The organism is Brevundimonas sp. KH_025 (assembly GCF_057839885.1).
In genome coordinates this window covers 939921-996060 of sequence record NZ_CM174501.1, presented here as the reverse complement: position 1 = coordinate 996060, position 56140 = coordinate 939921, and the positions used below count along the sequence as shown (strand labels likewise).

Sequence of the window (56140 nt, the reverse complement as noted above, 5' to 3'; positions counted from 1 at the left end):
CAGGCTCGGCGACGATCAATGATGTCGTGGTCTTCATGGCCAACCCGAACCTACCGTTCGGCGGCGTCGGGGCCAGCGGCATGGGCGCCTATCACGGGCGCTACAGTTTCGAGGCCTTCAGCCACCGCCGCGCCGTGCTGCGGCGCAGCTTCGCCCTGGACGCCAGCGTCCGCTATCCGCCCTTCACCAAGTCCAAGCTGGCGCTTCTGCGGCGCGTGACCTGAGGCCGCGTCGCGGCTGGGACTAGTCTTCCAGATAGAGCGAGAGATAGCGCTCCAGCGCCAGCGTGGCCTCAGCAAACAGGCTGTCGGTCCATTCCGACTGCGCCTCGCCGCTGGTCAGCGTTTCAAACGAGGTGAAGATCTCGGTGGCCATGCGGGCGACCGCCAGCGGCGCGCCGCCGTGGAAGCCGTCCAGCCCCCGCTCCCAGCGCGCCGCCAGATAGGCCGCGATCTGCGCATTGGCGTGTTCCTTGACGATCCGCAGCTCGCGGGTCGTCAGCATCAGGTGAAACAGCGGCCGATAGGCCGGGTCCTGGTTCAAGGTCTTTCGCAGGACCAGCATCACCTCAAGATGACGCTCGCGCCAGGAGGTGAACTGCGGGTTCTCCAGAATGTCGGCGATTCGGCCGTGGATCTGCGACACCAGGGTCTCGAACAACTCCTTGTAGATGGCGAAGACGTTCGGGAAATAGCGGTAGATCGAACTGACCGGCACATTGGCTTCGGCGGCGATGGCGCTGGTGGTGATGGTGTCGACGGAGGTGGTCGCCAGCAGACGTTCGGTCGCCGCCAGAACACTGTCGATCCGGTCGCGCGCACGTTGCTGCATCGGCGCCGTGCGCCGTTCCAGGGTACTGGCCAGGGTGCTTGTATCTTGCGGCGCGCGCGGGCCCACTGACGTCATCCTCTCCATCCGGCTCACAGGGCGTCTATCACGACTTGACGCCCCTGCAAGTCACATAGGCGCACAGCCCCCTTGTCAAACGGAATAATATTCTGTTTCGTAAAGTTCAGGGAACGGGGATTTGGGAGGGCTGCTATGATCAAGATGGAATTCTGCCTGAAGGCGACGCTGGCCGCCGGCGTGGCTTTGGCCGCGCTGACGGCGCCGGAACTGGCCAGGGCGCAGGACGCGGCGTCGCAGGACGCGACCTCTCTGGACGACGTCATCGTCACGGCGCAGAGGCGCGAACAAAGCCTGCAAGAGGTGCCGATCACGGTCAACGTGGTCACCGCCGAGACGCTGGAGTCGCTGGCGGCCGATGACATGGGCGACATCTCCGCCTTCGTGCCCGGCCTGTCGGTCTCGAACACCAGCCCGACCCAGGCCCGCTACAGCATTCGCGGGGTCGCGACCTCGGACTTCGGTGTCGGCACCGACCCGGCGGTCGGCGTCTATGTCGACGGCGTCTATGCGGCCCGATCGGGCGCGGCCCTGCTGGCGTTCAGCGATGTCGCGCGGATCGAGGTGCTGAAGGGGCCGCAGGGCACCCTGTTTGGCCGCAACAGCGCCGCGGGCGCCGTGTCGATCACGACCAACAAGCCCAGCGACGACTTCGAGGCCCGACTGGGCGTCCGGCTCGGCGAATATGACAAGCGCCGCCTTGAGGGCCTGATCAACCTGCCGATCAACGACACCATGGCCCTGCGGGTCAATGCGCTGGTGAACCGCCGCGACGGCTGGCTGATCGACGACGCCACCGGCGAGGATTACGACCGCGAAGACAACTGGGCGGCTCGCGCGGCCCTGCGCTGGGACGTCGCGCCCCAGACCCAGGTGATCCTGAGCTGGAGCCATGACGAGATCGACCAGGATGCGCGCCCGGCGATCGGCGTCGCGCCCATCCCGGCGGCGCCGGGCCTGCCCGCCTTCCCGTCCGACCCCGCGAACTACACCAACCCGTTCGAGCAACGCGTCCTCAACGACGTCATCGACAACCACGAGACGCGCCGCCTCGACGAGGCCGTGCTGACCATCACCCACGCCTTCGGCGACATTGATTTCACCTCCCTGACCTCGGGCCGATATTTCGTCACCGAGAACCGCGAGGACGAGGACGGCACCAACCGTCCGGACCTGTATTTCGACACCAACAACCGGGAAAAGAACCGGTCCTGGTATCAGGAATTCCGCTTCGCCGGCGAAAGCGGCGCGTTCAACTGGATCGCCGGCGCCAGCTACTACAGCGAACACGCCGAACAGCGCAGCGACACCTACGCCACCACCGACACCATCAACACCATCCTGACCAATGCGGCCGGCGCCCCGCTGTTCTCACTCGCCGACATGATCCTGGGCATGGCCGGCATTCCCGCCAGCACCTTGGGCCACAGCTGGCAGGAGGACATGATCAACGAGGGCGATTTCGACGCAACCGCCGCCTTCGCCGACGTGATCTGGACCGCCACTGATCGCCTGAACCTGACGTTCGGCCTGCGCTACACCCACGACAAGAAGACGTTCCAGTGGCTGAACGGCCGGCGCGTCGCGCCCGAACTGGACGCGGTGCTGAACGATCCGACCATCAACTTCGTGCTCAGCTCCAACATGGGGCCGGCCCTCGGCTATCTGCATGCCGACTATGTCTTCGACCTGTCCGGCCTGGCCGGCGTGCCGTGCGACAACGGCGTCACGGTTCAGGAAGGCGTGACGTGCGAGCTGTCGGATTCATGGTCGGACCTCAGCCCGCGCTTCGTCGCCGACTACCATCTGAGCGACGACGCCATGATCTTCTTCTCCTACGCCAAGGGCTACAAGGCCGGCGGCTTCAACAGCGTCGAGGTCGCCTCGCGCTTCGACAACGAAGACGTCCAGAACTTCGAGATCGGGCTCAAGAGCGACCTTGGCTCCAACGCCCGCCTCAACGTCTCGGCCTTCCAGTATGACTATGACGGCAAGCAGTCGATCCGCCTGGTCACGCCGGCGGGATCCGCCGTGCCGCAGTATCTGATCGAGACCAGCGACGACACGGCCTGGGGCGTCGACATGCAGCTGAACCTGGAGCCCATCGACGGCCTCGACCTGTTCGCCAACGCCCAGTACATCGACGCCACCTACAACCGGAAGATGACCGACGACGGGGACCTTGCGGGGCAACCCACAGGCGAGCCGCTGTGGTCGGCGTCGGCGGGCGTCTCCTATCGCCACGACCTGGGCAGCGCGGGCTCGCTCGATATGCAGCTGGTCCACGCCTATCGCGGCGAGGGTCGGTGCAACAAGACCTCGACGGGTCAGGGCTCCTGCCTGCAGACCCCCTGGTTCGACCCGTCCGAGGCGCAGAACCGAACGGACGTGCGCCTCTACTGGCGGACCGCGAATGAGCGCTATCAGCTCGGCGTCTACGTCAACAACCTGTTCGACAACCAGTACGTGACCGGCGTCAACAACATCACCGCCACCACCCTGGGCACGCCGTTCGTGGGCCTGACCGAACCCCGGATGTGGGGCGTGGACCTGACCTACACCTACTGAGCGCCCCCCCCTGAGACTGCGTCGGATCGGCGCAGTCTCAGGCGGAGATCAACGGCGGAGGCCCGAATTCGCCCGGCGGCCGCCTGGGACAGGCGGCTTACTCACCGGTACGGCTCCTAGCCAAAATTGATATGCGATTGACTCGCAGAAGCATTCTCACTACGGCGGCACAGCTTCGTTGTGGGGGATATCCATGTTTCGTAATCAACTGCTGGCGTCTTCGGCCGCCGGTGTTCTGACGCTGACGGTCGCGGGTGTCTCGCATGCGCAATCGATCGAGCAGGCCTTCATGGTCGACGAGATCGTCGTCACTGGCGAGAAGACCGATCGGTCCCTTCAGGACACGCCCGCCAGCGTCGCCGTAACCACCGCCCGCCGGGTCGAGCAGGAAGCGATTCAGACCCTGGCCGAGGTGTTCCAGCGCACCGCCAACGTGTCCGAGACCTATGGCCACCACGGCTTCACCATTCGCGGCGTCAATAACCAGGGCGTCTCCGGCGGCGGCGACGCGGCCCTGACCACCATCTATGTCGACGGCGCGCCCCTCCCCTCGGGCATCGCCTTCAGCGGCCCCACCGACGCCTGGGACATGCGCCAGGTCGAGATCTTCCGCGGCCCCCAATCGACACTTCAGGGCTTGAATGCGCTGGGCGGCGCCGTCGTCATACGCTCCAACGATCCGACTTTCGGCTGGGATGCCCGCGGGCGCGCGGTCATCGCCGATCCCCAGGAAACCGCCTTCGCCTTCGCCGGCGGCGGGCCTCTGATCAATGATCAACTGGCCTTCCGTATCGCAGGCGAGAAGCGCGACGGCGACGGCTTCATTCACAACACCACGCGCGACGAACCCGAAGCCCCCGTCGACACCCTGACGCTGCGCGGGAAGCTGCTGTGGACCCCGACCGCCTTGCCGGGCCTGGAGGCGCGACTGGGTTACACGCGGTTCGAAAGCAACGGCGGCTATATCTTCAACTACACGGACATCGATACGCCCGGCTTCTACGACCGGCGCGACACGGCGCAGAACACGCCCAACATCTCCAACGTCGAGGCCGATCTGGCGACGCTGGAGGTGTCCTATCCCCTGTCCGAAGCCCTGAGGTTCTCCAGCGTCACCTCGTGGAGCAGCGTCTTCAGCTTTGCTCAGTATGACGGCGACGGCGGTCCCCTGAACACCTCCTACGGTTCCAGCGACACCGACTACGACACCCTGACCCAGGAACTGCGCCTGAACTATCAGGGCGAACGCTGGCACGGCCTGCTCGGCGCCTTCTACTACAACCGGGATCAGCAGGCGGATTCCGCCAGCCGCACCGACGTCAACACGCCGGTCCACACCATCTCGGCCCTGTTGCAGGCCAACGGCCTCGACGCAGGGACGGCGGGCCATGTGGCCTCGCTCTACACTGCAGCTCTGCCGGTCATCCCGGTGTACTATACGTCCGACTATCCCAGTCAGGTCACGACCTACGCCCTCTTCGCCGACGGGGCCTGGAACCTGACGAACAAGCTCGCCCTCGTCGGCGGCTTCCGCTGGGACCACGAGGAAAACAGCGTCACGGTCCAGCAGACCACGACCTTCGTCGGAACCTATCCTGATCCGGTCGCCTTCGGCGCGCCCGGCACGCCGCTCTATTTCGCCGTCATGGGCATCAACGCCGGGGTCGCCGACATGGTGGCCCAGGCCAACGCCTCGACGCCCGAGGCCAGCCGCACCTTCGACGCCTTCCTGCCCAAGCTGGGGGTTCGCTATGAATGGAGCCCCGACCTGGCGACGGCCTTCGTGGTCCAGCGCGGTTATCGTTCGGGCGGATCCAGCGCCAACACGGCCCGCTCCCAGGTCTTCGCCTACGATCCCGAATACACCTGGAACTATGAGGCTTCGCTCCGCTCCGTTTGGCTGGACGGCGCCCTGACCGTCAACGCCAACGCCTATTACGTCGACTGGACCGATCAGCAGGTGTCGGTCAATTTCGGCCTGAACAACTTCGACAACCACACGGTCAACGCCGGCAAGTCCCACCTCTACGGCTTCGAGGTCGAGGCCGCCCAACGCCTCAACACCGCCTTCGACTGGTACGGCTCGGTCGGATACAGCCGCACCAAGTTCGACGAGTTCACGACCAATGTGTCCGGCAGGACCGATGATCTCAGCGGCACGGAGTTCTCGTTCGCGCCGCGCTGGACCCTGGCGCTGGGCGGCAACTACCGCTGGGACGGCGGCTTCATCGCCAACCTCAACGCCAACTACCGCTCCGAGGTCTTCAGCGGCAACGGCGCCTATCAGGCCGGCAGCGAAGTGCCGAGCCGCGTCCTGGTCAACGCCAAGGTCGGCTATGAGACCGACCGCTGGGGCGCCTACCTCTACGGCAAGAACATTCTCGACGAAGAATACCTGACCTACATCCGCGAACAGACCCAGCAAGCCATCCTGGGCGATCCGCGCGTGGTCGGCGTCATCCTTCAGGCGCGCTGGTGAGCCAGGCCGTCGCAACGGCCGGCTGGTCGCTCCTGCTGTTGGCGGGCGCCGTCGGCGCGGCCTCGCTGCTGCGTCGCGCCTGGAACGACCGCACCGCCTCACGGCCGTGGTGGATCGTTTCGGGCTGGCTGGCGATCGCTGTCCTGACCATGGCTGCGGGCCTGATGCTGGGCGCGGGCCGCGGCCCCTTCATCGCCTTCACCCTGGTCTCCGTGGCGGCGCTGGGCATGGTGGTCGCCAAGGTTCAGGTTCGAGCGGCCCGGGTTCGCGGCGACAAGAGCCTGGCCCCCGAGCCGTCAGACCGCGTTTCCAAGGCGTGGCGCGGCTGGCTGCGCGGTCTGCTGGCCGGACCGCTCGGCATGATCGCCGCCATGGGCGTGGCCATCTGCTTCGCCGCCTTCTGCCCCGGCGCAGCCCAGACCCGCCTCGTCATCGGCGGCCTGATGGTGCCCGTCCTGTGGGGCGGCGCCATGGCCTGGACCCTGGCCGACGACAAGATCCTGCGTGCGACGGCGGTGCTGGTCGGCGTCAGCCTAGTCACCTTTACCGCCGCCATCCTGAAGGGCTTCTCATGACCGCGCCCCAGTCCGCGCCCCAGCCCACGCCCAAGCCCGCGCCCAAGAAGGCCGGCAAGCCGATCTGGCCCAAGATCCCGGCGGGTTTCGTCCGCTCGGTCCTCGCGGGCCACTCGGCCCTGGGCCTAGCCTTCGCCGCGCTCATCTATCTGGTCTGCTTCTCGGGTTCGGTCGCCGTCTTCGCCCGCGAGTTCCAGCGCTGGGAGCAGGCCGACGTTCCGGTTCTGACCACGGTGACGCCCGCCGCCATCCAGACCGTCATGGAACAGACCATCCGTCGCGTGGGCGACGGGATCGAGCACATCTATATCAGCCCGCCGACGCCCGACCTGCCCCGTTTCAGCGTCATGACCGACGCCCACGGCAAGCACCAGACCTTCACCGCCGACGCCTCCGGGCAGCTGACCGACGCCGACGAACCCGTCTGGACCGAGTTCATGACGCGGCTGCACATCAACCTGCACCTGCCGCAGACCTGGGGCATGTTCGTCGTCGGCCTGACCGGCGTCGCCCTGTTGTCGTCGCTGATCTCCGGCGTCCTGGCCCACCCGCGCGTGTTCAAGGACGCCTTCCACCTGCGCTGGGGCGGCTCGAAACGGCTGCAGGAGGCCGACCTGCACAACCGCCTCGGCGTCTGGGCCCTGCCCTTCCACGTCATCGTCTCCCTGACCGGGGCCCTGCTGGGCCTGACTACGATCATCGTCGGCGTCCTGGCCATGGCCATGTTCCAGGGCGACACCAGCAAGGCCTACGCCCTCTTCCTGCCGCCCATCGTCGACGATCCCCGTCCCGCTGCGTCCCTGCCCGACCTCGTCGCCGCGCTGGACGCCGCCCAGCGCCTGTCGCCCGGTTCGACGCCGACCTTCATCGGGCTCGAACACCCGACCGAGCGCGGTCAGGCCGTCATGGTCAACGCCTCGCAGCCGAACCGGCTGATCGCCGCCGATTCCTTCTATTTCGACGGCAAGGGTCGACTTCTGGACGCCTCCAAGACCGGCGAGACCAATCTCGGCGAGAAAATCCTCGGCTCCCTGGGACCGCTGCATTTCGGCTGGTACGGCGGCATGGTCATCAAGCTGGCCTATGGACTGCTCGGCCTGGCCCTGACCTCGGTCACGGCCAGCGGCGTCGCGATCTGGCTGGCCCGCCGCCGCGACAAGGGCCGACCCGCGCCCCGGTGGGAGCGCATCTGGATCGCCACCGTCTGGAGCCAGCCCCTGGCCTTCGCGGTCTCGGCTCTGATCACCATCGCGTTCGGCGGCGGTTCCACCGCCACGCCCCTGATCGCCTGGTCCGTAGTCACGCTCGCGACCCTCGCCGCCGCGCTGTTCGCCGAACCACGCCGCCTGTCGCGCCTACTGAGACTGGCGTCGGCCGCCGCCCTGCTCGGCGTCGTCGGCGCCCACCTTGTCCACCATGGCGGCGCCTACGCGGATCCTGCGGCCTGGTGGATGAATGGCGCCCTGGCGGCGTTGGCCGTGTCGCTCGCTTTCAGCGTGAGGGGCCGCCGCTGACGCCGCGGCGTTCAAGCAGTGGCTGATAAACGCCCTTTCAGCCTGAAAACGAAGAACCCGGCCTTACCTTCAAGGTCTCGCATAAGGGCGAACCTGGACAGCGTGACTGACAATGCAGGCGCGAAACTAACGAGCGCGAGGCGGCGCCAAAAACAGCGAAAGCCCGGCGTTGCCCCTCTCGGGGTGCGCGTCGGGCTTTCATTGGGGGCTCGGCTTCACCCATTTCTGGATGACGATCCTAACCTCAATCGTCCGATTTTCATCCGGCGATCAGACTATCAACCCTGCTGCTCTCTCAAAGTTCCTCGCGCCCCGAGATCTTCAGCAAGCGCTCCCCGATTCAGTTCGGCGGCTCAAGCCTTGCCGCGGAGCCAGGACATGAAGAGGCTGAAGATGACGCCGCCGGAAGATGAGGGGTGCAATCGGCGGGCATGCCGGCCCTTGCCGCGATAGACCTCGAAGCCACCCCTGCCACGCCCGCGGCGCGACCATTCTGTTTCAATCTTAAGCCCTGATTCCATGGGCCCAGTGTGGCCCGCCCAGAACCCGAACGCCATCGACCGAGCGCTCAGGAGAAGGCTTTCTGGAGCCATACGCGAAGGCGACGGCCCGACCCGCTCGGCGAGAGACGCGCCGGGCCGTCTACGAAAGCGAGGTCGGTCGCTTCCACTACGCCTGTTTAAAGCAAAGCTTGTTCGACGCCTATGACGGGGTCGCAGCGGACTAACGCCTCAAGGCCGACGCCGCACCTCCCAGTCCAGCGTCCACCGCCCTGCCCCGGCCGGCTTGAGTTCTGAAGTCACCGCGGGAACCTGACGGTCCAGCCCGTCCAGAAGCAGCGACGTCCCGCTGACGGCAGCCACCGTGGCATTGGTTTGCCAGAAGGGCCCCGACATACCGCGCATGGAAAAACGGATATGGACCGTGTCGTTGACCCTGGGCATGGGAGCCTTCCTTTCAGCCGAGCAGCGGCCTTCTTGCGGCGCCTTGTACACGGCCAGACGAACGGCGCATCCCGCCGAGCCTGGGCCGGCGTCGGGATGAGCATGTTATAGACGCACGGGTGGCGAACACCCTTCCTGCCCAAAGGACCTCATGGCGCGACAATCTCGGATTTCGACCCGGCTATCCGCAGCCAGCCTGGTCCACCTCGGCGCGCCGCGCCTTGCGGACCTGCTGATCGAGGCGGGCGCCGGGAACGCCAATCTCAAGCGCCGCCTTCGCCTCGAGCTCGCTGCCGAGATCAGTCCTGAGATCCTCACCCTGGAGATCGACAAGCGCCTCACCGCGCTCGCCGCAGCGCGCACCCGCATCTCCTGGCGCAGGCGCGGCGAACTTCTCGACGACCTGAACACCCACCGCGTGATGATCGTCGAGCGCCTGGCGCCCGAGGCTCCCGGCGAGGCGCTCGCCGTTCTCATTCGCTGGTTCGACCTCTATCCCGGCCTGGCCGCCCGCGTGAAGGACACCAAGGGCGAACTGCCGGCCGCCTTCGAGGCCGCGGCGCCCGACCTCTTCTCCCTCGCCGAAACCGTTGGCGACGAGGCCTTGCGCGACCTGGTCGACGCCCTGCGTCGAGATCCGCAGGATTACGCTCGCTGGATCTCCGCCGCCGGCGAGACCCTGGGTCCACGCACGGCGCGCCGGCTGCTCGACAGCCTGGACGCATCAGCCAGAAAGACCCCTGCAGGCCGCAACCTGCTGCGCCGCCTGGCGGACAAGGCCGAGGACCTCGACCTCTGGCTGTCGCTTGTCACCCCCGAACAGGCCGGATCGCCCGACATAGCCGCCGACATCGCCCGCCGCCTCCTGGGCGCCGGCCGCGTCACCGAAGCCCGCTCCGCGCTCGAAGCCGCCTTGAGCCCCTCCTCCCTCAACCGCCGCTGGACCTTTGGCCACAACCCGAAGGACGGCGCACCTCGCCTGACCCCGGCCTGGGAAGCCGCCTCCATCGACGTACTCGACGCCGAAGGAAGCCGTCAGGAGGCCCAGGACATGCGCTGGACCCTGTTCGAACGAGACCTGTCGGCGCCGGTCCTGCGCGACTACCTCTCCCGCCTGCCCGACTTCGATGACGTCGAGGCCCTGGACCGGGCCTTCGCCCATGCCTCCAGCCACCCGGACTTCGAGGCCGCCATGCGCCTCCTGATGGACTGGCCTGCTCACAGGGAAGCGGCCGCCCTCGTCCTGGCGCGACCCCGCGAGGCGCGTCATGCCGGCGGCAGAACTTCAGACTGGGCCTCTCGCCTGGCCCAGCGCTTTCCCGAGGCCGCTGAAATTCTGACAGGTTAGTTCCGCCTGTCAGGCCAAGGTTCTGAAAGTAATGGAATAACGCAGGGACGCCATCGGAGAGATCGAATGCTCCCAATCTCTCCGCGCCTCGCCAGACAACCGATAGGCCGATCCAGGCTCCAGCGGTGCCGCTGACCGACGCCATCCCGCCCCGTCCTTCCGGCGCAGGCGCATGACGCAGGCCGCGAGGGTCGTCCGGTCCGTCAGCCCGCCAGCGGACGCGTTGGCCCGGTGCAGACGATGAGAGTTTTCGCCATGTCGGCGGATCTGGAGATCCAGCGCGGCGTGGAAGTCCCGGGGGTCGTCATGTACCTCCCAGAGGCTGACTGGATGGGTGACGACGGGCAGCGGCGGGCGGCCCCTTTTTCTCGGAACAGCCCCGAAAACTGGCGGGGAAACGCTTCGAACTGCGCACAAAGACTCCACTGGAAACATCGCCTTGCAGGCAAGGGGTGGAGAGACGAATGCGCAGACCTCAGCCCCTAAATGTTTACGCGAAATACTGGCGAAATTGTCGCCACCCTTCAGCACCAAGGGCTTCAATGCGCCAGGAGCGGCCATTGATGGGTCGCCAAAAACGCGACATTCAAACTAGGCTACGCGGGTTCTATAACTCTCATATTCGAGATGGATTCGGGGGTCGCCATCATGGCCAAAACGTCGACGCCACCGCCCTTGGGAGAGGATGTCGGGCCCCGGGTGATGACGGTGACCGTCAAAGGCGCGCTCGGGATGATTCCTGGCGTTGGCGGCCTTCTTGCTGAAGTCGCCGGTCAGTTCATCCCGCAACAGCGAGTGGAGCGCCTTGAAGCGTACGCTCGGCACCTGAGCGCGCGATTTGATGAAATGGACGAAAACCAACTCAGAGAGCAACTTGAGGACCCGGAGCGTATCGACCTCTTCGAGGAGGGGGCGTTGCAGTCCGTCCGGGCGCTCTCACCGGAACGACAGGACTATATTTCCAAGATCGTTGCACGCGGCATTACCGGCGACGAGAAGACGCGGATTGAGGCTAAGAGAATGCTGAAGCTTCTCCGCGAAATCGACGACGACCAAATCATCATCCTAGCTGGTAAGCTGCATCGAAACGAACGGGACAACTCATTCCATGAACGCCATGCGGCTATATTCGACCCGCCCCGGGTGCACTTGGGGTCCGAGCGAAGCGAGTTAGATAAGGAAGCCCTTTTCGAACTAGCGCGACTGGAGTTGGTCAGGCTTGGTCTTCTAGCCCCCACGTTCAAGACGCTGAAGAAAGGCGATTTGCCGGAGTTCGATCAGAAGACCGGCATGATGAAGCAGCAGTCGCGGCGGCTGACTCCTCTTGGGCGGTTGCTGCTTCGCCATGTTGGCCTGGCCGCTGAAGACGAAGTATGAACAGGGAGCTGTCTGGGATCGGCTAGGGTTCGGGCTTCTGAATTTTCCAGAGGTCTCGCACGCGCCAGAAGCGCCCCCCCCCTATGGCCTGAAAGCAGGCATTCCGATCGGGCGGCGCTGGAGCGAGCTCAGTAGAAGTTGGAGCGGCCAGCCACGGCGTAGACCTCGTCAAGCGCCTTGATCGCCTGGTCCGTTGATGCGAACCACCCGGTCCGCATCAACGGGGCCTGTTGGCCCAAGGTGTCGATCTGCGCCTTCATCTGCTCGTTGAGCTTCTGATGCGTCTCGTGACGCCATCCCCAACAGCCGTAGGGGGCCCAACTTCCCCCGCTGGCGTCAAACGCGCGGTATGCGACTGCGATCAGTATTTCTAGCCGGTCGAACCGCATCGGGAAGCCGTCGTAGTAGTCGTTCTCGATCTCATGGGGAGCTATGAGGGGGCGGAACAGCTGCGAGAGCCAGTCGCTGAGCGGCGTATAGCGTCCCGACCCGAAAAGAGAGCGCAGGTTTCCTCCATCTCGGACCAGCAGGCCCGGGGCCAGCCGGGCGACCGCCGTCGCCGTGTCGCCGCGCTCCGTCGCCAGTCGGGTCGCGGCGAGCGCTCCGAACAGTTCGAAGTTCTCGGCGCCCAATGCGCCGAACCCCACTGCGTAGAAGAAACTGGTCGCAGGATAGGGCCACAGTTCCGACCAGAGGGTGTAGGTGGAGCCGCGAACCGGCTCGCGGCGGCAAAGTCGGTCGAGCACCTCGGCAATGAGCCTCCCATGCTCCGCCCGTCCCCAGCGCCCGAGCGCTAGGCCGAGCGCGCGCAAGGTCTCCATGCTGGCGTCGTAGGCCTTTATCCGGCCCGGGATGGTTTCGTCGCTAGGCGTCGGGCCGACCAAGGAGACGCCGGCGGCGGCCCAGCGTCCGCGCGCATCTTCCACCGCGTCGAGAAGAAGATCGTGCAGACGGATCCGATACCGGTCCTCCACAATGTAGCGTTTTAGGGACGCCACCGCCGCCTCGACAGACAAGGGATGGGGCCGATCCAACGCCCGAAGCGACGCCACTCGATCGTTCAGGTCAGAGAAGAAGCGATCGGCGCCCGGCGTCGGCACCGGCGTGATCAGACGCTCGCGCGCGAGCGCCTCCGCCGCACCCGAAAGTGGCGCGAGCGTCGCCCAGTAGCTTGCGAACCGCCGGTTGGGGGCGCGGGTGATGGCGGATTGCAGGGCCGGATCCCAGGCACCCGACCAGCCGCAGAGTATGAGACCGAAATCGTCGAAGACTCGGTCAAGCAACTGATCCATTTCTGGGGTGTAGGTCTCGAGCTCCTTCACGGTGTTCTTGATGCGAGTGTCGAGATAGTCGCCGTGCACCTTGATCAGGCAGCAGGTCTGATGAACCAGTGGCAGCATGCCCCGCACCTGGTCGGCATTAGCGATCACGACCGGCACAATTCCTCGCGCTTCGAGCGCTTGCTCGAGAAGCCGGTCGAAATTGGTGGTGACGATCACGCGGACATAACCCAGGGCCACGAGTTCGGCGATGGCGTGGTGCGCCGGCGTGGGTGCCTTCAGGCCCTGCTCCCGCTCGTCTGCGTCGGGCTCGAAATAGCGTTTCAGACACTGCTGACGCTCGGCCTGAACCTTAAAAAGCTGGTCGAGGAGATCCGAATAGTCCGGGTCTTGACTGTAGGTCTCCCTGAACCAAGCTTCCGGGTCGGGAAGATTGGAATGACCGGTCGTAGCCGCCAGTTGCCGCACGAGATCGAGCGTGACCTCCCACCCAGTCGGGATGCCTGCCGCTCGCGAGACCCCTGACCCTAATAGAAGCGCATAGGCGCCTTTGTTGGCATGAATGCTGAACGCCAGGGAGACGGCGGGATCAATGGAGGCTGCAGTCATGTCCGGTCGTAAAAGGTTTGGGACGACACCGGAAGACACATTTGGCTGCGTCTCTTAGAGGTTGCGATATCTGGAGAGCCCCAGGAGCGGACAATGAGCCGTGGCCGCAAAGCCGACGTTGGCGGTGTCTATCATCAACAGCTGCGACCGATGTTCCGTTCTCGTCTAGGAAGGTGGCCGTGCGCGTGACGTCGAAATCGATCTGGAAGCTCTCGAGATGCACCCCGCCGCGAAGTGTGAACTCAACCATGATGGGGCGCCCGCTGCTCCAACCACTGGAACCGACGATCGCGGATGAGCGCAGCATCAGCATCCCCGATCTTCGTTAGGACCTTGTCTAGTTCCCAGACCTCGACGTCGCATTCCGGACCGCAGAGCGTCCAGAGGAGCTCCAGCGCCGCCTTAGGATGATCAGAGAGGACCGAAGAACTCGTCAGAAAATGAAGCCCGCCCCACCCGCCTTCCAGCGGCAACAGAAAATGGCGCACCGTGTCCAAGGCCTCGGGGAACGCCGGTCCGGCCGCGACGCACAGCTCCGCCAGCCGTCGAGTGTATGTCGGGTTCTTGTAGGTTCGTTCCTTCGGCCAGACGCCTTCGAAAATCGGACCGATCGCCTGACGCCACGCGTTTTCAGGTTTGCGTCCGCTCTTGAGAACCCACTCTTCCATCACATGAAGCACCGCCTCCAGCACAGAGGGTGCGGCCTGTTTCAGCAGCGCCCGAACCTTGCCCTGGGTGATTGGAGAAGACCCGCGATCGACCGCATGGAGGAAGAGTGGTCGAATGAGCCGGTTGGCGACGTGCGTGGCGATCAGACCGTCCGACCGGCTTTCGCGGACACCGCATAGGATTTCGTCCGCGAGCGCCGTCTCGGCCTTTTCCCCCAGGCGTGCCCATTCGACGAGCACAGCCCTCAACTTCTCGCCCTGACGGTCGTCCCTGGCGATCCAAGGTTTCAAGGTGCGACGGACGCCTTGCGGATCGATGAAGAATAGAAATCCGATCTGGCTGACGCAGGCACCTCGCGCGAGCCATCCCGCCGACGTGTTGGAGCCCATGATCAGGCGCAACCGGCCCCTGTTCGCGGGCGAGATGCGTTTTGACTTCGTTTTGCGGGCGTCGATTTCCGTGACGAGCTGCTCCGCCAGCCGACCGGCCGCTGTGTTGATGACATGATCATAGAATCGATCTGTGGCATCGTCGGACAGGTCCTCGTCGATGCGTTCGCAGGCCCCCCAAAGCCTGTCCCACCATGCATCGGCGGTGGCAAGGCGTGCGCGGCGGGCCTGCTCGAGCAGATAGGCCAGCCCACGCGTCAGGCTCTCGATCAGCCCGTCTTCGGCATCCGTGAGGTGGTCGAATATCTGGCGAATGACAGCCTGGCGCGCCCGTCTGGCCTGAGGCTTTTCCCCTTGGGGTGCCCAGGTCAATGAACCGATCAGGTCGCTCCAGAGCCCCGCATTGTCCACGGTCAGGGGAGCGAGCTTCAAGGCTTCCAGTGCACCTTCGGGATCCGCCGAACAGTAGGCACTCCAATTCTGCTGGGTGTCCGGATCCCATTCGGTTAACGTGGTGCGCGCGAGATCGAGGCGCTTTTCGGGATCACGCATCCTCTTCATCGGCTCTGGATCGCCGCTCACGTAGCGCACGCCGGTCGAATAGGAGGAAAACAGGTCGCTTTCGTCGAAGTCGCCGGAAATGAACGGGCGACGAGCGGCGATGGCCGCCAGTTCGGCGGCACCGTCTTCCGGCAGAACCCCCGCGCGCTTGAGCGCTGAAAGCCGAAGCCAGGCACTCCGGTCGCGAGCCAGCGGCCGCCAGTCCTCCTGCCCCTCCGGCGCGGCGTAGCCTTCCTCGTAGAGCTTTGGAGCTTCGGACAGAATTCGCTGGTTGATCCCGGCGATGAGAACGGAATCGGCGGGGCCGAGTCGTTCGGCTATCGCCAGAATCAGCTCCCGCCGGATCTTCCAAAACTCATCGTTCGACAGGGTAAGGATGGCTTGAGCGACAGCGTCGGCGCTATACAGATCTGTGCGGCGCAAGGCTTGGAGGAACAGCCTGACTCCGACGCGACTCGGCAGCGTGCGCCAGCTTTCGGAAATCACGCGGGCCGCCGCGTGATTTTCTCCTGCCACACACCCCAGCGCCTCGCTGAGCAGTTGGACGAGATAGACGACCCCGTCGTGATGCTTGTTCTGGGCGTGCCGCTCGACGGTGGGGAGGTTGTCATCCAGTCGATCGGTCAGCGCGAAGAAGTCCGCCTCGCTGGCCGAGGCGACCGCGATCCGAAGCTGTTCGGTCGCGATTTCACACAGGCGGATAGGGTCCGCAGCCGCCAGAAGGGCGTCCATCAGATCCATCACGCCGCCCCGGTCATCGACGGTCAGTCTCAGGTGAAAGAAATCGGAGATCCGACTCGCTGGCTTGGCCGACCGACTCGTCCCGGACTCTCGCGGTGATATGGCGATGCGGGGCCGCATCCGCTCGACTCCTAACCGAATGTCACCGTCCGATATCCGGCCCGCCTTGAGCCGCCCCACGATACGATAGCTCTGGAGCTCAGGATCGCGAGGCGGGCGCGCGCTGACGGCGATCAGGCGCCAGGCCCGGAACAGCAGGTCATCTCCGGGCGGCTTCGACGCGATCCGCTGGTCTAGCCGCTCCGCGAACGCTTCGCCGAACCGTTCCAGCCAGCCAGCCGCGCAACCAAGGCGCTCGCGGCTCTCCCAGTCCGAAGCACACCAAGAGGCCAGAACCCATGCCGCATCGGCATCCTCCCACAGCTTCTGCGCGGTGAAATGGTCGAACCATCGGTAGTCGGCCACCGACGGGATGACGACATCCCACAGGTCTCGTTTGCCCCGCACCAGCCAGGCGACGATGTCGAGCTCCAGCCGGGTCGCGTCGGCCAACGGTCGGGCTAGTATCTCTTGAGCCCTTGCACGCCGCCATCGGCGTGGGGTTTCGACAAGCTCGGCGAGAGCCGCCAAGTCGTCCCACAAGACACGAAAGGAATCCTCGCCTTCGGCTTTCTGAAAGCGGAGTGGATGGACCGCGATCGTAGACCAAGGCTCGTCGTCCGCCTCCTCCTTGCTCTTTCCATGAAAGGCGTAGACGTCCTGCAGGTCTGAAAAGCGTTCCCGATCAGACTCGAGAACATTCAAGAAATACCGGACGGGCGCATCGCCGGCCTGATAACCGACCAAGACCAGTGTGCGGCAACGGACGAGATCGAACAGAAAACGGGACGCCCATGCAGATCGCATATAGGCGTCGCCGTACTCCGAGCTCGTCATCACCAGAGCTGACGCCTCTAGGGCGCGATCACCATCGGCGAGACGTCCATGAAGGTGGATAATACCGCAGAAGTCGGCGCCGCCCGGCGGCGGCAGAGCCTGCCCCGCGAGACTGAGGGCTTTGGATGCCCCCGTGCCCTCCTCTTCTTCGTAGGCGCGTTCGAACAGGGTGTCGAAGTTCGTCGTCACCAACGTCGGTCGGCTGAGCAGGTCGCGGGAGAGCCTCACCAGGGTCCGGTGTCTTGCGAGGTCGGGGTCAGTGATCTGAAGCAGATCGTTGACCGCCCGGCCGACGGACTGCGGTCGCGACAATCGCCGCGCCAACGCGCCGAGAACCTCCTCATAGCGCCCTTCATTGAAAGAACGGGTCTCTCCGGGCGTCTTCTCCACGTTCAGCCGGTCGTAGACGTCGTCGACCAGCTGCCGGAAACCCGGCAATTGCGGGCTGCTGACCCCTGCTCCGCACAAGAAGACAACCTTCCCCTCGAGCATGTCGTCGACGAGAGCGTCAGGAAAGCTCGGTCCGTGTTCTGAGAACTGAATGGGCAAGGCGGCCTCAACGGATAGGTCGTAAGGGGCGGGCGTTGGAATCTTGGCGAAAGGTCTGGAGCCTTCGGGCGTCGCCGCACCGATTTCCAGCGAGCCAGCCCCTCGGTGAACCAGACGTCGCCCTATCGAACCAGTGTCCGCGGGGTGAGACTAGCGGTTGCATCGCTATCGGCCTAGCTTCACGCGATCGGTCTCGTCGCATTTTTCGACTCTTGCGCCATAGCCTCGCAGCCGGTCCAACGGCGTTCGGCGGCCGACCTTGGCGAGAACTCTCCGACCGCCTTCGTCGCAAGACATCGGCATCGACGGCAACGCGTCGTCATCATTGAGTCGTGCGGCGCTGGACTGCGTGAACGGTTCAAAAGCGTTCCGACGCTGCGTGGAGACTGGCGTCTTTGCGGTGACCCGGACTACGGTGAAGCTGGAATGACAGCCCACCTCGCGCCTGAATGACAACGCTCGACCTCAAGCCGCTGAAAAAACGCGGCCTCACGATCCTGAGACTGACCGCCGTCGAGTGGCAGGAGTTCCTGGAAGGACGAAAGGGCGGCGCGCGCTTCACCTTGGTGTTTCCGCATGACGTGGCCCGGATCGCCAAGCCGAAGTCGCCGGTGTTGATCGTCATCACTGGCGGGCAGGTGGCGACGGGCGACTGGGATGAGCCGACCACGGTGGAGGCGCATCTGAAACTGGGCTGGATCAGGTCGATTCAGGCCGTGGCGACGCGCGACAGCCGGGTCTCCTTCGACTATGTGCGCCCGATCCAGCCGGGATCCTTGCGCGATCTGGCCGGTCGCAGCCTGCCTGCCCAGCTCAGGCCTCACATCGCGCGGGTGATGAAGACGCGTTCCTCGTTCTCGGGGCTCACGCCGAGGGTCTGCGACTGGCTCATAGATCGGATCGCCGCAAGGGCGGATAACCGCCCCGCCCTGAGCCAGCAGCTGTCGTTGCTGGGCGCACAGCGCGTCTATCGAAACGCGGTCGCACTTCAGGAAGACGCGTTGACCCTGGCCCTCAAGGCGTTCGGAGCCCGTGACGCCACCGCCAGCGAACTGGTTCTGTCACAGCGCCAGACCGCTCTGGCCGGGGCGAGGGTGCAGGAGGACATCGCCATTGAGCATGACGCGCGCTGGATACCGGGTTGGACCCTCAGCGACAGCGATCTCACGGGGCGCGCGGTCTTCACCCAGGGCGAAGACAGGCTCGAGGTGTTCACGGCCAACAAGCAGCCGCTCGAGCGCCTGTTCGGAGTAGATCTGATCTACCTCAACGAACGGCAGCAATCGATCGTGATGGTCCAGTACAAGATGATGGACCTGCAGCCTCGGACATTTCGGACGGTGGACACGCCGTTCGGTCCACGGCGCGAGCAGGACGACAACGAATGGAGCGTGCCGATCAACGCCCAGTTCAGGGCGGAGATCGATCGCATGAACCGGTTCGCCGCGTCGGCCACTGGCTGCGGCCCCTATAGGATGTGCCCGAGCCCCTTCTTCATCAAGCTCGTGCGGCGAAACGGGGCCACCGGGAACGCCGGCATTCTGCTCAGCCTGGATCACCTGCAGCATATGATGGCGAGCGGCGGATTGACCGGCCCCAAGGGCGGTTTGCGCATCTCCTACAAGTCGCTCGCCGGCCAGTACCTTCGCGGGGAAACCTTCGTCGATGTGGTGCGGTCAGGCTATGTCGGCTCCCACACAGCGACGACCGCGCACCTGGAGGCGTTGATCAAGGCGACGCTAGACGGCGGACGCGCCGTGGTCGCCGCCATCGAAAGGGCGATCTCGCCCTCTGACCTGTGAGGGACGGCTCACTTTACAGCGCGACCCAGTCGACCAGCAGAGGATCGACCACGTCGGGCTGCTCCGGGGTGGTGAGGTGGCCGGCGACGGCGACGACCTCCAACCGCGTGTTCGGAATGCCCTAGGGCAGTTCCTCCGCGCGATCCGGCGGGGTGAGTTCGTCCTGATCGCCGACGACGGTCCCGGTCGCAACACCCCTCCTGGGCTGGGGTAAGGCGCGATCTCTGGGGCAATTGGCTAAACACCCGCCGCGAACTCTCCGGGAAAGGTCACGTCTGGCTCCGACCTCGGCTTTAGGAATACGCGGGCCGTGAGCGGGCAGATCCAACCGCCGCTTTGAGTCAAAAACGGACCTCCAGAGCGGCCGCAATCGCTCGCACCCGTAGATCTACTACCGTACGGCTACAGGGTCGCCCTGTCCGAACCCGACCGCTAATGTCGACCTGTCATCAACGAAAATCCTCTCCAGAGGTCGCCCCCGTATGCCCGCCTCCCCTCACTCCCACTCGATGGTGCCGGGGGGCTTCGACGTGACGTCGTAGACGACGCGGTTGACGCCGCGGACTTCGTTGATGATGCGCGTGGCGGTCTTGCCCAGGATGTCCCAGGGGAACTGATAGAAGTCGGCGGTCATGCCGTCGGTCGAGGTGACGGCGCGCAGGGCCAGGACCTTTTCGTAGGTCCGGGCGTCGCCCATGACGCCGACCGTCTTGACCGGCAGCAGGACGGCGAAGGCCTGCCAGATGTCGTCGTAGAGACCGGCTTTCCTGATTTCTTCCAGATAGATGGCGTCCGCATCCTGAAGCGTTGCAACAGCGTCCGGCGTGATCTCGCCGGGAATGCGGATGGCCAGGCCCGGCCCCGGGAAGGGGTGGCGTCCGACGAAGGCGTCGGTCAGACCCAGTTCGCGGCCCAGGGCGCGGACCTCGTCCTTGAACAGTTCGCGCAGCGGCTCGACCAGCTTCAGCTTCATGAAGTCCGGCAGGCCGCCGACATTGTGGTGGCTCTTGATGACGGCCGAGGGGCCGCCCGAGGCCGAGACGCTCTCGATCACGTCGGGATAGAGGGTGCCCTGGGCCAGGAACTCGGCGCCTTCGATCTTGGCGGCCTCGCGGTCGAAGATCTCGATGAAGACGCGGCCGATGGTCTTGCGCTTGGTCTCGGGGTCCGAAATCCCGGCCAGCTCGCCGAGAAATTCCTTCGACGCATCAACGTGCACCAGCGGGATGTTGTAGTGCTCGCGGAACAGTTCCGTGACCTGCTTGGCCTCGTCCTTGCGCAGCAGGCCGGTGTCCACGAAGACGCAGGTCAGCTGATCGCCGATGGCTTCGTGGATCAGGACGGCGGCGACGGACGAGTCCACCCCGCCCGACAAGCCGCAGACCACCTTGGCCGAGCCGACCTGTTCGCGGATCTTGGCGATCTGCTCGTCGCGATAGGCGGCCATGGTCCAGTCGCCGGTCAGGCCGGCGATGCCGTGGGTGAAGTTCTTCAGGATCACGGCGCCGCGCGGGGTGTGCATCACCTCCGGGTGGAACTGCACGCCGTAGATCTTGCGCGCCTCGTCAGCGATGGCGGCGTAGGGCGCGCCTTCCGAGGTAGCGATGACGTGGAAGCCTTCGGGGATGGCGGTGACGCGGTCGCCGTGGCTCATCCACACGGTCTCGCGGTGATCGACCGCGCCGATGCCGGCGAACAGCGGGCTTTCGCGGGTGATGACGATCTCGGCGCGGCCGAACTCGCGATGGTGGCCGCTCTCGACCTTGCCGCCCAGCTCGGCGCAGATGGTCTGTTCGCCGTAGCAGATGCCCAGCACCGGCACGCCGGCCTCGAACAGGGCGTGGTCAGCCTTGGGGCTTTCCGCCTCGGTCGTCGAGGCCGGGCCGCCCGACAGGATGATGGCCTTGGGCGCCACCGTCTTCAGCGCCTCGCCCGCCTTGTTGAACGGGTGGATCTCGCAATAGACGCCGGCTTCGCGCAGGCGGCGCGCGATCAGCTGCGTCACCTGACTGCCGAAATCGACGATGAGGACGGCTTCGTGGGTGTGGGGCGCGGTCATGAGGGCTCAGAATCCGAAGCGGGCGTTGATGGGGCGGGTTCTTGACGGGTGAAGACGTCGGGATCAAGTCGCGAAGCCGGGACATCGGCCAATGCGGCCAGTCCCTGCGTCGTCAGCACCTCGGCCAGACGGTCCCAGGCGGCGGCCAGGTTGGCGTCGACGTGGTGCAGGGTGGAGGTCCAGTCCTCCAGCTTGGTCAGCTCGCTCTTGCCGTCGCTGACGCCGCGCAGGGCGACCAGCGGCACGCCGAACGTCTGCGCGACACGCAACAGGGCGAAGGTCTCCATGTCCACCATCTCGGCGTCGATGGCGTCATAGGCGGCGCCCGAGACGACATTGGCGCCCGTCGACAGGGTCGCGGTCGGCACGCCGGGGATGGGGCAAGGCAGAGGCAGGACGGCGGGCAGGTCCAGCAGAGGCGTCTTGCCCTTCTCGAAGCCCAGCGGACTGGCGTCCATGTCGCGATAGCTGACGGACGAGGCCTGATAGACCGCGGCGTGCTCCAGATCGCGCGATCCGCACGAGCCCAGCGAGACGATCAGGTCCGGCAGGACGTCTTCGGCTTCCAGCCGTGTCAGGGCCGCCGTCAGGGCGATGGCCGCCTCGACCGGGCCGATCCCGGTCATCAGCGGCACGATGCGCGCCTGAAGGGCGGCGCCGTACTCAGCCGGCGCCGCCATGACGGGCAGGACCGTCAGGCCGTAGATTTCTTCGGAACGGCCCTCGCTCACGCCGTCCGCTCATAGACGGCGGCGAAGAAGCCGTCGGTGCCGGTCGAGGCCGGCGACAGGCGCAGGCGATGACCGCCCGCCGCCAGCGCGCCCAGGCGCTCGCGCGCGGCATCGGTCAGGGTCGCGGCGTTCAGGGCCTCGGCCACCGGGACCGGCGCGAACTCGGGGTGGTTTTCCTCGAAGGCGTCCGCCGTGGCTTCGTTCTCGCCGCGCAGCATGGAGCAGGTGACGAAGACCAGACGACCGCCCGGCTTCACCAGGGCCGAGGCGCGGTCCAGAATCTGGACCTGCAGGGCATGAAGGCGCTCGACCTCGGACGGCTTCAGACGCCAGGCGTCCTCGGGACGACGACGCCAGGTGCCGGAACCGCTGCACGGCGCATCGACCAGAACCACGTCGGCCTGACGAACCAGATCCTCGACCCCGCCGCCGTTCTGGCCCAGCAGGCGCAGATCGGCGGTGACGCCGGCGCGGCTCAGGCGCGGACGGATGTTGTCCAGACGCTTCTGCACCACGTCATAGGCGAACAGGCGGATGCTGCTGGTGATCTCGACCGGCTTGGCCTTGGGCTTGGGCTGGGGGGCAGCGCCCTCCCCGTCCCCGCCGACCGGCGACCAGACGGCGACCGGCGCGGCCTCAGCCTGAACCTTGGGCGCCTTGGTCACGACCGGCTGGCCCAGCATGGCCAGACCCAGGGTCTTGCCGCCGCCGCCGGCGCAATAGTCGACCACGGTCATGCCCGGCTCGACGCCCGTCAGCCAGCAGGCGACCTGACTGCCTTCGTCCTGAATTTCGATATGGCCCTGCTTGAAGGCCTCCAGCGCCTGAACATTGGGCGGCGGCTCGGCCGACAGACGCAGGCCCACGGCCGACCAGGGCGTACGCTCGGGCGACAGACCGGCCTCGACCAGCTCCGCCTCGACGCCCGCGACCGTGGTTTTCGCGACGTTGACGCGCAGGTCGATGGGCGCGCGCGGCGCCATCAGTTCGTGGGCTTCCTCGGTCCAGCGGTCGCCGAAGGTGATCTTGAAGTCCTCGACCACGAACTCGGGCAGGCCGGCGGCGACCCAGCCGGGCAGCTCGCCCGGCGCCGAGGTGATGCGGCCGCGCTCCTGCTTCGACAGCGGACGCGGGCCGTAGCCCTCGCCCGAGTGCAGCAGCTCGATCTCGTCCAGCGGCAGGCCGTCGATCAGCGACAGCGAGCCGATGACCAGAGCCCGGCCGTCCTCACGCCCGCCCATGGCCCAGACCAGACGGCCGCGAGCGCGGATGACCTTGTAAACGCGGTCGGCGATGGCGCGACGATCCTTGGACCCCGCATAGCGGTTGGCGGCGCCCCAGGCCTTCAGCACCACCTCGGCCGGCTGGCGGCTGTGGGCGATGCTGTCGAGGACGGAGGCGGCGGCGGCGAGGCGGGCTGCAGGGGTCAATCGGGTCTCAAATGAAAAGGGCCGTCAGGATCATGATCAGTCCCGCAAGCGAGACAGCCCAGACCAGCGACCGGAGATAGGGAAGTCCAGAGGCGTAGAGCGGAACATAGGCTGCTCTGGCCCAGAAATAGAGCGCCGCGCCCCACAGGGTCAGCGCCCCCTCCTGCCCTGTGACATGGGCGATCAGAACGGCGCCGATGAAGAGCGGCAAGGTCTCATAGAGGTTGGTCCGGGCTCTTTCGAGGCGGCCCACGACAAGGTTCTTCGAATTCGGTGTCTGGTCGCGCGAACCCACGCCCCAGGCCAAACCGAACTCCAGATCCTTGACCGCCGCCGGCAGCAGGACCTGCACCAGGGCCAGGATCAGGACAGCGACCAGATAGATCAGTTCAGTCGTCACGCCCTGCCCCTCACTTGTCCGCTCAAAACGAAGCCGCTCCCGGCCGAAACCGGGAGCTGATCAGGTCAGCCCTGACGATAGTTCGGCGCTTCGCGCGTGATCATCACGTCGTGGACATGGCTTTCGCGCAGGCCCGCATTGGTGATGCGCACGAAGCGGGCGCGTTCCTGGAAGTCCTTGATGGTCGCGGCGCCGACATAGCCCATGGAAGCGCGCAGGCCGCCGACCATCTGGTGCAGGACCGGAGAGATCGGACCCTTGTAGGCCGTCTGACCTTCAATGCCTTCGGGGACCAGCTTCTCGGTCGAAACTTCCTTCTGGAAGTAGCGATCGGCCGAGCCGGCGCCCATGGCCCCGACCGAGCCCATGCCGCGATACGACTTGTAGGACCGGCCTTGGTACAGGAAGACCTCGCCGGGGCTCTCGTCCGTGCCGGCGAACATCGAGCCCATCATGGCCACGCTGGCGCCCGCCGCGATGGCCTTGGCTAGGTCGCCCGAATACTTGATGCCGCCGTCGGCGATGACCGGCGAACCGCTGTCGCGAGCCGCGCGGGCGGCGTCCATCACGGCGGTCAGTTGCGGCACGCCGACGCCCGCGACGATGCGGGTGGTGCAGATGCTGCCCGGGCCGATGCCGACCTTCACGGCGTCGGCGCCCGCGTCGATCAGGGCGCGGGTGGCGTCATAGGTGGCGACGTTGCCGGCGATGATCTGCAGGCGGTTGTTCTCGCGCTTGATGCGCTCGACCACCTGGGCCACCGAGGCCGAGTGGCCGTGGGCGGTGTCGATCACCACCACGTCGCAGCCGGCTTCGGCCAGGGCCATGGCCCGCTCATAGCCGGAATCGCCGACCGTCGAGGCGGCGCCGACCAGCAGGCGGCCCTGCTCGTCCTTGGCGGCGTTCGGGAAGGCGTGGGCCTTCTCGATATCCTTCATCGTGATCAGGCCCACCGCGCGATAGGCGTCGTCGACGACGATGACGCGTTCGATCTTGCGGGTGCGCAGCAGGTTCCACGCCTCTTCACGACCGGCGCCTTCGCGCACGGTGATCAGGTCGCCCGTGGTCATCAGGGCCGAGGCCTTGATCGAGGGATCGCTCTCGAAGCGCATATCGCGGTTGGTCAGCATGCCGACCAGCTTGCCCGTCGCCGGATCAACCACCGGGAAGCCGGTGATCTTCTTGCGTTCGACGATCTGGCGAACTTCGCCCAGGGTCGTGTCGGGCGAGACGGTCACCGGGTTGATGACCATGCCGCTTTCATAGCGTTTGACGGTGCGGACCTGCTCGGCCTGCTCCTCGATGGTCATGTTGCGGTGAAGCACGCCCAGGCCGCCGGCCTGCGCCATGGCGATGGCCAAGCGGCTTTCGGTCACTGTATCCATGGCGGACGACAGCAGCGGGATGTTCAGTTTGATGTTGCGCGTCAGCTGGGTCGAGACATCCGCCATCGCTGGCATGATCTCGGACGGGCCGGGTTCGAGCAAAACATCGTCGAAGGTAAGGCCTTCGCGTATCTCCATAGGGAGTCTCCGTTTTGCGGGCCGCGTATAACGCCCCATGCCGGGGAACCGCAACCCCAAGACGGAGCTATGCAGGGAATAAGAGAAATTGCCTTGCACCCTGAGGCGTTCAGACCCAGATATTGCGAATGGTTCGCATATTGATCAGCACCGCCCGCCGCCTCGCGCTCAAGATCGCGAGCTACGGCCTTATGCACCTGATCGTGGCCATCCTCGTGGCCTTCGCCCTGACGCGCGACTGGCGCATCGCCCTGGCCGTCGGCGTGGTCGAGCCGATCTTCCAGACCCTGGCCTATTCCATTCACGACCGGGTCTGGCACCGGGTCGAGCAGCGCCGAATGCTGTCAGGCTTCGAGGAGACCGCCGAGGCCGTCACCGCCCGTCTGGAGCTGATGAACGCCCACGAGCAGAACCGCGCCCACAACCATCACGGCCACAGCCACGCCCTGCCCCGCAGTTTGAAACAGGTGGCGCTGAAGACCGTGACCTATGGGCTCATGCACTTCACTGTCGCGGTCGCCGTCGCCTACGCCCTGACGCGCGACTGGCGCATCGCCCTGGCCATCGGCACGGTCGAGCCCCTGGTGCAGACGGCCTTCTTCACCCTGCACGACCGCATCTGGACACGGATCGAGGCGAACAGGGCGCAGCGGGCGGCCGAAGCGGCCGCCGTCTGACGATCCTCCCCTGCGCAGCGGGGGAGGGGGACCATGCGCAGCATGGTGGAGGGGGCGAGCTTGGGCGCGGCGGCTTGAGGTCTAGCGGACAAAGCAAGCAATATCGAAGGAAGCGGCCACGGCCGCCCCCTCCACCGCCTGCGGCGGTCCCCCTCCCCCGTTGCACGGGGGAGGATTGAGCGTGGAGACCCCTGCCGCTACTTCTTGTTCAGCGCCACCAGGAAGACCTCGGCGCTGCCCTTGCGGCTCGATTCGGGCTTCACGTACTTCACCGTCTCGAACTCTTCGCGCAGCCGCGTCAGGACACCGCCGGCGTCGCCGCCCTGGAAGTTCTTGGACACGAAATTTCCGCCCGGCTTCAGAGTGCGGATGGCGAAGTCGGCGGCGATCTCGATCAGGGCGATGATCTTCAGGTGATCTGTCTGGCGGTGGCCCACGGTGTTGTGCGCCATGTCCGACAGCACCAGATCCGGTCGTCCGCCGATGGCGTCGATCAGTTGCTGGTCCACGCCCGGATGGGTGAAGTCAGCCTGGATCAGGGTCGCACCGGGAATCGGCTCGATCATCAGCAGGTCCACGCCGGCCACCGCCGTCGCCCCGCGATTCAGCGCCACCTGGATCCAGCCGCCCGGCGCCGCGCCCAGGTCGATGACCCGCGAACCCTTCTTGATCAGATGGAATCGGTCGTCGATCTCCAGCAGCTTGAAGGCCGCGCGGCTGCGCCAGCCCTCGGCGCGCGCGCGTTCCGACCACTTGTCCGACAGCTGGCGCTTGATCCAGGCCTGGCTGGACAGCGTCTTCTTGTCGGCGGTCTTGATCTTCTGGCCCATGCCGCGCCCGGCGGCGGTGCCGCCCGTGGGCGGGCGCACCATCCGGCGGCGTTCCGGAGGCTTGTCGGAGGGCTTTTCGTCGTCAGTCATGCTTCCCACATAGCGGTGACAGCGTTCAGCCGCTATGACCCGCGCACAATTCTAGCCTGCACACACCAAGGAGAGCCTGATGGCCGACCAAACCCTGACCTTCACCCTGGACACCGGCGACGGCGAAGAACGCAACGTCGTGATCAAGCTGCGCGACGATCTGGCCCCCGGCCACGTCGCCCGCATCACCGAGCTGGCCTCGGAAGGCTTCTATGACGGCGTCGTCTTCCACCGCGTCATCCCGGGCTTCATGGCCCAGGGCGGCGACCCGACCGGCACCGGCACCTCGGGCTCCAAGAAGCCGAACCTGAAGGCCGAGTTCTCGAAGGAGCCGCACGTCCGCGGCGTCTGCTCGATGGCCCGCACCTCGGATCCCAACAGCGCCAACTCGCAGTTCTTCATCTGCTTCGACGACGCCCGCTTCCTCGACGGCCAGTACACCGTCTGGGGCGAAGTGATCGAAGGCATGGATCACGTCGACGCCCTGCCCAAGGGCGAGCCGCCCCGCGCTCCGGGCAAGATCGTCAAGGCGACCATCGCCTAACGAACTCTCCTCCCCACTCCGTGGGGAGGGGGGCCACGAAGTGGTGGAGGGGCCGCGCCATAAAGCAGCCCCTCCGTCACGGCGCTAACGCGCCGCGCCACCTCCCCATTCTCATGGGGAGGAAAAAGGGGATCAGTCCCCCGCCCACCACCGCATTGACACGTTGTTGAAGGTCCGGTTTCCGACCTTGAGCGTCCCCTTCAGGACGACGCCCCTGTCTCCCAGATTGCGCCGCGCCGTCGACAGCGCGCCCTGGTCGAGCCTTCCATCGAACGACACTGCGCCCAAGCCCCCCGACAGGGCCTGCACGCGCACCCGGTCCTCGGTCACGTCATAGGCCGCCGGGATCAGGCGCAGCCGCCGCCGGTTCCCGGTTTCGAGCGGCGGCCCCGTCATGTCCTCCAACTCGATCATCATCGGCGCAAAGCCGGAGTTTCGCTGCCCGCCCTCCCAGGCGATGAAGTCCGGGACTTGGCCCATGAAGACGTGGTGCAGACGCCAGTTGTCGACCCGCACCTCTTCGGTCGGGACATAGTAGCCCGACACGTCCTCGGGCAGATCATGCTTGAACGCCGCCGCCTTCGACGCCGCCGCGGGTTCAGGCGACTTCGCCGGCCGGTCGCAGGCCGCCAGCGCCATCAGTCCGCTCAGGGCCGCAACGGCCAGCGCGCGCTTTCTCACTGATCCAGCCACTGATCCAGGGCGCGGAAGCCTTCGATCGCCAGTTCGGTCGAGGACTGGAAGGTGGCGGGAACCACCTTGTCGAAGTCATCCGTCGGGCGGTGATAGTCGGCATGATAGTTCACGCCGAAATAGAGGAACGGCAGGCCCGCGCGGTGGAAGGCGGCGTGGTCCGACGCCTCGACCCAGTTGTCCGCGCCCTTGTCCTCGGGCGTGTCCTTGCCGAAGGCCAGGGAGACGGTCCCGCGCGGCGCGATCCGCTCCAGCACCGGGCGGAAATAGGGGTGCTGATAGGTGCCCGTGACCCACAGCTTACCGTCGCCGTCGGCGCGCGCGGTCATGTCGAAATTCAGGTTCATCGAAATCGAGGACAACGGCACCGGCGGCGCCTCGACGAAATGCTTGGCCCCCAGCAGGCTGCGCTCCTCGCCGTCCAGGGCGACGATCAGGACGCTGTGCTCCGGCGGGTTGGCCTTCAGCCGCTTGGCCAGTTCCAGCATGGTGGCCACGCCCGAGGCGTTGTCGTCGGCGCCGTTGTAGATCTGGCCGTTGTTGACACCCACGTGGTCATAGTGGGCCGTGACCACGATGTATTTGTCGGCCACGCGCGTGCCGGGAATGACGCCGATGATGTTGGTCCCGTTGAAGGTCTTGGTCCCCTCGCGCGTGCGGCCCTGCATCTCCCACGGCTGCAGCCGGCCCATCGGCGAGGCCTGGACGCCCAGGGCCTCAAGCCGACCGACGATGTACTCGCGCGCCTTGGCCCCGCCCTCCGATCCCGTGTCGCGCCCCTGCATGTCGTCCGCCGACAGGATGCGCAGGTCGCTCATCATCTGGGTGTAGTCAGCGGGCAAAGCCGCGACCGGCGTCCCGGTCGCTGCGGGCGTCGTGGTCTCGCAGGCGGCCAGCGTCAGGGCGGCGGCGACTGCGGACAGGCTGGCGAGAACAGGACGCATGAAGGGCTCCGGGCAAGTGGGTCGGCGGGACGCTAGCGGGCGTCGCGGCCGACGTCAGATTACGTTTCTGTCATGGACGCTGCGACGCGGCCCCCGCCAGTGCTAGAGAACCTGCCTAACCCAGTCGGCCGCGCGATTCCCATGTTTGAAACTTCCGTCGAAACCCTGAGCGAAGACCAGGCCCGCGAGGAACTGGCGCATCTGGCCGCCGAACTGGCCCGCCACGACGCCCTCTATTACGCCGACGCCGCGCCCGAGATTTCCGACGCCGACTACGACGATCTGAAGCGCCGTGCTCTGGCGATCGAAGCCGCCTTCCCGACCCTGACCAGCCCCGTCTCGCCGTCGCAGCGCGTCGGCGCCCCCGTTTCCAGCCAGTTCGCCGAGGTCCGCCACGGCGTGCCCATGCTGTCGCTGGACAACGCCTTCGACGAGGGCGAGGTGCGCGACTTCGTGGCCCGCATCGCCCGCTTCCTGAAACTGCCGGGCGACGAACCTATCGCCTTCGTCGCCGAGCCCAAGATCGACGGCCTGTCAGCCAGCCTGCGCTATGAAAAGGGCGTTCTGGTCCAGGGCGCCACACGCGGCGACGGCAAGACCGGCGAGGACGTGACCGCCAACCTGCGCACCCTGGCCAGCATCCCGCAGACTCTCAGCGGTTCGGGCTGGCCCGACGTCATCGAGATCCGGGGCGAGGTCTATGCCCCCAACGACGCCTTCGACGCCTTCAACGCCGCCGCCGAAGCGGAAGGCAAGCGCACCTACGCCAACCCCCGCAACTTCGCCGCCGGTTCGCTGCGCCAGAAGGATCCGAAGATCACGGCCCAGCGCCCCCTGACCTTCTTCGCCTACGCCTGGGGCGAGACCTCGGCCCCGTTTGCCGAGACCCAGCACGGCGCGCTGGAGGCCTTCCGCAGTTGGGGCTTCCAGGTCAACGACCGCTCGCGTCAGGTCATCGGCGCGGACGGGCTGATCGACATCTATCGCGGGCTGGAGAGCGACCGCAGCGGCCTCGGCTACGACATCGACGGCGTGGTCTACAAGGTCGACCGGCTGGACTGGCAGCAGCGCCTTGGCTTCATCGCCAGAAGCCCTAGATGGGCCATCGCCCACAAGTTCCCGGCGCAGCAGGCCACGACCGTTCTGGAAGGCATCGACATCCAGGTCGGCCGCACCGGCTCCCTGACCCCGGTCGCCCGCCTGCACCCCGTCACCGTCGGCGGCGTCGTGGTCCGTAACGCCACCTTGCACAACGAGGACGAGATCGCCCGCAAGGACGTGCGCATCGGCGACACCGTCATCCTGCAACGCGCCGGCGACGTCATCCCCCAGATCGTCGGCGTGGTCGAAAACCTGCGCCCCGCAGACGCCGTTTCCTTCGCCTTCCCCCACGTCTGCCCCGTCTGCGGATCAGAGGCCGTGCGCGAGGGCGACGAGGTCAAACGCCGCTGCACCGGCGGCCTGATCTGCGACGCCCAGATCGTCGAGCGCTTAAAGCATTTTGTCAGCCGCCGCGCCTTCGACATTGAAGGACTTGGAGAAAAGCAGCTGATCGCCTTCCACGCGCGCGGCTGGATCAAGGAGCCGGCGGACATCTTCCGCCTCGCCCGCGACGAGCAGAAACTGGCCCTGCTGCGCGCCGAGGACGGCTATGGCGAGACCAGCGTCGGCAACCTGATCGCCGGGATCGACGCCCGCCGCACCATCAGTCTCGACCGCCTGATCTTCGGCCTTGGCGTGCCGGACATAGGCGAGCAGACCTCGCTGGTCCTGTCGCGAGCCTTCGGCAGCTGGACCGCCTTCCGCGACGCCTGCATGGCCGCATCGAACGGTCTGGCCAGCGACGACTGGAAGGCCTTGGCCGCGACCCACGCCATCTCGCCGCGCGTCCTAACCCTGATGGCCGAGGCCCGCCCGCCCGCCGACGATCCCTGGCCCGCCGCGCCGATGGATCAGAAGATCGCCCTCGCCTTCCCCGGCATGGCCGCCCCCGCGCGTCGCTCGCTGGCCGAAATCTCCGGCGGCTGGACCGACCTGACCCGCTGGGCCGCCGTGGCACGCAACGAAGGCCCTTCCGAAATCCTGAACCAGATCGCGGGCGTCTCCGGCGTCGGTCCCGTCGCCGCCGAGGCCCTGGCCCACTTCTTCCACGAACCGCACAACCAGGCCGTCATGGACGCCCTGCTGGCGGAACTGACCCAGGTCGAGGACGTGGCCGCTCCGACGACCGACAGCCCCGTGGCGGGCAAGACGGTCGTCTTCACCGGCTCCCTCGAACGCTTCACCCGCGACGAGGCCAAGGCCCGCGCCGAGAGCCTGGGGGCCAAGGTCTCGGGTTCGGTGTCGAAAAAGACCGACTACGTCGTCGCCGGCCCCGGCGCCGGGTCCAAGCTGAAGGACGCCGAAAAGCACGGCGTGACCGTCCTGACCGAGGACGAGTGGCTGGCCCTTATCGCCTAGATTATGATCGCCTGATGCACGCCGTCGCCATCGACTTCGAAACCGCCAACGAGCAGCGCTCCAGCCCCTGCTCCATCGGCCTCGCCTGGATCAACGACGGCGTCATCGAGTCCGTCGAGCATCATTACATCCGCCCGCCGGGCATGCGCTTCGCCAGCTTCAACATCGCCTTCCACGGCATCGGCCCGGATCAGGTCGAGGACGCCGAGGAGTTCCCCGCCGTCCTGGCCGCCATCGCCCCGCGTCTGCAGGGCCGGACGGTTCTGGCCCACAACGCCGCCTTCGACGTCAGCGTCATTCGCGGGACCTGCGACCACTACGGCCTCGCCTACCCCGAGTTCGACTACCTCTGCACCGTCAAGCTGGCCCAGATCACCTGGCCCGAGTTCGCCTCGCACAAGCTGAACAACGTCTGCGCCGAACTGGGCATCCAATTCAAACACCACGACGCCGCCGAAGACGCCTTCGCCTGCGCCTCAGTGGCGCTGGAGACCCTGCGGAGGCATGACGCGGCCTGCGCCGCTTCGCTCGCACAGGCGACGGGGATCAGCCTCGGACGCCTGCACGCCGGCGGCTACAGCCCCTGCTCCTCCGCCGGCTCTCGTCCGCGTCGCCCGCGCGCGGCCTGAGCAACCTCCTTTTCCTCCCCATTCCATGGGGAGGGGGACCGCGAAGCGGTGGAGGGGCCAGGACAGCAGAACCAGGCGGCCCCTCCGTCTCGTCGGCTACCGCCGCCGACCCACCTCCCCACTTTGTGGGGAGGAGAAAGCCTTCCAAATCCATCACCTTAGCCTCGAGCGCCGCTCAATATTGACCTAAGGTCATGTAATCATTGATCGAAGTTCACAAATTTGAGCCTTGTTTCAGACCGAAACCGGGACCACCCTTCACCCAAAGGATCGGCTCAACGATCCGTCTGAAGGAAAACGCCGATGAAGATCTCCGTCCTGGCGGCCGCCGCCGTCGTCGCTGCAGCCCTGGCCTCGCCCACCCTCGCCAGTGATCCGACCGGCCTGTGGCAGACCCCGACCAACGGCGGTCAGGTGCGCATCGCCCGCTGCGGTCAGGCCCTGTGCGGCACGCTCGTGACCTCCGCCCATATCCGCGCCGAACCGAACGCCCGCGACGAGCACAACAAGAACGAGGCCCAGCGCAACCGCACCCTGCGCGGCCTGACCATGCTGAGCGGCTTCACCGGCGGGCCGACCGAATGGCGCGGCGGTTCGGTCTATAATCCGGCCGACGGCGGCACCTATCGCGGCACCATCACCATGACCAGCGCCGACAGCCTGCGCCTGCGCGGCTGCATCGTCGCCCCCCTGTGCAAGACCCAGACCTGGACCCGCATCCAGTAGGACCCGGTCGTCAGAAGAAGGCGGCGACGATGGACAGGATCGTCGCCGTCGCCGCCGCGTTCAGCGCCATGCCCAGGCTGGCGAAGGCGCCCGCCGTCTGATCCACCTGAAAGGCCCGCGCCGCGCCGAATCCGTGCGCCGACACCCCGACGGCGAAGCCCCGCGCCCGGTAGTCCGTGATCTTCAGCAGGTTCAGCAACGGCGTCGCCGTCATCGCCCCGATCACCCCGGACATCAGCACGATCACCGCCGCCAGCGACGGGATGCCGCCCAGTTGCGAGGCCACCGCCATGCCGACCGGCGTGGTCGTGGCGCGCGGGGCGATGGAGGCCATGATCTCGGCCGGAGCCCCGAACAGCCAGACGATGCCCACGGCGCTGACAATGGCCGTCACGGCCCCGGCCAGCAGGGCGCAGGTCAGCGGCTTGGCCAGACGCCGGATCGTCGCTCGCTGCGCCCAGATCGGCACGGCCAGCCCGACCACCGCCGGTCCCAGCAGGAAGCCCAGCACCTGCGTCGCCTCGGCATAGGTTGGATAGGGCGTCTTGGTCGCCAGCAGGACGCCGATCAGCACCGGCGTGGCCAGCAGCACCGGATGGCACAACGGATGCCGCCCACTGCGCCGCGACAGCAGATCCGCCGCCTCGAACACCACCAGCGTCACCGCCAGCCACAACAGGGGCGTCGCGATCAGATCGCTCACGACGCGCTCTCCTCGATTTCAGGCCCCGGCTCTCGCCCCGCCACGGCGCGGAACACCAGCGCCGTCACCGCCAGCGTCAGCAGAGTCGAAACCACCACCGCCACGACAATGCCGAGGCCATAGCGGGACAGGATCGCCCCCTCCTGCATCACGCCGACGGCGGCGGGCACGAACATGATCGACAGGTGCGCCGTCAGCCAGCCCGTGACCTGGGCCAGCGTCAGCCGCTCCCTCGGGACCAGGGCTAGCCAGGCCAGCAGCAGCACCATGCCGATCACCGACCCCGGCAGGGGCAGGCCCGTCAGCCGGTGAACAGCCTCGCCCGCCAACTGGCAGACGAGCAGCAGGGCGATGGCGCCGATCATCGGCCTAGAGCGGCGCCGTCTGCGCCTTCAGCCATTCCAGCGCCGCCTCGTCCTTCTGCACCCCGTCGGCCAACAGTGGCCCGACCTTGGCCAGAACCTCGGCGTGATAGGCGTCGACGTAGACGCGCTCGTCGGCGGTCAGCCGCGAGACATCAATCAGGCGACGATCCAGCGGCGCCAGGGTCAGTTGCTCGAAGCCGTGCATCGGCCGCTCGCCGCCCGGAACCTGAGCCGGAGCGGTCACGACCTGCAGGGTCTCGATGCGGATGCCCCACTCGCCCTCGCGGTAGTAACCCGGCTCGTTCGACAGGATCATGCCGGTCAGCAGCGGCTGGGTGTTGACGTAGGGGGCGATGCGCTGCGGTCCCTCATGCACGCCCAGATAGGAGCCGACGCCGTGGCCGGTGCCGTGGTCGAAGTCGAAGCCGGCGTTCCACAACGGCTGGCGCGCCACGGCGTCCAGCTGATGCCCCGTCGTCCCGGCGGGGAAGCGGATCACCGCCATGGCGATGTGGCCCTTCAGCACCAGGGTGAACATGCGGCGCTGATCAGCCGAGCCCTCGCCGATGGCCATGGTGCGGGTCACGTCCGTGGTCCCGTCCAGATACTGACCGCCGCCGTCCACCAGCAGTAGGCTGCCCGCCTCCATCGGACGTATCTTGGCCCCGACCGGCTTGTAGTGCGGCAGGGCGCCGTTCGGCCCGACCCCGGCGATGGTATCAAAGGACAGGTCCTTCAACATCCCGGTCGCCTCGCGGAAGCCCTCCAGCGCCTCGACCACCGCCCGCTCGTCCGGCAGCTCCTTCTGGGCGACCGTATCGACCCAGTGCAGGAAGCGGGTCAGGGCCGCGCCGTCGCGGATATGCGCCTGACGGCTGCCCTCGATCTCGACGGCGTTCTTCTGGGCGCGCGGCAGGGCGCAGGGGTCCATGCCGCGAACGATGCCGGCGCCCGCCGCTTCCAGGCGGTCGAAATACCAGGCCGAGGACACGGCCGGGTCGATCAGCACCTTCTGCCCCGACAGGGCGTCCAGCGCGGCGGGCAGCGCCTCCGGCGCCTCCAGCGTCACGGCGTCGCCCAGCCAGCCGGGCAGTTCATTGGTGATCTTGGCCGGATCGAGGAAGACCTTGGCCGTGCCGTCGGCCTTCACCACCGCCTGCCCCAGCGGCAGGGGCGTGCGGATCACGTCGCCGCCGCGAATGTTGAACAGCCAGGCCAGCGACGACGGCGAGGTCAGCACCGCCACGTCCGCGCCCTTGGCGGCGATGGCCTGACCGATGCGGGCGCGCTTCTGCGCGGCGTTCTCGCCGGAATAGCGGTCGTCGTGCGGCGCCACCGGCGCCTGCGGCTGGGCCGGGCGGGCGTCGCCCCAGGCCAGGTCGATGGGGTTGGGCTCGACGGCCTTCAGCGTCGCCCCGGCCTTCTCGACGGCGGCGCGCAGGGTCGCCAGGGCGTCGGGGCTGTGCAGGCGCGGGTCATAGCCGATGACCGAGCCGGCGGTCAGGGTCTCCAGCCAAGCGGCCAGCTTGTTCAGCTCGACACGTTCGAACAGGGCCGGGTCGGTCTGGGCCTTGGCCTGAACCGTATAGCGGCCGTCGACGAAGACGGCAGCCTTGTCCTTCAGCACCACGCCCGCCCCGGCCGAGCCGGTGAAGCCGCTGACCCAGGCCAGACGCTCGCTGGCGTCGGGCAGGTATTCGTTCTGATGCTCGTCCTCGTGCGGGACCAGCAGGCCGTCCAGGCCCTGCTCGGCCATCTTCGCCCGCAGCAAGGGCAGATGTTTCGCCCCGAAGGACGGATCGGTCGTTTCGTCGAATGTCTGGCGCATCCCGGCTGATTACGCCCGAGCGCCGCCGGGGGCTAGAGCCCTCCGGCGACTTCCTGACCCGTTCAGCCCTTGCGCAGTTGCAGGGCGCTCCAGGCGTCGTGGTGGATGGTCTGCTCGACCACGAAGCCCAGCGGAAGATAGGCTTCCAGCACCCGCTCCTCCTGCGTGCGCAGCAGGCCCGACAGGATGGCGACCCCGCCCGTCTTCAACGCGGCGCCGATCTCGGGCGCCAGGAAGACCAGAGGCGCGGCCAGGATGTTGGCGAAGACCAGGTCATAGGGGGCGTGCTGGGCGATGCGCGCATCGCTCAGGCCGTCGGCGAAATAGAACTCGCACTTGGCGTCGTTGATCTGGGCGTTCTCGTTAGCGATGCGGGCCGAAGGCTCGTCGATGTCGGTGCCGACGGCGATGGGCGAGCCGGTCCGCGCCGCCGCGATGGCCAGAACGCCCGTGCCGCAGCCGACGTCCAGAACCTTGTCGAACGTCTCGGTCTGCAACAGCTTGTCGAAGGCTTCGAGACAGCCGACCGTCGTGCCGTGGTGGCCGGTGCCAAACGCCGCGCCCGCGTCGATCTTCAGGTTGACCCGCCCCTCGGGAATCTTGCCCTGATCGTGGGCGCCATAGACGAAGAAGCGCCCGGCCTCGACCGGCGGCAGGCCCGACAGCGACATGGCCAGCCAGTCGGCGTCGGCCAGCTTCTCGACGATCACTTCCAGTTCGCCCTGGGCGCGCAGGATTTCGGCGATGCCCTCGGCTTCCTCGTCCGTCGTCGGGAAGGCGTCGATGCGCCAGATCCCCTTGTCCTCGTCCTCTTCCAGGATCGAGTAGGTCGCGTTTTCCAGCACGGGGTTGGCGTCGATCGCGGCGGCGGCGGATTCAGCGGCGGCGCGCTCGCCGCGTGCGATTACCTGGACTGCGGACTCGGACATTTCTCAAACACCGTTATGATAACGAATCACGAGTGCGGGCGTGCGGATCGCCCGTGTCCATTTAAGGGTCCGGGTATCCATGGCTAAAGCACCGTCTGAATCGAAAACTGCTGCGCCGAAAGCGGCGCCTGCCGCTTCCAAGCCGAAACCGGCGGCAAAGTCGAGCGCTGCGGCGCCCAAGGCCGCTGCAAAACCGAAAGCCGCGCCGAAAACCGCCGCGCCCAAGGCGGCAGCAGCCAAGCCCGCCGCCAAGCCGGCCGTGAAGGCGGCTGCGCCCAAGGCCGCTCCGAAAGCCGCCGCCAAGGCTCCGGCCGCGAAGGCCGCTGCACCCAAGGCGGCGGCAAAGCCCGCCGCCAAGGCCGCCGCTCCCAAGGCCGCTGCGAAGACCGCCGCGCCGAAGAAGGCCGCCGCCCCCAAGGCCGCCGCTGCTCCGAAACCCGCCGCCAAGCCGGTCGAAGCGCCCAAGGCCGCTGTCGCCCCTGCTGCGACGCCGGCTCCCACGCCCGCCCCTGCTCCGGCCGCCGCCGCCCCCGCCCCGGCGCCCAAGCCTGCTCCGGCTCCGGCTCCGGCTCCGCAACCGGCGCCCGCCGCGCCCCAACCCGAAAAGAAGAAGGGCTTCTTCGCCCGTCTGTTCGGCTGGTGATCGCCTGAAACGACAAAAGGCCGGAGGGTTCGCCCCTCCGGCCTTTTTCGTGCGTGCTTTCCAGAGAAATCCCTGGAAACGCGGCTTTAGTCCTGCGGCAGGTCTTCGGCCAGGATCGCCATCTCGAACATGAACGAGCCGGCCTCGTCCTCGTCCTCGAACACCACGCCGATGAACTCGTCATCGACATAGACTTCGGCGGAGTCGGCGACCTTGCGGGCCTTCACCTTGATGCCGCCGTGGTTGAAGGTGCGCTTCAGGTGCGTCTCGACGCGCTTCAGATCGGATTCTTTCACGGGGGTAGCCTCGTTGGTGTCGTTGACGTGTCGTAGGCGGGGGAACCTAGAGAAGCCGCTTCGTCGTGGGAAGCCCGCATCGCAGACGTCCACAGGCGCAGCGGCCCTCAGATCACGTAATCATAGGCGATGTCGGCCAGGGTGTGGTCCATCGTCCGCGCGGGCGTGGCGTCGGTCGGGCAGTTGACCACGCGCGCCGGCACCCCGGCCACCGTGCAGCCCGCCGGCACCGGCTTCAGCACCACGGACCCGGACGCCACCTTGGCGTAGTCGCCGATGACGATATTGCCCAGCACCTTGGCCCCCGCGCCCAACAGGACGCCGCGGCCGATCTTGGGGTGACGGTCGCCGCGCTCGGCCCCGGTCCCGCCCAGGGTCACGGCGTGCAGCATCGACACCTCGTCCCCAACCACCGCCGTCTCGCCGATGACGATGCCGGTGCCGTGGTCGATGAAGACGCCCGAGCCGATCCGCGCCGCCGGATGGATGTCCAGCTGGAACAGCTCCGAAATCCGGCTCTGGAAGTGGAAGGCCAGGGTGTCGCGCCCCTGCCCCCACAGCCAATGGGCCACGCGCCACGCCTGCAGCGCCTGGAACCCCTTGAAATACATGAAGGGCTGCAACAGCGACCGGATCGCCGGGTCGCGGTCCTGCACCGCCTTCAGGTCGGCCTCCGCCGCCGCCAGGATGCCGGGATCAGCCGCAAAGGCCGACAGCGCCACCTCGCGCAACGACATGGCCCCCAGCTCCGCATCGCCCAGCTTGCGCGCGATCTGGAAGCTCAGCGCCCCCGCCAGATCGTCGTGCGCCAGCACCACGGCGTTCAGTTGCGAGGCCAGACGCGGCTCCTCGCGCGCGGCGTCCTCGGCCGCGGCGCGCAGTTGCGCCCACAGGCCCGGCTGTTGCGGCACGATTTCCAGCTTGGCCATCGGCCCTCCGTTCTCAGGCGGCGATCCTACGCGCCCGGCATGGCCCGCGCCAGCACGGCGAGCCGTTTGCCTTCGCCGGCCATATGAGGCCCCGAACGCCGCCGCCACCGTCAAGGCGCCGCGATTTTGCCGACGCCCTGGCTATGGCGCCGGGCGCGACGAAATCCTAGCTAGACGGCATGACCGATCTCAACGCCGCCCTGCCCCTGCCCGTCCGTTCGGACGTGGTTCTGACCCGCCTGGCGACCCGCCGCTCGGCCTCGGCCCAGTTGCTGAGCGCGCCCGGCCCGTCCGAGGCTGAGATCGAGCAGATCCTGTCCCTCGGCGCCCGCACCCCAGACCACGGCAAGCTCTTCCCCTGGCGCTTCGTGGTGCTGGGCCCGCAGAGCCGCGCCGACCTGTCCGAAGCCCTCGCCGCCCTCGCCGAAACCCAGGGCCGCATCGACAAGGACCTGGCCGTCCTGGCCAAGCTGGCCAATCCGCCCCTGACCGTCATGGTCGTTTCGGCCCCGATCCAGGGCCACAAGGTCCCGGTGTGGGAGCAGCAGCTGTCGGCCGGCGCCGTCTGCATGAACCTGGAACACGCCGCCGACGCCCTGGGCTACTCGGCCAGCTGGATCACCGACTGGTATTCTTACGACCCCGCCGCCGTCGCCCTGTTCGGCGTCCAGGACAGCGAGACCATCGCCGGCTTCATCCACCTGGGCACCCTGACCGAACCCCCGCTGGAACGCCCCCGCCCGGTCATGGCGCACAAGGTCGAGCGGCGGCCCTAGGTCGGCGCACGGGGCTCCGCCTCCGGCCGGTGCACCAACGACACCAGCACCACCGAGATGATCATCAGCAGGAACCACGCCCCCAGCTTGTTCAGGCTGACCATCTCCCAGCCGTCCGCCTGCCCCGGATAGACCCAGGCCCGCGCGAACGTCCCCAGGTTCTCGGCGAACCAGATGAACAGGGCCACCAGCCCAAAGCCCAGCAGCAGCGGCATCGACCGCCGCCGCCGGTCTGCGGTGAAGTAGAACCAGCCCCGCCCGAACAGCAGCACCGTCGCCGCGAACAGCGCGATCCGCACGTCCGGCAGCCAGTGATGGGCGAAGAAGTTGACGTAGATCGCCGCCGCCAGAACCCACGTCGTCCACAGCGGCGGATACCTCCGCACCCGGATATGGAAGATGCGCTGCACCCGCGCGATATAGCTGCCGACCGCCGCATACATGAAACCCGAGAACAGCGGCACCGCCCCGATCCGCAACAGCGAGTCCTCGGGGTACAGCCACGACCCGTGCGCCGTCTTGAACAGCTCCATGATCGTCCCGGCGACATGGAACAGGAAGATGACCCGCGCCTCCTCCCAGCTCTCCAGCTTGAAGGCCAGCATCAGCCCCTGAATGGCCAGCGCCCCGATGACCAGAACGTCGTAGCGCGCGACCGGCGCCCCGCCCTCAGGCCACAACAGATGCGTCCCGACCAGCAGCACCAGCATGGCCCCGCCGAACAGACAGGCCCACCCCTGCTTCAGCCCGAACCACAGGAACTCATAGGCATACCCCCGCCACCGCCCCCGATCCGCCCACGCCTCCGCGCGGGTCATCAGACGACGGCCCCAGGCTTCGAGCGGGAGACGGGAGGCGGTCATGACAGGCTCACCCTCGCTCACGATTTCGGTCCAGCTGATCCAAGGCGGCCGCATTTTTCTCGGCCCAGTCGTAGATCGCGCGCAGCGGCTCGATAAAGACCTGCCCCAGTTCCGTGAGCGAATACTCCACCTTGGGCGGCACGACATCGAACACCTTGCGGCTGACCAGACCGCTGGATTCCACGTCCCTGAGCGTCTGGGTCAGCATCTTCTTGGAGATGCCCGGCAGCGCTCGTTCCAGTTGACCCGTCCGCATCGCCCCATGGCTTAGCGCATACAGCGCCATGGATGTCCACTTGCCGTTCAGGATGTAGTGGACGCGCCTCTGTGGACAATCTTCCCTGAGAACAAAGCCTTGAGCGGGCTTTTGATCGCTTTCGTTTGTCATAGTTACCTTTAGGTGCCTACGGCACAAAAAGGTGCCTAATTCCAAAACTATCCCTACACTCTATATCGCTCCTTGAACTTTCACAGAAGACTTTTCCGACCGCGTTCAAACGCGCCCCCGGTGAGGTCGTGAAGGCGATCAGACGCGGTCTCCGCGCCGACATTTGGAGTAACGACAATGCAAGCCGCTGTTATCAGGGCCTTTGGCGGCCCGGAACAAATTCAGATCGAAGACATGGCCATCCCGCGTCCGGGTTCGGGCGAGGTTCTGATCAAGGTCCTGGCCGTCGGGATCAATCGGCTGGACCACTATGTCCGCCTGGGTCAGATCTCGCCCAGCCTCGCCTTCCCCCATATTCTGGGTTCGGATGCGGTCGGCGAAGTCGTCGAACTGGGCGCCGGCGCCAGCCGCTTCAGCATCGGCGACCGCGTCATCACCACGCCTGGCTACCCGACCGACCCGAAGGAAAAGGACATTCGCCCCGTCACAACGGCCGCGAGCTACGCCATCCCCGGCGCCCACGTCTCGGGAACCTATGCCCAGTACATCGTCGTGCCGGAGGCATGGCTGCTGCGCGACACCACGGGCCTGCCGGTCGAGCAGATCGCCGCCCTGCCCGTCTCGCTGCTGATCGCCATTCGCTCGGTGCAGATCGTCGGCGAGGTCAAGGCAGGCGATCGCGTTCTGGTTCACGCCGGCGCGTCGAGCACCGGCATGATGAGCATCCAGGTGGCGCGGGCGCTCGGCGCACGCGTGGCCACGACCGTGCTGGACGACGCCTCGGCGGCCCTTGCCGCCAGCCTCGGCGCTGAACTCGTGATCAACACCAGTCACGAGAACTTCGTCGATGCGCTGAACACCTGGACGGACGGCCAGGGGGTCGATGTCGCCATCGACAATCTCGGCGGCAGCGTCCTGGCGCAAACCATCGAGGCCGTGAAACCGCGCGGCATCGTCGTGGCCATGGGCTTCATGGCCGGCACGGAAGTGACCTTCGACATCCGCAACTTCTTCTTCGCCCAGAAGCAACTTCGCGGCACCCTGGTCGGCGATATCGAGGACTTCGCCGCCTGGCTCGACCCAATCAGGGACGGCAAGATCAAGCCGATGATCGACAGCGTTCTGCCGCTCTCAAAGGCGGCCGACGCCCACCGTCGGATTGCCGACGCCGACGTCCGGGGCAACATCATCCTGCTGCCCTGGGCTGCGTGACCGACAAGGTTGTGAGGAGTCGATCCATGACTGACGACGTGATGCAACGGCTGGAAGCGCGAGGAATCGCGCTTCCACAACCACCCCAACCCCTCGGCGCCTATCGCGCCGTGGTCGAAGCAGGCTCAATGCTTCATGTGTCGATGCAGGGACCCTTGCTCAATGGACGCTTTACGCACCAGGGCCTGCTCGGCGACGCCTTGACGGTGGACGAAGGTCGCGAGGCCGCACAGCTGTCAGTGCTGAACGCCCTAGCCCATATTCACGCCCATCTGGGCGGCTTCGACCGGGTCAAGCAGGTCGTTCGGCTGGACGGCTACGTGGCCTGCACCGAAGACTTCGCCCAGCACCCGCTCGTGCTCGACGGCGCGTCCGACCTCCTCGCCGCTGCGTTCGGCGAGCGGGCGGGTCATGTCCGGTCGGTCTGCGGCGTCCGCAATCTACCCGGCCACGTGCCGGTCGCGATTGTGCTCACCGTCGAACTGTCGTCGCTCTGATCGAGACGGCCGGGGGATCAGGGCGCGCTGCGGCGAAAACTGATCCCCCGCCCCCTCACCCCCGCCCGCGATAGGTCGCGACGCCCTGATCCGGCAGCCAGACGCCCTCGATGGGCGCGCCGGTTTGCCAGAAGACATCGATGGGGATGCCGCCGCGCGGGTACCAGTAGCCGCCGATGCGCAGCCATTTCGGTTGCAGCAGGTCGGCCAGGCGCTTGCCGATGGCGACGGTGCAGTCCTCGTGGAAGGCGCCGTGGTTGCGGAAGCTGGTCAGGTACATCTTCAGGCTCTTGGACTCGACCAGCCAGTCGCCGGGCACATAGTCGATGACGATGTGGGCGAAGTCGGGCTGGCCCGTCACCGGGCACAGGCTGGTGAACTCGGGCGCGGTGAAGCGCGCCACATAGAGCGTGTCGGCGTGCGGATTGGGCACGCGTTCCAGCACCGCCTCTTCGGGATTGGTCGGGGCGGCGGTCTGGGCGCCGAGCTGGGACAGGCTGTCGGTATAGTGCGTCATGCCCGCCATTTAGGCGTTCGGCGCCGCAAAGAAAATCCTCGCCCCACGACGGGGATTCGACATTCGGCCTGGCGCCCGGTCTGGCCGTGGTAGGATGTGGGTCGAAGCAGGATCGCTCCGAGGGAGGATTTCAGACGATTCAGACGAATTGGACTCTGTTTTTCTCCTCTCCATTCCATGGGGAGGTGGCGCGGCGCCGAAGGCGACGTGACGGAGGGGCGGGTTGAGGCCAAGCAGCCCCTCCACCGCTACGCGGTCCCCCTCCCCATTTCATGGGGAGGAAAGAGCCGATTGCCTTCCCCCGCGACACCCGGTTAGCGTCCCTTAAAACAACCCGCAGAAACTACCCAGGAGCCCCCCGTGGCCATTCCCGCTTCCCTGCAGTCCGGTCTCAAGCTGCCGGTCATCGCGGCCCCCATGTTCCTGGTCTCCGGGCCGGATCTGGTGGTCGAGACGTGCAATGCGGGCGTGATCGGCACCTTCCCCTCGCTGAACCAGCGCACGACCGAGGGCTATCGGGAGTGGCTGCAAGAGATCAAGTCGCGGCTGAAACCGGACGCCGCTCCCTTTGGCGTCAACCACATCGTCCACCCGACCAACCCGCGCCTGATGGCCGACATGATGGTCTCGGTGGAGGAGAAGGTGCCGCTGATCATCACCTCGCTGGGCGCAGTGCGCGACGTGGTGGACGCGGTCCACGGCTATGGCGGCGTGGTCTTCCACGACATCGCCAATGTCCGCCATGCGAGGAAGGCCGCCGAGGCCGGCGTCGACGGCCTGATCCTGGTCGCCAACGGCGCGGGCGGTCATGCGGGGGTGGTGAACCCCTTCGCCCTGATCAACGAGGTCCGCAGCTTCTTTGACGGGACCATCATCCTGTCGGGCTGTCTCTCGACGGGTCAGGACGTGGCCGGGGCGCTGATGATGGGCGCCGACTTCGCCTATATGGGCACCCGCTTCATCGCCACGACCGAGAGCGAGGCCCAGCCTCACTACAAGGACCTGATCGTCCAGTCGGGCTCGGCCGACATCACCTACACGCCCGCCGTCTCGGGCATCCCCGCCAACTTCCTGACCCCGTCCCTGATCGAGAACAAGATCGACCCCAAGTCCCTGCCCGAACACAAGCTGGACATGAGCGAGGAAGCCAAGGCGTGGAAGACCATCTGGTCGGCGGGGCAAGGCTCGGGCGCGGTGCACGACATCCCCACAACGGCTCAGCTTGTCGCGCGGATGACGGACGAATTTTCGCAAGCCTGTGACAAATTCGATAAGAAGCGTCTTTAGAGGCGGGCCGTCGCTTTCACGAGGCCCTTCATGCTCCGCACCCTGACGAACGTCGCCCTTCTCGCCGCCGCCCCCTTGGTCCTGCTGTCCACGACGGCCCAGGCCCAGGATGCGGGCAAATGGTCCTTCGAGGTCGGCGCCGCGACCGACAACCGCTCCAAGGACGCCTCCAAGTCCGACGGCGACGCCTACGTCTTCGGCACCGCCGAATGGGAGAGCGCCAGCGGCCTCTTCTACGGTTCGGGCACCCTCGAAACCATCGACGCCGGCGGCTCCAAGCTGGAGAACGAACTGGCCCTGGGCGTCCGTCCCGAGTTCGCCGGCTTCGACTTCGACCTGAACGTCGCCCACAAGTATCGCTTCGACGCCAACCCCGGCTATGACGACGACGCCTGGGAATTCACCGCCGACATGAAGCGCTCGATCGGCCCGGCCAAGGCGCGCCTGCGCCTGCAGCACTCGCCGGACGGCACCGGCTCGACCGAGGCCTGGACCTGGGTTGAGGGTCAACTGGGCTGGGCCTTCACCGACAAGCTGTCGGGCTCGGTCGCCGTGGGTCGCCGCGAGCAGGACAACAGCATCGACTACACCGGCTGGAACATCGGCGGCAGCTACGCCCTGACCTCCAAGATGGATGTGTCGCTGCGCTGGTACGACACCGACGCCGACGTTCCCGGCGAACAGTATCGCTCGGCCCTGGTCGCGGGCGTCAACTACGCCTTCTGACTTCCTGGCCGATCAACGGTGGCCAATCGGCGGAAAGTCCCTACGTTAGTGGCATGACTTTCCGCCCCACCACCCTAGAGCGCGCTTACCAGCTGGCCGAAAGCGGTGTCTGCCGTACGGTCAGCGACGTCAAACAGGCCCTGCAGAGCGAAGGCTACGACCGCATTCAGGACAGTCTCTACGGCGGCACCATCACCGCCGCCCTGCGCAAGCGCTGTCAGGAGAACTTCGCCGGCGGTGCCGAAGCGCCTGTCGACCAAGAACAAGACGCCTGAATCAAGGGGTCTTGCTTTGGCCGCGAATGCCGTCCATTTTATCGCCGTCGATCTCTCTGCGTAACGCTGCTGCCCCTTTGCTCTGCGCACCGAGGACTAGGCCGATCCATTCAGACCCGACAGGCCAAAGGGGCTGTTCCCTAAGGCCAACGACTAGCGGAGGTCCTGAAAATGGCTACCGGCACTGTGAAATGGTTCAACTCCACCAAGGGCTACGGCTTCATCCAACCGGATGACGGCGGCAAAGACGTGTTCGTGCACATCTCGGCTGTCGAAGCTGCCGGCCTGCGTGGCCTCGACGAGAACCAAAAGGTCTCGTACGAAATCGAGCGCGACCGTCGCTCGGGCAAGGAATCGGCCGGTCAACTGAAGACCGAAGGCTGATTTCTCGCGCCGTTCATTCGGCGCGGATTTCGAACGGCGGCGACGGCTTCGGCTGTCGCCGCCGTTTTCGTTTCTGGCCACCGCTTGAGGCTTTTGAGGCCCCGCCCTTGCTAATGGGCGGCAAAGCGCCCACCTCTAGGTCGTCGATCTCTCTGCGAAACGCTGCTGCCCCTTTGCATCGCGCACCGAGGTCCAAAGCCGATCCCATTCAGACCCGACAGGCCCTCAGGATATCCTTCCTGCGGCCACTCAAACGGGGAGTCCTGAAAATGGCTACCGGCACTGTCAAATGGTACAACTCCACCAAGGGCTATGGTTTCATCCAGCCCGATGATGGCGGCAAGGACGTCTTCGTCCACGCCACGGCCGTCGAGGCCTCTTCGCTCGGTTCGCTGAACGAAAACCAGAAAGTCTCCTACGAAATCGAACGCGACAGCCGCAGCGGCAAAGAGTCCGCCGGCCGTCTTCAGGCTGCTGACTGACCTCAGCCCTGATCGGCGGCTGAAAAGCCGCCGAACTCGCTTTCTATCCGCTGAGGGGCCGGCCGCATGCGCGCCGGCCCTGACGCCATCTGGAGACGCCCATGACTTCCCTGGCCGATAGAATTCCGACCCTGAACGAAGCCGACCTCAAGGCCCTGCGCGCCAACGCCGCTCGCCTCGTGGAAACCGGCTCGCCGGTTCAGGTCGCCTCCGCCTCCGACATCATTCCGCTGATCGACGCCCGCCTGGCCGAAATCGCTGCCGCGCCCAAGGCCGCGGTCGTGCGCAAGCGCGCAGCCCCCAAGAAGAAGCTGCCCCCCGTCACGGGCCATCAGACCGCCCTGCCCGACAGGACGGCCTGACTTCAGTTCAAACGATTCAGCTCAGGGCCTGATCCAGGTCGGCGATCAGGTCCTCGACGTTCTCGACCCCGACCGACAGGCGGATCAGGTTGTCGGTGACGCCCCCGGCCTCGCGGACCTCCTTGGGCACGCTGGCGTGGGTCATGATGGCCGGGTGGTTCACCAGGCTTTCGACCCCGCCCAGGGATTCGGCCAGGGTGAAGACCTGCACCCGCTCCAGCACCCGCTTGGTCCGCTCCAGATCGCCGTCGATCAGCACCGTGACCATGCCGCCGAAGCGGCCGTTCATCTGGCGCGCGGCCAGTTCGTGCTGCGGGTGGTTGATCAGACCCGGATAGATGACCTTGGCGACCCCGGCCCGATCCTCCAGCCAGCGCGCCACGGCCATGGCGTTCTCATTGTGCGCCTTCATGCGCAGGCCCAGGGTCTTAAGCCCCCGGTTGGCCAGGAAGGCGTCGAACGGCCCCATGACGCCGCCGATGGAGTTCTGCAGGAACTTCAGCTGGGCCGCCATCTCGGCGTCCTTGGCCACCAGAACCCCGCCGACGATGTCGGAATGGCCGTTCAGATACTTGGTCGCCGAGTGCATGACCACGTCGGCGCCCAGGGCCAGCGGCTGCTGGCTCCACGGCGTGGCGAAGGTGTTGTCGACCACCAGGATCAGCTTGTGCGCCTTGGCGATCTTCGACAGGGCTTCGATGTCGGCCAGCTTCATCAGCGGATTGGTGGGGGTCTCGACCCACAGCATCCGCGTCTTGTCGGTGACGGCCGCCTCGACCGCCGCCAGGTCGGTCAGGTCGATGTAGCTGAAGTCCAGCCCCATGGACCGGCGCCGCACCCGCTCGAACAGCCGCCACGAGCCGCCGTACAGGTCATCGCCGGTGACGATGTGCGACCCGGCGTCCAGCAGCTCCAGCGCCGTCGAGGTCGCCGCCATGCCCGACCCGAAGCCGAAGGCCTGAACCCCGCCCTCCAGATCGGCGATGCAGGCCTCGAAGGCCTCGCGCGTCGGGTTCTTGCCGCGCGCATACTCATAGCCCTTGTTCACGCCCGGGCTTTCCTGGGCGTAGGTCGAAGTGGCGTAGATCGGCGTCATCACCGCACCCGTCGTCGGGTCGGGCTTCTGGCCGGCGTGGATGGCGCGGGTCGAGAAGCCCTGGCTGTTTTTCAGCGAACTCATGATCGTATCCTGTCTCGGCGACGGCCGATGTTGCCGTCGAAAAATTCGGCGGACCGGGTGAAGACCTCGGCCCATTGCTGGGTATTCAAGATGTGGCCGGCGCCGCGCAGCACCTGAACCCGAACCGGCACCTCATGGGCGCGCATGAAATCGACCCAGGCCGCCGTGTTGACCGGCTTCACATGGGCGTCGTTCTCGGCCCGAAGGACCAGAACCGGGATATGCCGTCGTGGATTTCGCGGCGTATAGACATCCACTCCGCCCGCCAGGCCGATGGCGGCGCCGGCTCGCCCGCCCCCCAGCGCCCCGTCCACGGCGACGTAGGAACCCAGGGAGTAGCCGAACAGGCCGATCCGCTCCGACGCGACGCCCGCTCGCGCGGCAAGCCAGTCAGCCCCGTCCAGCCCGACCCGCCTCCAGGCCGCCATGACCGGCGCCGGCCGGCGACCGTCGTCCGGCGCCGCATCGACGAACAGCGGCGTCAGCACGGAATAGCCGTCGGAGGCGAAGCGCAGCGCCAGTTCGTGCCAGGGTCCGGCGCTTCGTATCCGCGCGCCCGATCCATGCATCATGACGACGCCCGCCCCTCGCGCATCGCCCTGAGCGGGGTAGTAGATGGCGCGGATCGCCTTGCCGCCGCTGTCGAAGGTCACGCCCTCGAAAGGCGCGGCCTGCGCCACGGCGGCGCCGCCCAGCGTCGTCAGGACGACGCCGCCCAGAACGCCCACCGCTGCGCGCCGGGTCGGCATGGTCTTACCGGTTCAGGCTCAGGTGGTTGATCAGGTCGGTGCGGGCGATCAGGCCGACGAAGGCCTCGCCGTCCAGAACGATGGCCACCCGGTCGCGGTCGAAGATCGGGATCAGGGCGTCCAGGGTTTCCGTCACCTGCAGGGTGTCCAGATCGCGCGTCATGGCCGAGGACACCGGCATGGCGAAGCGCTCCTTACGGGTGATGTCGTCGGTGTTCATGATGTGAACAATGTCGCTCTCGTCCAGAATCCCGACCAGGCGGCCGTCCTGAATGACCGGCAGTTGCGACACGCCGTCGCCCTTCATCCGCTTGAAGGCCGTGTCCAGGGTGTCGTCGGGGCCGATCACCACCACGTCGCCGTTGGCGTATTTGCGAGTGATCAGGTCCGACAGGTCGCCGTGCAGTTCGCGCTGGGTCAGGCCCTGATCGGCCAGCCAGGCGTCGTTATAGACCTTGGACAGATACTTGGCCCCAGTGTCGCAAACGAAGGTCACGACCCGCTTCGGCTCGGTCTGTTCGCGGCACCAGCGCAGGGCCGTGGCGATCAGGGTGCCGGACGACGATCCGGCCAGGATGCCCTCCTTCAGCAGCAGTTCGCGCACAGTGGCGATGGCCTCCGAGTCCGGAATGGAATAGGCCGTGTCGATCAGGTCGGGATCGGCCGTCTCGGGCATGAAGTTCTGGCCGATGCCCTCGACCGCATAGCTGCCGTCCGGCCCCGCCACGCCTTCGTTGACCAGGCCCGCCAGGGCCGAACCGACCGGGTCCGCCAGAATGATCTGGGCGTCCGAGCCCTGCGCCTTCAGGTAGCGGGCGATGCCGGTGATGGTGCCGCCCGAACCGATGCCGGCGACGAAGGCGTCGACCTTGCCCTCCATCTGCTCGAAGATCTCAGGGCCGGTCGTCTTGAAGTGGGCGTCCGAGTTGGCGTCGTTGGCGAACTGGTTGACGAAATAACCGCCCGGAATCTGCTGGGCCAGGCGCTCGGCCATGTCGGTGTAGTATTCGGGGTGGCCGTGCGGCACGTCCGAACGGGTCAGGCGCACGTCGGCGCCCATGGCCCGCAGGTGCTGGATCTTCTCCTTCGACATCTTGTCGGGGATGACCAGCAGGACCTTGTAGCCCTTCTGCTTGCCGACCAGGGTCAGGGCCAGGCCAGTGTTGCCGGCGGTGGCTTCCACGATGGTGCCGCCCGGCTTCAGCCAGCCCGCCTTCTCGGCCGCCTCGATCATCGACAGGGCGATACGATCCTTGATGGAGCCGCCAGGGTTCTGGCTCTCCAGCTTCAGGAACAGGCGGCAGGGGCCGGTGTCGATCCGCGTCACCTCGACCATCGGCGTCTTGCCGATCAGGTCCAGCAACGATCCGACGGGGCGGATCAGGACGGGGGCGTCGGACATCGACATGCGGAAGGCTCCGGAAAAGGCGTGTTCAGGGGCGGAAGCTGGGCGTCGGCGTCCTCGCGGTCAACTCACGCAAGTTTTCACCCATTTGCCCCGAAGCGCATTACATAGGACGCAATGACCAAGACGCCGAAACGCCCCGCCGCGGGCCTGCCCGACAAAGACACCCTGATCGCCTTCCTGCGCGAAGCCGGCGAGGCCGAGAAGGCCGACATCGCCCGCGCCTTCGGATTGAAGGGCATCGAGCGCCGCCAACTGCGCGAAATGCTGAAGACGCTGGAGGCCGAAGGCGCCCTGGGCAAGCGCGGCCGCAAGGGCTTTTCCGAAGCCGGCGCCCTGCCCGCCGTGGGCGTGGCCGACGTGGTCGACCGCGACGCCGACGGCGAGCTCTACGTCGAACTGGTCAAGGGCGGCGAGGACGCGCCGCGCGCGATTCTGTTGCCTGACCGAGAGGGCAAGAGCCCCGCGCCCGGCGTCGGCGACCGGCTGCTGGTCAAGTTCTCGCGCGGCGCCGAAGGCTGGGAGGCCCGGCTGGTCAAGCGGCTGGACGCCGGGACCAATCGCGTCCTGGGCGTGATCCGCAAGTCGGCGCGCGAGACCCGCGTCGAGCCGGTCGACAAGCGCTCCAAGGACGTGCTGCTGATCCCCTCGGCCCAGGCGGGCGACCTGCGCGACGGCGACCTGGTGCTGGCCTCGATCGAAAAGGGCGACCACCGCTACGGGCCCAAGCGCGGCAAGATCCTGGAGCGCATCGGCCGCGAGGACGACCCCCGCGCCGCCTCCATCATCGCCATCCACGCCCACGGCCTGCCGACCGGCTTCTCGGAACAGGTCGAGCGCGAGGCCGAGGATCAGGCCCTGCCGACGCTGAAGGGCCGCGAGGACCTGCGCGAAGTCCCCTTCATCACCATCGACCCGGCCGACGCCCGCGACCACGACGACGCCGTCTATGCCGAGCGCGACACGGACCTGAAGAACCCCGACGGCTGGGTCGTCTGGGTCGCCATCGCCGACGTGGCCGCCTACGTCCGGCCCAACTCGGCGCTGGACCGCGAGGCGCGCGACAAGGGCAACTCGACCTACTTCCCCGACCGCGTCGAGCCGATGCTGCCGGAGATCCTGTCCAACGGCCTGTGCAGCCTGAAACAGGGCGAGAACCGCGCCTGCATGGCCGTGCGCATGATCTTCGACAAGGAAGGCCGCAAGACCGGGCACAAGTTCCTGCGCGGCCTGATGCGGTCGCAGGCCAAGCTGTCCTACGAACAGGCGCAGTCGGCCATCGACGGCCAGCAGGATGATGTGACGGGTCCGATCATGGACCTGATCCTCTATCCGCTGTGGAACGCCTATTCGACCATGCTGAAGGGCCGCAACCGCCGCAGCCCCCTGGCCATCGAAAGCCCCGAGCGCAAGGTGCTGATGGACCCCGGCGGCGGCATCGGCGCCATCGAGCCGCGCAAGTCGCTGGAGGCCCACCGCCTGATCGAAGAAATGATGATCCAGGCCAACGTCTGCGCCGCCGAGACGCTGGAGAAGGCGCGCACGCCGCTGATCTATCGCGTCCACGAGGCGCCCAGCCAGGAGAAGATCTTCAACCTGGCCGACTTCCTGCACACCATCGCCATGCCCTGGAACAAGGGCGAGGCGCCGACCACCAAGCGGTTCAACAAGCTGCTGGACGAGACCCGCGACGGTCCCCACGCCGAGGTGGTCAACGAGGTGGTCCTGCGCACCCAGATGCAGGCCGTCTATTCGCCTGACAACGTCGGCCACTTCGGGCTGCACCTGGAACGCTACGCCCACTTCACCTCGCCGATCCGGCGATATTCCGACCTGATCGTGCATCGCGGCCTGATCCGCGGCCTGAACCTGGGGGCGGACGGGCTGACGGACCGCGAGATCGCCGAACTGACCGCCATCGCCGAACAGGTCACGACCACCGAGCGCCGCTCGATGGCCGCCGAGCGCGACGCCATGGACCGCTACATCGCCGCCTTCCTGGAAGACCACGTCGGCGCGACCTTCGCCGGCCGGATCACCGGTGTCACCCGCTTCGGCCTGTTCGTGCGGCTGGACGAGACGGGCGCCGACGGCCTGGTGCCGGTCTCGACCCTGGGCAGCGAATATTTCACCCACGACGACCGCGCCCACGCCCTGGTCGGCGAACGCACCGGCAAGCGGTTCACGCTGGGCCGTCGCGTCGAGGTCAAGCTGATGGAGGCCACGCCCGTCACCGGCGGCCTGGTGCTGGAAATGATTTCCGAGCCGGACCCGCGCGATCCCAACGCCCCCGCCCCCCGCTACGGCATCCGCGGACGCGGCGGCGACGGCCCGCCCAAGCGCGGCGCCAAGCGTCCCGGCGGACCCAAACCGCCCAAGGGCGGCCGCCCCTCCGGCGGGCTGAAGGGGGTTCGGAAGGGCAAGCGGCGGTGAAGCCCTTCGACGCCGCCCAGGACCTGGCCGACGCCCCGCGCACGGGCGGCGGCCAGCGGCCCAAGGACGCCGCCACCCTGATCCTGACGCGCGGCGGCGACCGGCCGGAAGTGCTGATGGGCCGCCGCGCCCCCGGCCATGTCTTCATGGCCTCGAAGTGGGTCTTCCCCGGCGGCCGCATTGACCGGTCCGATTTCATCGCCGCCTCCACCGGCGAGCTGTCATCCGACGTCGCCCGGCGGCTGGAGGCGGAAATGCCCGCCCGCCGCGCCCGCGCCCTGGCCCTGACCGCCGTGCGCGAGACGTTTGAGGAGACCGGCCTGATCCTGGGCCGCCTCGCCCCGCCCGCCTCGGTCGCCGGACCGTGGCGCGAATATCGTCAGGCGGGCGCCCTGCCCGACCTGTCGGTCCTGTCCTACGTGGCCCGCGCCATCACCCCGCCGGGCCGCACGCGCCGTTTCGACGCCCGCTTCTTCATGGCCCCGGTCGAGGCCCTGCGCGATCCCGACCGGATCGAGGGTTCTGGCGAACTGGACGAGATCGCCTGGCTGCCGCTGGACGAGGCGCAGCGCTTGGACCTGCCCGCCATCACCCGCTTCGTCCTGGGCGAGATGGCCGAGCGGCTGACCCATCCCGACCGGCCCCTGCCCTTCGTCCGCATGGTGCGCGGCCGTCATGTCGTCGAACACAGGGACTGAGGCCATGGCCAAACAGACGATCACCCTGCGCCTGACGATCAACGACCCCGTGCCGGGCGTCTGCTACAGCCTGCAGGGCAAGGACGGCGAGGCGGTCGACGCCGTAACCGCGACGGAGGCCCCGCTGTCGCTGGACGCGCCGATCACGCTCAACGACGACAGCCGCCTGACCGGCCCCTTCGTGCGGCGCGAGGGGCCAGAGCGGCGTTTCGTCTATATCGGCATCGGAACCCATGCGGGCTTTCCCGGCCCCACATGGAGCCGCCGCGCCAAGATCGACGTCCACGACATCCCCGCCGACCTGCTCGAAATCGCGCGTCAGGGGCGCACGCTGGAGGTCTGCCTGCCCGGTCGAGCGAAAGACGGCGGCCCGGCCTGCGCCACCGTCCGTCCGCTGGAGCCTTGGAAGGCCGTCTGACTCCCTACTGGGCGACCGGCTTCGTCAGGTCGAACTCGACGCGGAAGTGGCGGCTGGAGCGACGCAGCTCATAGGCGAACGTCTGGCCCGGATGGACTTCCATGGCCCAGGTGTTGGTGGTCGAAACCGTGGCGTTGTTGGCGTTGAACAGGTCGATGGATTCCTGATCGACGGGGAATTCCTGCCGCTCGGCCGTGCCCGTCCCCGCCGTGTCGCCGCCGTACCAATGCAGGACGTCGGTCGTGCCGTCGTCGTGGCGATGGTCGTGCTTCAGCCGCAGCCCCGTGGCCGTGCGCGTCACCACCCAGGTGCGCGAGCGGTCGGCGCCGACCCAGAAGGGAATGCGAATCTCTTCCGCCGAGCAGTCGCGCACGTGCATCAAGAGTCTCTGACTGGCGAAATCGGAATCGGCGGCGTCGGTCGTGACCACCTTGCCTTCGAACCTCTGGCCGCACAGGGCGCTCAAATTCTTGAAGAAGGCGTCCTGGGGCATCTCCACGTGCGCTGCGGCAGGCGAGGACGACAGGGTCAGGGCGGCGGCCGCGAGGGCGATCAAGGTCATGGCTTTCATTCCGACAGCCTAACCGCTAGAAGCCAATCCTCAACGTGACATCGCGGGCGTTGACTTTGATCCGCGCCTGAGTATGTTCCGCGCCTCTCGTTTCATGCGGCTTTCGCCGTCGCAAAGGTAATTCCGATGGCCAAACCGGCTTCCATCAAGATCCGCCTGAACTCCACCGCCGACACCGGCTTCTTCTACGTGACCAAGAAGAACGCCCGTACGATGACCGAAAAGATGGTCGTCAAGAAGTACGACCCGGTCGTCCGCAAGCACGTCGAGTTCAAGGAAGGCAAGATCAAGTAAGGGCTTAACCGCCCCGAGCCTCTGGCTCGCTTGACTGCAGAATTCGAAACGCCCGGCTTTTCAGCCGGGCGTTTTTCGTTGGGCCTTCAACTGGAAAGGCGGCTCAGGCCGCGCGGGCCACGACCTTGTTCCGGCCTGAAGCCTTGGCCTCATAGACACCCTCGTCCGCCCGTTTCAGCACGGCTTCGGGCGTGTCGTCCTCACCCATCGTCGCCGCCACGCCGACCGATACGGTGATGTTCAGATGCTCGCGGCCGCCCATGACGCGGAACGGCGCCGCCCCCACGTCGCGGCGGATTCGCTCGGCGATTCGCTTGGCGTCCTCCAGAGTCGTGCCGGGCATGACCACGACGAACTCCTCGCCGCCGAATCGGCAGGGCAGATCCACCGCCCGCACATTGGTCGCCAGCCGCACCGAGAACTCGCGCAGCACCTCGTCGCCGGCGTCGTGGCCAAAGCCGTCGTTGACCGCCTTGAAATGGTCGATGTCCAGCACCAGCACAGCCGCCGGCTCGCCGCCGTTGTTGGCGCGCGCCACCAGGGCCTGAAGCTGGCTCGACATATAGCGACGGTTGTGAAGCCCGGTCAGGGCGTCGGTGACGGCCATCTCCAGGCTGTAGTCCAGCTTTTCCCGCAGAAAGTCGCCGTAGCGCTTGCGCCGCACCTGGGTGCGCACCCGCGCCGACAATTCCTCAGGGTCCACCGGCCGCGTCAGGATGTCGTTGGCGCCCAGTTCCAGGGCCTTCAGCAGCCGCGGGCGATCCTGCGAATCGACCAGAGCCAGAATCGGCAGCCGCCGCGTCGGCTCCTTGGACCGCGCCTGGGCGATCAGACGCAGCCCGTCGAAGCCCTCGGAGGTGACGTTGACGATCATCAGGTCGACCGCACCGCGCGCCGCCTCCAGCGCCGCCTCAGGCGCGAATTCGATCAGTGGGCGGTGCTCGACCGCCAGTTCCTGCGCCACCTTGGCGGCCTGAAGCTCGTTGTCGTCGACGACCAGAACCCGCCCGCCGGAGCCTTTCAGCCGCGCCACGCCCGCCGTGTCGACGCCGACCCGCCGGCCGCTCTCCTCGCGTTCGCGCAGCTCGTCCATGACCATCTTCAACCGGGTCAAGCTCTTGACCCGCGCCATCAGGATCACGTCGTCCAGGGGCTTGGTCAGGAAGTCGTCGGCGCCGGCCTCAAGCCCCCGGATCCGGTCATGCCGCCCATCGAGCGCCGTCACCAGCACCACGGGAATATGTCGCGTCTTCGGCTCGTCCTTCAGGCGGCGACAGGTCTCGAACCCGTCCATGCCCGGCATCATGACGTCCAGCAGGATCAGATCCGGCTGCTCCGACACTGCGAGCCCGATGGCCGTCAGACCGTCATTGCAGGTCAGGGCCTCGAAATACTCAAGCGTCAGCTTGGCCTCGAGCAGGCGGACATTGGCCTCTACGTCGTCCACCACCAGGATGCGCGCGCTCATATCGCCTACCCTAAATGCTTGCGCACGGTCTCGAGGAAGGAGATCACCGAGATGGGCTTGGAAATATAGGCCTCGCAGCCGCCCTGCCGGATCCGCTCTTCATCGCCCTTCATGGCGAAAGCGGTAACGGCGATGACGGGGATATGGTTCAGCTCTTCGTCGTCCTTGAGCCATTTGGTGACTTCCAGGCCTGAAATCTCCGGCAACTGGATATCCATCAGGATCAGATCGGGTCGGTGCTGGCGCGCGAGGGCGAGCGCCTGCAACCCTTCGCGGGTCTGCAGGGTTTCATACCCCTGAGAATCGAGCAGATCATGAAATAGCTTCATGTTCAGCTCGTTATCCTCGACGATGAGGACTTTCTTGGACATCCGCCACCCGGCTGTTTCGCCTCAGAATTGCGCACCTGCGCTGGGCTTTTCGCCTTCTTCGGATGCACTGTGCCGCCCGCAGTCTTAAGTTGACGTGAAGCTGCCATT

General features: G+C 66.7%; 55 protein-coding genes (1 of these 55 running past the window's edge). 27 read left to right on the top strand and 28 right to left on the bottom strand.

What is annotated here, in order from left to right; genetic code table 11:
• Positions 1-224, top strand: the 3' end of a protein-coding gene (locus AC3IS2_RS05040; RefSeq protein WP_489199555.1) for an aldehyde dehydrogenase family protein. 1207 nt of this gene lie to the left of the window's left edge; only the last 224 of its 1431 coding nucleotides appear in the window; its start codon lies beyond the left edge, outside the window; the stop codon is at positions 222-224.
• A gap of 19 nt (positions 225-243) precedes the next feature.
• Here the strand turns inward: AC3IS2_RS05040 and AC3IS2_RS05035 are convergent, their stop codons facing one another.
• Complete coding sequence (locus tag AC3IS2_RS05035; protein ID WP_489199554.1) at positions 244-906, bottom strand: TetR/AcrR family transcriptional regulator; 663 nt, start codon at positions 904-906, stop codon at positions 244-246.
• A gap of 135 nt (positions 907-1041) precedes the next feature.
• Between AC3IS2_RS05035 and AC3IS2_RS05030 the strand changes: the two genes are divergently transcribed.
• The 4 genes from AC3IS2_RS05030 to AC3IS2_RS05015 all read left to right on the top strand — a co-directional run bounded on the left by AC3IS2_RS05030 (position 1042) and on the right by AC3IS2_RS05015 (position 8042).
• The gene (locus AC3IS2_RS05030; RefSeq protein WP_489199553.1) at positions 1042-3474 is read left to right on the top strand and encodes a TonB-dependent receptor; all 2433 of its coding nucleotides are present in this window, start codon (positions 1042-1044) and stop codon (positions 3472-3474) included.
• A gap of 193 nt (positions 3475-3667) precedes the next feature.
• The gene (locus AC3IS2_RS05025; protein WP_489199552.1) at positions 3668-5953 is read left to right on the top strand and encodes a TonB-dependent receptor; all 2286 of its coding nucleotides are present in this window, start codon (positions 3668-3670) and stop codon (positions 5951-5953) included.
• Positions 5950-6528, top strand: coding sequence for a hypothetical protein (locus tag AC3IS2_RS05020; RefSeq protein WP_489199551.1), 579 nt, complete (start codon positions 5950-5952; stop codon positions 6526-6528). Before AC3IS2_RS05025 ends, AC3IS2_RS05020 begins: the two co-directional genes overlap by 4 nt.
• Complete coding sequence (locus tag AC3IS2_RS05015) at positions 6525-8042, top strand: PepSY-associated TM helix domain-containing protein (protein ID WP_489199550.1); 1518 nt, start codon at positions 6525-6527, stop codon at positions 8040-8042. Before AC3IS2_RS05020 ends, AC3IS2_RS05015 begins: the two co-directional genes overlap by 4 nt.
• 731 nt (positions 8043-8773) lie before the next feature.
• On the opposite strand, the gene AC3IS2_RS05010 is transcribed toward AC3IS2_RS05015, so the two are convergent.
• The gene (locus AC3IS2_RS05010; RefSeq protein WP_489199549.1) at positions 8774-8986 is read right to left on the bottom strand and encodes a hypothetical protein; all 213 of its coding nucleotides are present in this window, start codon (positions 8984-8986) and stop codon (positions 8774-8776) included.
• 151 nt (positions 8987-9137) lie between these two features.
• On the opposite strand from AC3IS2_RS05010, the gene AC3IS2_RS05005 reads away from it, so the two are divergent.
• Entirely contained in the window at positions 9138-10334 is a 1197-nt protein-coding gene (locus AC3IS2_RS05005) for a DUF6880 family protein (protein ID WP_489199548.1), read from the top strand.
• Between the two features lie 702 nt (positions 10335-11036).
• Positions 11037-11711, top strand: a complete 675-nt coding sequence (locus tag AC3IS2_RS05000) for a hypothetical protein (protein ID WP_489199547.1) — start codon at positions 11037-11039, stop codon at positions 11709-11711.
• A gap of 128 nt (positions 11712-11839) precedes the next feature.
• Here the strand turns inward: AC3IS2_RS05000 and AC3IS2_RS04995 are convergent, their stop codons facing one another.
• Together AC3IS2_RS04995 and AC3IS2_RS04990 are read right to left on the bottom strand one after the other, a co-directional pair.
• Complete coding sequence (locus AC3IS2_RS04995; RefSeq protein ID WP_489199546.1) at positions 11840-13600, bottom strand: SIR2 family protein; 1761 nt, start codon at positions 13598-13600, stop codon at positions 11840-11842.
• A gap of 242 nt (positions 13601-13842) precedes the next feature.
• Complete coding sequence (locus AC3IS2_RS04990; protein WP_489199545.1) at positions 13843-17445, bottom strand: SIR2 family protein; 3603 nt, start codon at positions 17443-17445, stop codon at positions 13843-13845.
• 449 nt (positions 17446-17894) lie between these two features.
• Between AC3IS2_RS04990 and AC3IS2_RS04985 the strand changes: the two genes are divergently transcribed.
• On the top strand, positions 17895-19247 hold the full coding sequence (locus AC3IS2_RS04985) for a hypothetical protein (protein WP_489199544.1): 1353 nt from the start codon (positions 17895-17897) through the stop codon (positions 19245-19247).
• A gap of 496 nt (positions 19248-19743) precedes the next feature.
• On the opposite strand, the gene guaA is transcribed toward AC3IS2_RS04985, so the two are convergent.
• The 5 genes from guaA to guaB all read right to left on the bottom strand — a co-directional run bounded on the left by guaA (position 19744) and on the right by guaB (position 25390).
• On the bottom strand, positions 19744-21306 hold the full coding sequence (gene guaA / locus AC3IS2_RS04980) for a glutamine-hydrolyzing GMP synthase (protein WP_489199543.1): 1563 nt from the start codon (positions 21304-21306) through the stop codon (positions 19744-19746).
• Entirely contained in the window at positions 21303-22037 is a 735-nt protein-coding gene (locus AC3IS2_RS04975; RefSeq protein WP_489199542.1) for a 5'-methylthioadenosine/S-adenosylhomocysteine nucleosidase, read from the bottom strand. Before AC3IS2_RS04975 ends, guaA begins: the two co-directional genes overlap by 4 nt.
• Positions 22034-23467, bottom strand: a complete 1434-nt coding sequence (locus AC3IS2_RS04970; RefSeq protein WP_489199541.1) for an RsmB/NOP family class I SAM-dependent RNA methyltransferase — start codon at positions 23465-23467, stop codon at positions 22034-22036. Before AC3IS2_RS04970 ends, AC3IS2_RS04975 begins: the two co-directional genes overlap by 4 nt.
• A 7-nt stretch (positions 23468-23474) precedes the next feature.
• A complete protein-coding gene (locus tag AC3IS2_RS04965) occupies positions 23475-23867 on the bottom strand; it encodes an MAPEG family protein (protein WP_489199540.1) in 393 nt (130 codons plus the stop codon).
• Positions 23868-23932: 65 nt separating this feature from the next.
• The gene (gene guaB, locus AC3IS2_RS04960; RefSeq protein ID WP_489199539.1) at positions 23933-25390 is read right to left on the bottom strand and encodes an IMP dehydrogenase; all 1458 of its coding nucleotides are present in this window, start codon (positions 25388-25390) and stop codon (positions 23933-23935) included.
• Between the two features lie 128 nt (positions 25391-25518).
• Between guaB and AC3IS2_RS04955 the strand changes: the two genes are divergently transcribed.
• Positions 25519-26067 carry a DUF2061 domain-containing protein gene (locus AC3IS2_RS04955; protein WP_489199538.1) on the top strand — a complete coding sequence of 183 codons (549 nt, stop codon included), beginning with the start codon at positions 25519-25521 and terminating at the stop codon, positions 26065-26067.
• Between the two features lie 197 nt (positions 26068-26264).
• On the opposite strand, the gene AC3IS2_RS04950 is transcribed toward AC3IS2_RS04955, so the two are convergent.
• The gene (locus tag AC3IS2_RS04950; protein WP_489199537.1) at positions 26265-26987 is read right to left on the bottom strand and encodes an RlmE family RNA methyltransferase; all 723 of its coding nucleotides are present in this window, start codon (positions 26985-26987) and stop codon (positions 26265-26267) included.
• Between the two features lie 79 nt (positions 26988-27066).
• Between AC3IS2_RS04950 and AC3IS2_RS04945 the strand changes: the two genes are divergently transcribed.
• Complete coding sequence (locus AC3IS2_RS04945; RefSeq protein ID WP_489199536.1) at positions 27067-27531, top strand: peptidylprolyl isomerase; 465 nt, start codon at positions 27067-27069, stop codon at positions 27529-27531.
• A gap of 132 nt (positions 27532-27663) precedes the next feature.
• On the opposite strand, the gene AC3IS2_RS04940 is transcribed toward AC3IS2_RS04945, so the two are convergent.
• Together AC3IS2_RS04940 and AC3IS2_RS04935 are read right to left on the bottom strand one after the other, a co-directional pair.
• On the bottom strand, positions 27664-28212 hold the full coding sequence (locus tag AC3IS2_RS04940; protein ID WP_489199535.1) for a hypothetical protein: 549 nt from the start codon (positions 28210-28212) through the stop codon (positions 27664-27666).
• On the bottom strand, positions 28209-29168 hold the full coding sequence (locus AC3IS2_RS04935) for a M28 family peptidase (RefSeq protein WP_489199534.1): 960 nt from the start codon (positions 29166-29168) through the stop codon (positions 28209-28211). The genes AC3IS2_RS04940 and AC3IS2_RS04935 overlap by 4 nt, the downstream gene beginning before the upstream one ends.
• 141 nt (positions 29169-29309) lie before the next feature.
• Between AC3IS2_RS04935 and ligA the strand changes: the two genes are divergently transcribed.
• The 3 genes from ligA (at position 29310) to AC3IS2_RS04920 (ending at position 32983) form a co-directional block, all read left to right on the top strand.
• On the top strand, positions 29310-31628 hold the full coding sequence (ligA, locus tag AC3IS2_RS04930) for an NAD-dependent DNA ligase LigA (RefSeq protein ID WP_489199533.1): 2319 nt from the start codon (positions 29310-29312) through the stop codon (positions 31626-31628).
• A 14-nt stretch (positions 31629-31642) separates the two neighbouring features.
• Positions 31643-32257: a 3'-5' exonuclease gene (locus AC3IS2_RS04925; protein WP_489199532.1), complete on the top strand. Its 615-nt coding sequence runs from the start codon at positions 31643-31645 to the stop codon at positions 32255-32257.
• Positions 32258-32560: 303 nt separating this feature from the next.
• A complete protein-coding gene (locus tag AC3IS2_RS04920) occupies positions 32561-32983 on the top strand; it encodes a DUF2147 domain-containing protein (RefSeq protein ID WP_489199531.1) in 423 nt (140 codons plus the stop codon).
• Between the two features lie 10 nt (positions 32984-32993).
• Here the strand turns inward: AC3IS2_RS04920 and AC3IS2_RS04915 are convergent, their stop codons facing one another.
• The 5 genes from AC3IS2_RS04915 to AC3IS2_RS04895 all read right to left on the bottom strand — a co-directional run bounded on the left by AC3IS2_RS04915 (position 32994) and on the right by AC3IS2_RS04895 (position 37048).
• The gene (locus AC3IS2_RS04915; protein WP_489199530.1) at positions 32994-33686 is read right to left on the bottom strand and encodes an LrgB family protein; all 693 of its coding nucleotides are present in this window, start codon (positions 33684-33686) and stop codon (positions 32994-32996) included.
• The gene (locus tag AC3IS2_RS04910) at positions 33683-34051 is read right to left on the bottom strand and encodes a CidA/LrgA family protein (RefSeq protein WP_489199529.1); all 369 of its coding nucleotides are present in this window, start codon (positions 34049-34051) and stop codon (positions 33683-33685) included. Before AC3IS2_RS04910 ends, AC3IS2_RS04915 begins: the two co-directional genes overlap by 4 nt.
• A 4-nt stretch (positions 34052-34055) precedes the next feature.
• Positions 34056-35879, bottom strand: a complete 1824-nt coding sequence (locus tag AC3IS2_RS04905; protein ID WP_489199528.1) for an aminopeptidase P family protein — start codon at positions 35877-35879, stop codon at positions 34056-34058.
• 62 nt (positions 35880-35941) lie between these two features.
• Positions 35942-36808, bottom strand: a complete 867-nt coding sequence (locus AC3IS2_RS04900; protein WP_489199527.1) for a 50S ribosomal protein L11 methyltransferase — start codon at positions 36806-36808, stop codon at positions 35942-35944.
• 3 nt (positions 36809-36811) lie between these two features.
• Positions 36812-37048: a hypothetical protein gene (locus AC3IS2_RS04895; RefSeq protein ID WP_489199526.1), complete on the bottom strand. Its 237-nt coding sequence runs from the start codon at positions 37046-37048 to the stop codon at positions 36812-36814.
• A 19-nt stretch (positions 37049-37067) separates the two neighbouring features.
• On the opposite strand from AC3IS2_RS04895, the gene AC3IS2_RS04890 reads away from it, so the two are divergent.
• Complete coding sequence (locus tag AC3IS2_RS04890) at positions 37068-37451, top strand: hypothetical protein (RefSeq protein WP_489199525.1); 384 nt, start codon at positions 37068-37070, stop codon at positions 37449-37451.
• Between the two features lie 86 nt (positions 37452-37537).
• Here AC3IS2_RS04890 and AC3IS2_RS04885 read toward each other — a convergent pair whose 3' ends face one another.
• Together AC3IS2_RS04885 and cysE are read right to left on the bottom strand one after the other, a co-directional pair.
• Positions 37538-37747: a DUF3126 family protein gene (locus AC3IS2_RS04885; protein ID WP_105564438.1), complete on the bottom strand. Its 210-nt coding sequence runs from the start codon at positions 37745-37747 to the stop codon at positions 37538-37540.
• Between the two features lie 107 nt (positions 37748-37854).
• Positions 37855-38676 carry a serine O-acetyltransferase gene (cysE, locus tag AC3IS2_RS04880; protein WP_489199523.1) on the bottom strand — a complete coding sequence of 274 codons (822 nt, stop codon included), beginning with the start codon at positions 38674-38676 and terminating at the stop codon, positions 37855-37857.
• Between the two features lie 179 nt (positions 38677-38855).
• Between cysE and AC3IS2_RS04875 the strand changes: the two genes are divergently transcribed.
• Complete coding sequence (locus AC3IS2_RS04875; protein ID WP_489199522.1) at positions 38856-39452, top strand: nitroreductase family protein; 597 nt, start codon at positions 38856-38858, stop codon at positions 39450-39452.
• Here AC3IS2_RS04875 and AC3IS2_RS04870 read toward each other — a convergent pair.
• Together AC3IS2_RS04870 and AC3IS2_RS04865 are read right to left on the bottom strand one after the other, a co-directional pair.
• A complete protein-coding gene (locus AC3IS2_RS04870) occupies positions 39449-40315 on the bottom strand; it encodes a DUF817 domain-containing protein (RefSeq protein ID WP_489199521.1) in 867 nt (288 codons plus the stop codon). The genes AC3IS2_RS04875 and AC3IS2_RS04870 overlap by 4 nt on opposite strands.
• Before the next feature lie 7 nt (positions 40316-40322).
• On the bottom strand, positions 40323-40703 hold the full coding sequence (locus AC3IS2_RS04865) for a winged helix-turn-helix transcriptional regulator (RefSeq protein ID WP_489199520.1): 381 nt from the start codon (positions 40701-40703) through the stop codon (positions 40323-40325).
• A gap of 177 nt (positions 40704-40880) precedes the next feature.
• Between AC3IS2_RS04865 and AC3IS2_RS04860 the strand changes: the two genes are divergently transcribed.
• Both AC3IS2_RS04860 and AC3IS2_RS04855 read left to right on the top strand, forming a co-directional pair.
• A complete protein-coding gene (locus AC3IS2_RS04860) occupies positions 40881-41915 on the top strand; it encodes a quinone oxidoreductase family protein (RefSeq protein WP_489199519.1) in 1035 nt (344 codons plus the stop codon).
• A gap of 26 nt (positions 41916-41941) precedes the next feature.
• Positions 41942-42412 (top strand): RidA family protein, encoded by a 471-nt coding sequence (locus AC3IS2_RS04855; protein ID WP_489199518.1) that lies wholly within the window; start codon positions 41942-41944, stop codon positions 42410-42412.
• Positions 42413-42467: 55 nt separating this feature from the next.
• Here the strand turns inward: AC3IS2_RS04855 and queF are convergent, their stop codons facing one another.
• Positions 42468-42929, bottom strand: coding sequence for a preQ(1) synthase (gene queF, locus AC3IS2_RS04850; protein WP_178828914.1), 462 nt, complete (start codon positions 42927-42929; stop codon positions 42468-42470).
• A gap of 360 nt (positions 42930-43289) precedes the next feature.
• On the opposite strand from queF, the gene AC3IS2_RS04845 reads away from it, so the two are divergent.
• The 6 genes from AC3IS2_RS04845 (at position 43290) to AC3IS2_RS04820 (ending at position 46445) form a co-directional block, all read left to right on the top strand.
• Complete coding sequence (locus AC3IS2_RS04845) at positions 43290-44216, top strand: NAD(P)H-dependent flavin oxidoreductase (protein ID WP_489199517.1); 927 nt, start codon at positions 43290-43292, stop codon at positions 44214-44216.
• Between the two features lie 30 nt (positions 44217-44246).
• Entirely contained in the window at positions 44247-44942 is a 696-nt protein-coding gene (locus AC3IS2_RS04840; RefSeq protein ID WP_489199516.1) for a TorF family putative porin, read from the top strand.
• A 53-nt stretch (positions 44943-44995) separates the two neighbouring features.
• On the top strand, positions 44996-45217 hold the full coding sequence (locus AC3IS2_RS04835) for a CRISPR-associated endonuclease Cas2 (protein WP_489199515.1): 222 nt from the start codon (positions 44996-44998) through the stop codon (positions 45215-45217).
• A gap of 171 nt (positions 45218-45388) precedes the next feature.
• Entirely contained in the window at positions 45389-45601 is a 213-nt protein-coding gene (locus tag AC3IS2_RS04830) for a cold-shock protein (protein WP_003167329.1), read from the top strand.
• 269 nt (positions 45602-45870) lie between these two features.
• On the top strand, positions 45871-46083 hold the full coding sequence (locus AC3IS2_RS04825) for a cold-shock protein (RefSeq protein ID WP_184272626.1): 213 nt from the start codon (positions 45871-45873) through the stop codon (positions 46081-46083).
• Positions 46084-46184: 101 nt separating this feature from the next.
• Positions 46185-46445 (top strand): hypothetical protein, encoded by a 261-nt coding sequence (locus tag AC3IS2_RS04820; protein WP_489199514.1) that lies wholly within the window; start codon positions 46185-46187, stop codon positions 46443-46445.
• A gap of 16 nt (positions 46446-46461) precedes the next feature.
• On the opposite strand, the gene AC3IS2_RS04815 is transcribed toward AC3IS2_RS04820, so the two are convergent.
• The 3 genes from AC3IS2_RS04815 to AC3IS2_RS04805 are packed head-to-tail and all read right to left on the bottom strand — an operon-like array spanning position 46462 to position 49782.
• Positions 46462-47625 carry a cystathionine gamma-synthase gene (locus tag AC3IS2_RS04815; RefSeq protein WP_489199513.1) on the bottom strand — a complete coding sequence of 388 codons (1164 nt, stop codon included), beginning with the start codon at positions 47623-47625 and terminating at the stop codon, positions 46462-46464.
• Complete coding sequence (locus AC3IS2_RS04810; protein WP_489199512.1) at positions 47622-48374, bottom strand: alpha/beta hydrolase family protein; 753 nt, start codon at positions 48372-48374, stop codon at positions 47622-47624. Before AC3IS2_RS04810 ends, AC3IS2_RS04815 begins: the two co-directional genes overlap by 4 nt.
• A gap of 4 nt (positions 48375-48378) precedes the next feature.
• On the bottom strand, positions 48379-49782 hold the full coding sequence (locus AC3IS2_RS04805) for a pyridoxal-phosphate dependent enzyme (RefSeq protein ID WP_489199511.1): 1404 nt from the start codon (positions 49780-49782) through the stop codon (positions 48379-48381).
• Positions 49783-49896: 114 nt separating this feature from the next.
• Between AC3IS2_RS04805 and rnr the strand changes: the two genes are divergently transcribed.
• Genes rnr through AC3IS2_RS04790 form a run of 3 tightly spaced genes read left to right on the top strand, consistent with a single transcriptional unit; the run spans position 49897 to position 53328 of the window.
• The gene (gene rnr, locus AC3IS2_RS04800; RefSeq protein WP_489199510.1) at positions 49897-52212 is read left to right on the top strand and encodes a ribonuclease R; all 2316 of its coding nucleotides are present in this window, start codon (positions 49897-49899) and stop codon (positions 52210-52212) included.
• On the top strand, positions 52209-52910 hold the full coding sequence (locus tag AC3IS2_RS04795) for an NUDIX hydrolase (protein ID WP_489199509.1): 702 nt from the start codon (positions 52209-52211) through the stop codon (positions 52908-52910). Before rnr ends, AC3IS2_RS04795 begins: the two co-directional genes overlap by 4 nt.
• A gap of 4 nt (positions 52911-52914) precedes the next feature.
• Positions 52915-53328, top strand: a complete 414-nt coding sequence (locus tag AC3IS2_RS04790) for a DUF5990 family protein (RefSeq protein ID WP_489199508.1) — start codon at positions 52915-52917, stop codon at positions 53326-53328.
• Positions 53329-53332: 4 nt separating this feature from the next.
• Here the strand turns inward: AC3IS2_RS04790 and AC3IS2_RS04785 are convergent, their stop codons facing one another.
• Positions 53333-53899, bottom strand: a complete 567-nt coding sequence (locus AC3IS2_RS04785; RefSeq protein ID WP_489199507.1) for a hypothetical protein — start codon at positions 53897-53899, stop codon at positions 53333-53335.
• A gap of 126 nt (positions 53900-54025) precedes the next feature.
• On the opposite strand from AC3IS2_RS04785, the gene rpmG reads away from it, so the two are divergent.
• The gene (rpmG, locus tag AC3IS2_RS04780; RefSeq protein ID WP_003164451.1) at positions 54026-54193 is read left to right on the top strand and encodes a 50S ribosomal protein L33; all 168 of its coding nucleotides are present in this window, start codon (positions 54026-54028) and stop codon (positions 54191-54193) included.
• Positions 54194-54296: 103 nt separating this feature from the next.
• On the opposite strand, the gene AC3IS2_RS04775 is transcribed toward rpmG, so the two are convergent.
• Together AC3IS2_RS04775 and AC3IS2_RS04770 are read right to left on the bottom strand one after the other, a co-directional pair.
• A complete protein-coding gene (locus tag AC3IS2_RS04775; RefSeq protein WP_489199506.1) occupies positions 54297-55661 on the bottom strand; it encodes a PleD family two-component system response regulator in 1365 nt (454 codons plus the stop codon).
• Positions 55662-55666: 5 nt separating this feature from the next.
• A complete protein-coding gene (locus tag AC3IS2_RS04770; RefSeq protein ID WP_489199505.1) occupies positions 55667-56032 on the bottom strand; it encodes a response regulator in 366 nt (121 codons plus the stop codon).
• Between the last annotated feature and the right edge of the window lie 108 nt (positions 56033-56140).

Bases quoted from the DNA above. Each gene is read 5' to 3' on its own strand.
- AC3IS2_RS05035 (WP_489199554.1), bottom strand. From the start codon at position 906: ATGACGTCAGTGGGCCCGCGCGCGCCGCAAGATACAAGCACCCTGGCC.
- AC3IS2_RS05030 (WP_489199553.1), top strand. From the start codon at position 1,042: ATGATCAAGATGGAATTCTGCCTGAAGGCGACGCTGGCCGCCGGCGTG.
- AC3IS2_RS05025 (WP_489199552.1), top strand. From the start codon at position 3,668: ATGTTTCGTAATCAACTGCTGGCGTCTTCGGCCGCCGGTGTTCTGACG.
- AC3IS2_RS05015 (WP_489199550.1), top strand. From the start codon at position 6,525: ATGACCGCGCCCCAGTCCGCGCCCCAGCCCACGCCCAAGCCCGCGCCC.
- AC3IS2_RS05010 (WP_489199549.1), bottom strand. From the start codon at position 8,986: ATGCCCAGGGTCAACGACACGGTCCATATCCGTTTTTCCATGCGCGGT.
- AC3IS2_RS05005 (WP_489199548.1), top strand. From the start codon at position 9,138: ATGGCGCGACAATCTCGGATTTCGACCCGGCTATCCGCAGCCAGCCTG.
- AC3IS2_RS05000 (WP_489199547.1), top strand. From the start codon at position 11,037: ATGACGGTGACCGTCAAAGGCGCGCTCGGGATGATTCCTGGCGTTGGC.
- AC3IS2_RS04995 (WP_489199546.1), bottom strand. From the start codon at position 13,600: ATGACTGCAGCCTCCATTGATCCCGCCGTCTCCCTGGCGTTCAGCATT.
- AC3IS2_RS04985 (WP_489199544.1), top strand. From the start codon at position 17,895: ATGACAACGCTCGACCTCAAGCCGCTGAAAAAACGCGGCCTCACGATC.
- guaA (WP_489199543.1), bottom strand. From the start codon at position 21,306: ATGACCGCGCCCCACACCCACGAAGCCGTCCTCATCGTCGATTTCGGC.
- guaB (WP_489199539.1), bottom strand. From the start codon at position 25,390: ATGGAGATACGCGAAGGCCTTACCTTCGACGATGTTTTGCTCGAACCC.
- AC3IS2_RS04955 (WP_489199538.1), top strand. From the start codon at position 25,519: ATGGTTCGCATATTGATCAGCACCGCCCGCCGCCTCGCGCTCAAGATC.
- AC3IS2_RS04950 (WP_489199537.1), bottom strand. From the start codon at position 26,987: ATGACTGACGACGAAAAGCCCTCCGACAAGCCTCCGGAACGCCGCCGG.
- AC3IS2_RS04945 (WP_489199536.1), top strand. From the start codon at position 27,067: ATGGCCGACCAAACCCTGACCTTCACCCTGGACACCGGCGACGGCGAA.
- AC3IS2_RS04935 (WP_489199534.1), bottom strand. From the start codon at position 29,168: ATGCGTCCTGTTCTCGCCAGCCTGTCCGCAGTCGCCGCCGCCCTGACG.
- ligA (WP_489199533.1), top strand. From the start codon at position 29,310: ATGTTTGAAACTTCCGTCGAAACCCTGAGCGAAGACCAGGCCCGCGAG.
- AC3IS2_RS04925 (WP_489199532.1), top strand. From the start codon at position 31,643: ATGCACGCCGTCGCCATCGACTTCGAAACCGCCAACGAGCAGCGCTCC.
- AC3IS2_RS04920 (WP_489199531.1), top strand. From the start codon at position 32,561: ATGAAGATCTCCGTCCTGGCGGCCGCCGCCGTCGTCGCTGCAGCCCTG.
- AC3IS2_RS04910 (WP_489199529.1), bottom strand. From the start codon at position 34,051: ATGATCGGCGCCATCGCCCTGCTGCTCGTCTGCCAGTTGGCGGGCGAG.
- AC3IS2_RS04905 (WP_489199528.1), bottom strand. From the start codon at position 35,879: ATGCGCCAGACATTCGACGAAACGACCGATCCGTCCTTCGGGGCGAAA.
- AC3IS2_RS04900 (WP_489199527.1), bottom strand. From the start codon at position 36,808: ATGTCCGAGTCCGCAGTCCAGGTAATCGCACGCGGCGAGCGCGCCGCC.
- cysE (WP_489199523.1), bottom strand. From the start codon at position 38,676: ATGGCCAAGCTGGAAATCGTGCCGCAACAGCCGGGCCTGTGGGCGCAA.
- AC3IS2_RS04875 (WP_489199522.1), top strand. From the start codon at position 38,856: ATGACCGATCTCAACGCCGCCCTGCCCCTGCCCGTCCGTTCGGACGTG.
- AC3IS2_RS04870 (WP_489199521.1), bottom strand. From the start codon at position 40,315: ATGACCGCCTCCCGTCTCCCGCTCGAAGCCTGGGGCCGTCGTCTGATG.
- AC3IS2_RS04865 (WP_489199520.1), bottom strand. From the start codon at position 40,703: ATGACAAACGAAAGCGATCAAAAGCCCGCTCAAGGCTTTGTTCTCAGG.
- AC3IS2_RS04860 (WP_489199519.1), top strand. From the start codon at position 40,881: ATGCAAGCCGCTGTTATCAGGGCCTTTGGCGGCCCGGAACAAATTCAG.
- AC3IS2_RS04855 (WP_489199518.1), top strand. From the start codon at position 41,942: ATGACTGACGACGTGATGCAACGGCTGGAAGCGCGAGGAATCGCGCTT.
- queF (WP_178828914.1), bottom strand. From the start codon at position 42,929: ATGACGCACTATACCGACAGCCTGTCCCAGCTCGGCGCCCAGACCGCC.
- AC3IS2_RS04840 (WP_489199516.1), top strand. From the start codon at position 44,247: ATGCTCCGCACCCTGACGAACGTCGCCCTTCTCGCCGCCGCCCCCTTG.
- AC3IS2_RS04835 (WP_489199515.1), top strand. From the start codon at position 44,996: ATGACTTTCCGCCCCACCACCCTAGAGCGCGCTTACCAGCTGGCCGAA.
- AC3IS2_RS04830 (WP_003167329.1), top strand. From the start codon at position 45,389: ATGGCTACCGGCACTGTGAAATGGTTCAACTCCACCAAGGGCTACGGC.
- AC3IS2_RS04825 (WP_184272626.1), top strand. From the start codon at position 45,871: ATGGCTACCGGCACTGTCAAATGGTACAACTCCACCAAGGGCTATGGT.
- AC3IS2_RS04820 (WP_489199514.1), top strand. From the start codon at position 46,185: ATGACTTCCCTGGCCGATAGAATTCCGACCCTGAACGAAGCCGACCTC.
- AC3IS2_RS04815 (WP_489199513.1), bottom strand. From the start codon at position 47,625: ATGAGTTCGCTGAAAAACAGCCAGGGCTTCTCGACCCGCGCCATCCAC.
- AC3IS2_RS04810 (WP_489199512.1), bottom strand. From the start codon at position 48,374: ATGCCGACCCGGCGCGCAGCGGTGGGCGTTCTGGGCGGCGTCGTCCTG.
- AC3IS2_RS04805 (WP_489199511.1), bottom strand. From the start codon at position 49,782: ATGTCGATGTCCGACGCCCCCGTCCTGATCCGCCCCGTCGGATCGTTG.
- rnr (WP_489199510.1), top strand. From the start codon at position 49,897: ATGACCAAGACGCCGAAACGCCCCGCCGCGGGCCTGCCCGACAAAGAC.
- AC3IS2_RS04790 (WP_489199508.1), top strand. From the start codon at position 52,915: ATGGCCAAACAGACGATCACCCTGCGCCTGACGATCAACGACCCCGTG.
- AC3IS2_RS04785 (WP_489199507.1), bottom strand. From the start codon at position 53,899: ATGAAAGCCATGACCTTGATCGCCCTCGCGGCCGCCGCCCTGACCCTG.
- rpmG (WP_003164451.1), top strand. From the start codon at position 54,026: ATGGCCAAACCGGCTTCCATCAAGATCCGCCTGAACTCCACCGCCGAC.
- AC3IS2_RS04775 (WP_489199506.1), bottom strand. From the start codon at position 55,661: ATGAGCGCGCGCATCCTGGTGGTGGACGACGTAGAGGCCAATGTCCGC.
- AC3IS2_RS04770 (WP_489199505.1), bottom strand. From the start codon at position 56,032: ATGTCCAAGAAAGTCCTCATCGTCGAGGATAACGAGCTGAACATGAAG.